General features: G+C 58.4%; 51 protein-coding genes (1 of these 51 running past the window's edge). 19 read left to right on the top strand and 32 right to left on the bottom strand.

The genetic code is table 11. The annotated features are described in order from the left end of the window. From GSQ81_RS00740 to tmk, 3 genes are all read right to left on the bottom strand, one after another. Window positions 1–777, bottom strand: the beginning of a protein-coding gene (locus GSQ81_RS00740; RefSeq protein WP_254059911.1) for a glycoside hydrolase family 3 protein. Its footprint begins 1,824 nt before the window's first position; the window shows 777 of its 2,601 coding nt (coding positions 1–777); the start codon lies at window positions 775–777; its stop codon lies off the left edge, out of view. A gap of 140 nt (window positions 778–917) precedes the next feature. Beyond that, window positions 918–2,306 (bottom strand): cytochrome P450, encoded by a 1,389-nt coding sequence (locus tag GSQ81_RS00735; RefSeq protein ID WP_158908845.1) that lies wholly within the window; start codon window positions 2,304–2,306, stop codon window positions 918–920. Continuing rightward, window positions 2,303–2,977: a dTMP kinase gene (gene tmk / locus GSQ81_RS00730; RefSeq protein WP_158908844.1), complete on the bottom strand. Its 675-nt coding sequence runs from the start codon at window positions 2,975–2,977 to the stop codon at window positions 2,303–2,305. The genes GSQ81_RS00735 and tmk overlap by 4 nt, the downstream gene beginning before the upstream one ends. 115 nt (window positions 2,978–3,092) lie before the next feature. On the opposite strand from tmk, the gene GSQ81_RS00725 reads away from it, so the two are divergent. After that, on the top strand, window positions 3,093–3,245 hold the full coding sequence (locus GSQ81_RS00725; RefSeq protein WP_158908843.1) for a hypothetical protein: 153 nt from the start codon (window positions 3,093–3,095) through the stop codon (window positions 3,243–3,245). A 21-nt stretch (window positions 3,246–3,266) separates the two neighbouring features. Here the strand turns inward: GSQ81_RS00725 and GSQ81_RS00720 are convergent, their stop codons facing one another. Then, window positions 3,267–3,638 carry a hypothetical protein gene (locus GSQ81_RS00720; RefSeq protein ID WP_158908842.1) on the bottom strand — a complete coding sequence of 124 codons (372 nt, stop codon included), beginning with the start codon at window positions 3,636–3,638 and terminating at the stop codon, window positions 3,267–3,269. Window positions 3,639–3,857: 219 nt separating this feature from the next. Here GSQ81_RS00720 and GSQ81_RS00715 point away from each other — a divergent pair, with 219 nt between their 5' ends. Further along, window positions 3,858–4,802 (top strand): nucleoside hydrolase, encoded by a 945-nt coding sequence (locus GSQ81_RS00715; RefSeq protein WP_158908841.1) that lies wholly within the window; start codon window positions 3,858–3,860, stop codon window positions 4,800–4,802. Here GSQ81_RS00715 and GSQ81_RS00710 read toward each other — a convergent pair. Genes GSQ81_RS00710 through GSQ81_RS00700 form a run of 3 tightly spaced genes read right to left on the bottom strand, consistent with a single transcriptional unit; the run spans window position 4,799 to window position 7,236 of the window. Next, on the bottom strand, window positions 4,799–5,611 hold the full coding sequence (locus tag GSQ81_RS00710) for a response regulator (protein ID WP_158908840.1): 813 nt from the start codon (window positions 5,609–5,611) through the stop codon (window positions 4,799–4,801). The two genes, GSQ81_RS00715 and GSQ81_RS00710, sit on opposite strands and share 4 nt — an antisense overlap. Window positions 5,612–5,662: 51 nt before the next feature. Then, entirely contained in the window at window positions 5,663–6,667 is a 1,005-nt protein-coding gene (gene lpxD / locus GSQ81_RS00705; protein WP_158908839.1) for a UDP-3-O-(3-hydroxymyristoyl)glucosamine N-acyltransferase, read from the bottom strand. Between the two features lie 29 nt (window positions 6,668–6,696). Then, window positions 6,697–7,236, bottom strand: coding sequence for a hypothetical protein (locus GSQ81_RS00700; protein ID WP_158908838.1), 540 nt, complete (start codon window positions 7,234–7,236; stop codon window positions 6,697–6,699). A 194-nt stretch (window positions 7,237–7,430) separates the two neighbouring features. Here GSQ81_RS00700 and GSQ81_RS00695 point away from each other — a divergent pair, with 194 nt between their 5' ends. Next, window positions 7,431–9,242, top strand: a complete 1,812-nt coding sequence (locus GSQ81_RS00695; RefSeq protein ID WP_158908837.1) for a CCA tRNA nucleotidyltransferase — start codon at window positions 7,431–7,433, stop codon at window positions 9,240–9,242. 115 nt (window positions 9,243–9,357) lie between these two features. Continuing rightward, the gene (locus tag GSQ81_RS00690) at window positions 9,358–9,948 is read left to right on the top strand and encodes an NADPH-dependent FMN reductase (RefSeq protein ID WP_158908836.1); all 591 of its coding nucleotides are present in this window, start codon (window positions 9,358–9,360) and stop codon (window positions 9,946–9,948) included. Window positions 9,949–10,048: 100 nt separating this feature from the next. Here the strand turns inward: GSQ81_RS00690 and GSQ81_RS00685 are convergent, their stop codons facing one another. The 4 genes from GSQ81_RS00685 to GSQ81_RS00670 are packed head-to-tail and all read right to left on the bottom strand — an operon-like array spanning window position 10,049 to window position 13,564. Next, window positions 10,049–10,258: a copper resistance protein CopC gene (locus GSQ81_RS00685; protein ID WP_158908835.1), complete on the bottom strand. Its 210-nt coding sequence runs from the start codon at window positions 10,256–10,258 to the stop codon at window positions 10,049–10,051. Then, window positions 10,255–11,028: a cytochrome c oxidase subunit 3 gene (locus tag GSQ81_RS00680; RefSeq protein WP_158908834.1), complete on the bottom strand. Its 774-nt coding sequence runs from the start codon at window positions 11,026–11,028 to the stop codon at window positions 10,255–10,257. Before GSQ81_RS00680 ends, GSQ81_RS00685 begins: the two co-directional genes overlap by 4 nt. Window positions 11,029–11,060: 32 nt before the next feature. Further along, a complete protein-coding gene (locus tag GSQ81_RS00675) occupies window positions 11,061–12,809 on the bottom strand; it encodes a cbb3-type cytochrome c oxidase subunit I (RefSeq protein ID WP_158908833.1) in 1,749 nt (582 codons plus the stop codon). Next, complete coding sequence (locus GSQ81_RS00670; RefSeq protein WP_254059910.1) at window positions 12,806–13,564, bottom strand: cytochrome c oxidase subunit II; 759 nt, start codon at window positions 13,562–13,564, stop codon at window positions 12,806–12,808. Before GSQ81_RS00670 ends, GSQ81_RS00675 begins: the two co-directional genes overlap by 4 nt. 74 nt (window positions 13,565–13,638) lie before the next feature. Here GSQ81_RS00670 and GSQ81_RS00665 point away from each other — a divergent pair, with 74 nt between their 5' ends. Next, window positions 13,639–13,935 carry a hypothetical protein gene (locus GSQ81_RS00665; RefSeq protein WP_158908832.1) on the top strand — a complete coding sequence of 99 codons (297 nt, stop codon included), beginning with the start codon at window positions 13,639–13,641 and terminating at the stop codon, window positions 13,933–13,935. Window positions 13,936–14,056: 121 nt separating this feature from the next. Then, window positions 14,057–14,821 (top strand): TIGR00266 family protein, encoded by a 765-nt coding sequence (locus GSQ81_RS00660; RefSeq protein WP_158908831.1) that lies wholly within the window; start codon window positions 14,057–14,059, stop codon window positions 14,819–14,821. On the opposite strand, the gene GSQ81_RS00655 is transcribed toward GSQ81_RS00660, so the two are convergent. Continuing rightward, the gene (locus GSQ81_RS00655; RefSeq protein WP_158908830.1) at window positions 14,818–15,270 is read right to left on the bottom strand and encodes a MauE/DoxX family redox-associated membrane protein; all 453 of its coding nucleotides are present in this window, start codon (window positions 15,268–15,270) and stop codon (window positions 14,818–14,820) included. The genes GSQ81_RS00660 and GSQ81_RS00655 overlap by 4 nt on opposite strands. Before the next feature lie 49 nt (window positions 15,271–15,319). On the opposite strand from GSQ81_RS00655, the gene GSQ81_RS00650 reads away from it, so the two are divergent. Both GSQ81_RS00650 and GSQ81_RS00645 read left to right on the top strand, forming a co-directional pair. Then, a complete protein-coding gene (locus tag GSQ81_RS00650) occupies window positions 15,320–16,096 on the top strand; it encodes an ABC transporter ATP-binding protein (protein ID WP_158908829.1) in 777 nt (258 codons plus the stop codon). A 58-nt stretch (window positions 16,097–16,154) separates the two neighbouring features. Further along, window positions 16,155–16,910 carry a hypothetical protein gene (locus GSQ81_RS00645; RefSeq protein WP_158908828.1) on the top strand — a complete coding sequence of 252 codons (756 nt, stop codon included), beginning with the start codon at window positions 16,155–16,157 and terminating at the stop codon, window positions 16,908–16,910. A 77-nt stretch (window positions 16,911–16,987) separates the two neighbouring features. Here the strand turns inward: GSQ81_RS00645 and GSQ81_RS00640 are convergent, their stop codons facing one another. The 3 genes from GSQ81_RS00640 to groES form a co-directional block, all read right to left on the bottom strand. After that, window positions 16,988–18,097 (bottom strand): Gfo/Idh/MocA family protein, encoded by a 1,110-nt coding sequence (locus GSQ81_RS00640; RefSeq protein ID WP_174237922.1) that lies wholly within the window; start codon window positions 18,095–18,097, stop codon window positions 16,988–16,990. A 141-nt stretch (window positions 18,098–18,238) separates the two neighbouring features. Further along, window positions 18,239–19,906, bottom strand: coding sequence for a chaperonin GroEL (gene groL / locus GSQ81_RS00635; protein ID WP_158908827.1), 1,668 nt, complete (start codon window positions 19,904–19,906; stop codon window positions 18,239–18,241). A gap of 99 nt (window positions 19,907–20,005) precedes the next feature. Then, the gene (gene groES / locus GSQ81_RS00630) at window positions 20,006–20,305 is read right to left on the bottom strand and encodes a co-chaperone GroES (RefSeq protein WP_158908826.1); all 300 of its coding nucleotides are present in this window, start codon (window positions 20,303–20,305) and stop codon (window positions 20,006–20,008) included. A 346-nt stretch (window positions 20,306–20,651) separates the two neighbouring features. On the opposite strand from groES, the gene GSQ81_RS00625 reads away from it, so the two are divergent. Then, entirely contained in the window at window positions 20,652–21,176 is a 525-nt protein-coding gene (locus tag GSQ81_RS00625) for a hypothetical protein (protein ID WP_158908825.1), read from the top strand. 3 nt (window positions 21,177–21,179) lie between these two features. Continuing rightward, a complete protein-coding gene (locus GSQ81_RS00620; protein ID WP_254059909.1) occupies window positions 21,180–21,929 on the top strand; it encodes an SDR family NAD(P)-dependent oxidoreductase in 750 nt (249 codons plus the stop codon). 577 nt (window positions 21,930–22,506) lie between these two features. Here GSQ81_RS00620 and GSQ81_RS00615 read toward each other — a convergent pair. From GSQ81_RS00615 to GSQ81_RS00605, 3 genes are all read right to left on the bottom strand, one after another. Further along, the gene (locus GSQ81_RS00615; protein ID WP_158908824.1) at window positions 22,507–23,304 is read right to left on the bottom strand and encodes a tyrosine-protein phosphatase; all 798 of its coding nucleotides are present in this window, start codon (window positions 23,302–23,304) and stop codon (window positions 22,507–22,509) included. A gap of 36 nt (window positions 23,305–23,340) precedes the next feature. After that, window positions 23,341–24,039: a phosphoribosylformylglycinamidine synthase subunit PurQ gene (purQ, locus tag GSQ81_RS00610; protein WP_158908823.1), complete on the bottom strand. Its 699-nt coding sequence runs from the start codon at window positions 24,037–24,039 to the stop codon at window positions 23,341–23,343. A gap of 63 nt (window positions 24,040–24,102) precedes the next feature. Next, window positions 24,103–25,443, bottom strand: coding sequence for an alpha-amylase domain-containing protein (locus tag GSQ81_RS00605; RefSeq protein WP_158908822.1), 1,341 nt, complete (start codon window positions 25,441–25,443; stop codon window positions 24,103–24,105). Between the two features lie 126 nt (window positions 25,444–25,569). On the opposite strand from GSQ81_RS00605, the gene GSQ81_RS00600 reads away from it, so the two are divergent. Continuing rightward, window positions 25,570–26,052 carry an AI-2E family transporter gene (locus tag GSQ81_RS00600; protein WP_158908821.1) on the top strand — a complete coding sequence of 161 codons (483 nt, stop codon included), beginning with the start codon at window positions 25,570–25,572 and terminating at the stop codon, window positions 26,050–26,052. 3 nt (window positions 26,053–26,055) lie between these two features. Here the strand turns inward: GSQ81_RS00600 and GSQ81_RS00595 are convergent, their stop codons facing one another. Together GSQ81_RS00595 and GSQ81_RS00590 are read right to left on the bottom strand one after the other, a co-directional pair. Then, complete coding sequence (locus tag GSQ81_RS00595) at window positions 26,056–27,849, bottom strand: ABC transporter permease subunit (protein WP_158908820.1); 1,794 nt, start codon at window positions 27,847–27,849, stop codon at window positions 26,056–26,058. Continuing rightward, window positions 27,846–29,192 (bottom strand): nitrate/sulfonate/bicarbonate ABC transporter ATP-binding protein, encoded by a 1,347-nt coding sequence (locus GSQ81_RS00590; protein ID WP_158908819.1) that lies wholly within the window; start codon window positions 29,190–29,192, stop codon window positions 27,846–27,848. Before GSQ81_RS00590 ends, GSQ81_RS00595 begins: the two co-directional genes overlap by 4 nt. Window positions 29,193–29,356: 164 nt before the next feature. On the opposite strand from GSQ81_RS00590, the gene GSQ81_RS00585 reads away from it, so the two are divergent. Further along, complete coding sequence (locus tag GSQ81_RS00585; RefSeq protein WP_158908818.1) at window positions 29,357–29,740, top strand: response regulator; 384 nt, start codon at window positions 29,357–29,359, stop codon at window positions 29,738–29,740. Between the two features lie 61 nt (window positions 29,741–29,801). Here the strand turns inward: GSQ81_RS00585 and GSQ81_RS00580 are convergent, their stop codons facing one another. The 5 genes from GSQ81_RS00580 to GSQ81_RS00560 form a co-directional block, all read right to left on the bottom strand. Then, window positions 29,802–30,389 carry a putative colanic acid biosynthesis acetyltransferase gene (locus GSQ81_RS00580; protein WP_158908817.1) on the bottom strand — a complete coding sequence of 196 codons (588 nt, stop codon included), beginning with the start codon at window positions 30,387–30,389 and terminating at the stop codon, window positions 29,802–29,804. Between the two features lie 14 nt (window positions 30,390–30,403). Next, window positions 30,404–31,567, bottom strand: coding sequence for a glycosyltransferase (locus GSQ81_RS00575; protein WP_254059908.1), 1,164 nt, complete (start codon window positions 31,565–31,567; stop codon window positions 30,404–30,406). 61 nt (window positions 31,568–31,628) lie between these two features. Then, window positions 31,629–32,852 (bottom strand): glycosyltransferase family 4 protein, encoded by a 1,224-nt coding sequence (locus GSQ81_RS00570; protein ID WP_158908816.1) that lies wholly within the window; start codon window positions 32,850–32,852, stop codon window positions 31,629–31,631. A 90-nt stretch (window positions 32,853–32,942) separates the two neighbouring features. Next, on the bottom strand, window positions 32,943–33,977 hold the full coding sequence (locus GSQ81_RS00565) for a polysaccharide biosynthesis/export family protein (protein ID WP_158908815.1): 1,035 nt from the start codon (window positions 33,975–33,977) through the stop codon (window positions 32,943–32,945). Beyond that, window positions 33,974–36,235: a polysaccharide biosynthesis tyrosine autokinase gene (locus tag GSQ81_RS00560; RefSeq protein ID WP_158908814.1), complete on the bottom strand. Its 2,262-nt coding sequence runs from the start codon at window positions 36,233–36,235 to the stop codon at window positions 33,974–33,976. Before GSQ81_RS00560 ends, GSQ81_RS00565 begins: the two co-directional genes overlap by 4 nt. Window positions 36,236–36,385: 150 nt before the next feature. Between GSQ81_RS00560 and GSQ81_RS00555 the strand changes: the two genes are divergently transcribed. Beyond that, window positions 36,386–37,795 carry a UDP-glucose/GDP-mannose dehydrogenase family protein gene (locus GSQ81_RS00555; RefSeq protein ID WP_158908813.1) on the top strand — a complete coding sequence of 470 codons (1,410 nt, stop codon included), beginning with the start codon at window positions 36,386–36,388 and terminating at the stop codon, window positions 37,793–37,795. A gap of 79 nt (window positions 37,796–37,874) precedes the next feature. Beyond that, on the top strand, window positions 37,875–38,810 hold the full coding sequence (locus tag GSQ81_RS00550) for a UDP-glucuronic acid decarboxylase family protein (RefSeq protein ID WP_158908812.1): 936 nt from the start codon (window positions 37,875–37,877) through the stop codon (window positions 38,808–38,810). A gap of 76 nt (window positions 38,811–38,886) precedes the next feature. Here the strand turns inward: GSQ81_RS00550 and GSQ81_RS00545 are convergent, their stop codons facing one another. From GSQ81_RS00545 to argJ, 4 genes are all read right to left on the bottom strand, one after another. Further along, window positions 38,887–40,758, bottom strand: a complete 1,872-nt coding sequence (locus GSQ81_RS00545) for a capsule assembly Wzi family protein (RefSeq protein WP_318523768.1) — start codon at window positions 40,756–40,758, stop codon at window positions 38,887–38,889. Between the two features lie 95 nt (window positions 40,759–40,853). Next, complete coding sequence (locus GSQ81_RS00540; protein WP_158908811.1) at window positions 40,854–41,714, bottom strand: thiamine pyrophosphate-dependent enzyme; 861 nt, start codon at window positions 41,712–41,714, stop codon at window positions 40,854–40,856. 90 nt (window positions 41,715–41,804) lie between these two features. Next, complete coding sequence (aceE, locus tag GSQ81_RS00535; RefSeq protein WP_158908810.1) at window positions 41,805–44,471, bottom strand: pyruvate dehydrogenase (acetyl-transferring), homodimeric type; 2,667 nt, start codon at window positions 44,469–44,471, stop codon at window positions 41,805–41,807. Between the two features lie 172 nt (window positions 44,472–44,643). Beyond that, window positions 44,644–45,882 (bottom strand): bifunctional glutamate N-acetyltransferase/amino-acid acetyltransferase ArgJ, encoded by a 1,239-nt coding sequence (gene argJ, locus GSQ81_RS00530; protein WP_158908809.1) that lies wholly within the window; start codon window positions 45,880–45,882, stop codon window positions 44,644–44,646. Between the two features lie 123 nt (window positions 45,883–46,005). Here argJ and GSQ81_RS00525 point away from each other — a divergent pair, with 123 nt between their 5' ends. Next, window positions 46,006–46,701: an L-ribulose-5-phosphate 4-epimerase gene (locus GSQ81_RS00525; protein ID WP_158908808.1), complete on the top strand. Its 696-nt coding sequence runs from the start codon at window positions 46,006–46,008 to the stop codon at window positions 46,699–46,701. An 85-nt stretch (window positions 46,702–46,786) separates the two neighbouring features. On the opposite strand, the gene GSQ81_RS00520 is transcribed toward GSQ81_RS00525, so the two are convergent. Then, entirely contained in the window at window positions 46,787–47,860 is a 1,074-nt protein-coding gene (locus GSQ81_RS00520; RefSeq protein ID WP_158908807.1) for a Gfo/Idh/MocA family oxidoreductase, read from the bottom strand. Between the two features lie 181 nt (window positions 47,861–48,041). Here GSQ81_RS00520 and GSQ81_RS00515 point away from each other — a divergent pair, with 181 nt between their 5' ends. Continuing rightward, window positions 48,042–49,874 (top strand): tetratricopeptide repeat protein, encoded by a 1,833-nt coding sequence (locus tag GSQ81_RS00515; protein ID WP_158908806.1) that lies wholly within the window; start codon window positions 48,042–48,044, stop codon window positions 49,872–49,874. Here the strand turns inward: GSQ81_RS00515 and xylB are convergent. Beyond that, window positions 49,871–51,340 (bottom strand): xylulokinase, encoded by a 1,470-nt coding sequence (gene xylB / locus GSQ81_RS00510; protein ID WP_158908805.1) that lies wholly within the window; start codon window positions 51,338–51,340, stop codon window positions 49,871–49,873. The two genes, GSQ81_RS00515 and xylB, sit on opposite strands and share 4 nt — an antisense overlap. 259 nt (window positions 51,341–51,599) lie before the next feature. Between xylB and GSQ81_RS00505 the strand changes: the two genes are divergently transcribed. From GSQ81_RS00505 to GSQ81_RS00495, 3 genes are all read left to right on the top strand, one after another. Then, complete coding sequence (locus GSQ81_RS00505) at window positions 51,600–53,111, top strand: TolC family protein (protein WP_254059907.1); 1,512 nt, start codon at window positions 51,600–51,602, stop codon at window positions 53,109–53,111. A 1-nt stretch (window position 53,112) separates the two neighbouring features. Next, entirely contained in the window at window positions 53,113–54,414 is a 1,302-nt protein-coding gene (locus GSQ81_RS00500) for an HlyD family secretion protein (protein ID WP_158908803.1), read from the top strand. A 148-nt stretch (window positions 54,415–54,562) separates the two neighbouring features. After that, window positions 54,563–55,582 carry a VTT domain-containing protein gene (locus GSQ81_RS00495; RefSeq protein WP_158908802.1) on the top strand — a complete coding sequence of 340 codons (1,020 nt, stop codon included), beginning with the start codon at window positions 54,563–54,565 and terminating at the stop codon, window positions 55,580–55,582. On the opposite strand, the gene GSQ81_RS19925 is transcribed toward GSQ81_RS00495, so the two are convergent. Next, on the bottom strand, window positions 55,556–55,909 hold the full coding sequence (locus tag GSQ81_RS19925) for an energy transducer TonB (protein ID WP_254059906.1): 354 nt from the start codon (window positions 55,907–55,909) through the stop codon (window positions 55,556–55,558). The two genes, GSQ81_RS00495 and GSQ81_RS19925, sit on opposite strands and share 27 nt — an antisense overlap. Between the last annotated feature and the right edge of the window lie 278 nt (window positions 55,910–56,187).

Raw genomic sequence — 56,187 nt, 5'->3', positions numbered from 1 at the left:
CCAATCGGACATCATCACGCCCTGGAAGCCCCACTCCTTGCGCGCGATCTCGGTGTTGAAGTATCCGTTCTGCGTCATGTGAATGCCGTTGGTGAAGTTGTAGGAGTCCATGATGGCGCCGACGCGGGCTTTTTTTACGGCTGCTTCAAATGTTGGGAGATAGATCTCGCGGATGGCGCGCTCGCCGATGATGGAGTCGGAGTCGTGGCGCAGGAACTCGGAGTTATTGCCCATGTAGTGCTTGATGGTGGCGCTGACGCCCTGGCTCTGCATGCCGGTGACGTAGCCGACGGCGATGTTCGCGGCGAGAAAGGGGTCTTCGCCGAAGTACTCGAAGTTGCGGCCGTTGCGCGGCGAGCGATAGATGCAGACGCCCGGGCCGAGCATATAGTTGACGCCGCGTGCGCGGGCATCACGCCCGATGCCTTCGCCGACACGTGCGGCGAGATCGCGGTCCCACGAGGCGGCGAGGTTAATGCCTGCGGCGTAGGTGGTGGAGGGGAAGCCGGCATTGCTGCGGGTACCGTAAGGGCCGTCGGACATCTCGAAGGCAGGCAGGCCGAGGCTGGGCATGGCGCGAACAGCGAAGCCGGTGCCGCCGATGTATTCGAGCTTCTGCTGGAGGGTCATCTTGCCGATGATGGCGTCAACGCGGCTGCGCATCGCATCGGTGTCCGGCTGCGGCGCTTGTGCCCAAATGGAGGCAGTGCATAACAAGGCGGTGGACAGCAGGGCGGCGGTAATGGACCTTCTTCGCGGGCGCATCTTTTGCTGCATGGTGAAGTGCTCCTTTTCGTTCTTTAGCGCTGAAGACAGGCGATTGATTTCGCAGGTTGGTAAGCGGCGATACTTTGTCCGCTTCGCATCATAGCGATTAATCGATTGAATCGCACTCATTTATGTATTTGAGCGCGTTGTCAGCGGGCGAGTAGCTGCATTCGCAGGGGGCCGTCTGGACGTAGCGTGATCTTGGCCTGCACTCCGGGGGGAGCGGTGCCCTCATATCTCAAGCGGCAACGCTGCGCGATGGTGGCGATGGCGAGTACGCCTTCCATCCATGCGAAGCCTTCGCCGACGCATTGCCGTCCGCCGCCGCCGAAGGGAAAGTAGGCGAAGCGTGGGCGGTCCGCCTTGTTGGCTGGCGTGTGGCGGTCAGGGTCGAAGCGAAGAGGGTCGGGAAAGTACTCGGCGCTGCGATGCATGACGTATTGGCTGAAGAAGAAGTGGGCTCCCGGAGGGATGCGATAAGGGCCTAGCGTGACTGGCTTCGTTGACATGCGGCCCATTGCCCACGCAGGCGGATAGAGGCGCATGGATTCGGCGAAGACCTGCTCAGTGTAGCGAAGGTTGGGATAGTCGGCGAGGGTGGGGAGGCGTGCCTCTGTGCCAGTGCCGAGGACGCCATCGAGTTCGGCGTGGAGCTTGGCCTCGGCTTCGGGATTTTGGCTGAGCAGATACCACGTCCATGTGAGGGCGTTGGCCACGGTCTCGTAACCAGCGAGAAAGATGGTGAGGACTTCGTCGCGGATCTGCTCGTCCGACATGCCTTGCTGGCTTTCCGTGGTGGATGCCTGATCGTCGCGCGACGCGATGAGCATGGAGAGTAGATCTCCCTTGTCGATGCCGGTGGCGCGATGCTCGCGAATGAGGCGATTGACGACGGCGTTGAGGCGATTGCGCGAGCGGCGGAACTTGATGATGCCGGGGATGGGGAGGTGCAAAAAGGATTCGAGTCGGGGAAAGACGACGAGGAAGTTATAGAGGTCCATGATGGTGTTGACCTCTTCGTTGATGCGGCGAATATCGTCGGTGACCTCGGTGTTGAAGAGAGTGCGGGCGATGATCTCGAGCGAGAGCGACATCATCGATGCGGAGATATCGATACTCTCTCCGGGCTGCCAACGGTCGCGATGAGCGGCGGCGCTGGCGACGATCTGGTCGGCGTAGGCGGCGATGCGCTGGCGATGAAAGGCTGGAGCGACGATGCGGCGCTGGCGCAGGTGTATGGGATCGTCGGAGGTGATGAGCCCTTCGCCGAGAAGCACCTTCATGCGGCGCACGGTGCGTTCTTTGACGAACGCGGGTGCCTGGTTGATGAGGATCTCGCGAATGTATTCGGGATCGTTGAGGAAGACGATGGGCGTGCCCATGAAGCGATAGTGGGCAATGGGGCCGTAGGTGCGATGCAGATGCTCAAAGAGCAGAATGGGCGAGCCCAGTTTGACCCACGGCTTGTTGGCGTAGAAGGGCAGCGAGTGTTTGAGGCCGGGCGGCAGGTTCCACTTGGAGTTCGCCCGTGTGGTCATAGTGTTGGTGTGCCTAGCCGGGTAGTGACGATCTCGACGATGCGATTGTGGATCTCGTCGATGGGCGCTTCGTCGCGAATGGGAAGGACGCGGCGCGGTTCGCGGTCGGCGATCTCTTCGTACTTCTCGTAGATGCGGCCGTAGAACTCGTCGGACTCGCGCTCGAAGCGATTTTCGTCGGTGCCTTGCTGGCGGGTGTGGCGCTGGTTGCGGCGGCGGGCACGGCGCAGCGAGCCTTCGAGCGAGGGCAGAAGGAGCAGGGTGAGGTCGGGTTGCAGGTTGCCGCAGGCTGCGGCGTGCATGGCGAGGATGCGCTCGCTGCCGAGCTGGCGGCCTCCGCCCTGGTAGGCCTCGGACGAGTCGGTGTAGCGGTCGCAGAGGACGATACTGCCAGAGGCGAGGGCGGGCTCGATGATCTCGGCGATGGCCTGGGCGCGGTCGGCGAACATGAGCGCCATCTCGGTGGCGGGAGCGATGGGGCCGAGCGAGGCTTCGGAACGGGAGTCGAGCAGGATGCCGCGGATGCGGTCGCCGAGTGCGGTGCCTCCGGGCTGGCGCAGGGTGACGATGTTGCGGCCTGCCGCCGTGAGCGAGGCCGCAAGCAGGCGAAGCTGGGTGGTCTTGCCGGAGCCGTCGAGGCCTTCGAAGGTGATGAAATATCCGCGCGCCATGGAGACAGGTTATCTCAACGCGCAGGGATGGCATCCAAGGACATAGAGGCAGCGTGTATCGCGCTGCTATGACTGCAAGGCCCCTGCCTGAAGAAATGGGGCGGATGGGGATTTTATGGTGATTATATTTTTGTTCGTGCTGGCGCTGGCGATCGTCCTCTTCATGTTCTTTGGCGGAAGGAATCGAAGGCGGAAGAACCAGAGCGAGGAGCCGATAGTCAACGTCACCAATGAGCCGCATGTAGGCCGGGCGCCGGGCGAGGACTAATTTGCGCTTATCGGCTGGTGGCTATGAGCTGGGAGGTGCCTGCATGGTGGTTTTGGGGCTGGTCTGCCAGTGGACGCCATCAGGAGCTATTGTGATTTGTACCGGGCCGTCAGCTTTTTCATCGAGGTAGGGGCCTTCCGACTTGTGATCGTGGTGGGACGAGTCGGTGTAGGTAAGCTGCATCTTGCCGGTGCCGAGCACCTTGAAGCGATAGTGAAAATCTGCGCCGGGAGCGAGCATCTGCGTACCGAAGCTGGCGCTCGGGTAGTCCACTTCGAGCAGAAGCAGGGGCTGGCTCGTGTGGTTGGTGACGGTCGCCTGTACGTGGGCGGAGTGACAGCCGGTGACGGCAAGCAGGCAGGCGAGAAACGCAAGGATGCGGAACGGACGCATGGGGTAAGGGTAACAGTTCGGGCGTTTGCCGATTTGTCCAAGTTGCCGCTATAGGTTCGCGCGCTGATAGGATTTCTCCTGAATCAAACTGCTCTGGTCTGTGATCTGATTTTTCTGGAGACGATAGCCAGCGGCAGAAGCAAAGGCAAATACAGGGGTCTCTCCACTCCGCTGCGCTCCGGTCGAGATGACGTTTCTGAAGAATTTAGAGGGCTTCGAATGCTTGTAAGGCACATTCTCTTCTCATCTGCGCTCGGCTTGCTTTTAGCGGGCGGTCTTATCGCTGTCGCGAAGCGTCCCGTTGTGAAGCAGAAGGTCATCATCGACACCGATATCGGCGATGACATCGACGATGCGTTTGCCGTGGCGCTGGCGTTTCGCAGTCCTGAGCTTCAGGTGCTTCAGATCGATGCAGGATACGGCGACACGCATCTGCGTGCGAGGCTGCTGGAGCATTTTCTGCGTGATGCCGGTCTGCCGCAGGTTCCGGTGGCGCAGGGTGTGACGACACACACTAGCAATGTCTTCACGCAGCGCGCCTATGCGGAGCAGCAGCCTGAGCCTTCGCATCCGTACCCCGATGCCGTCAGCACGTCGCTCGATCTCATCCGCAGATCTCCCGGCGAGATTACGCTGATCGCCATTGCTCCGTTGAGCAACATTGGAGCGATGATCGACCGCGATCCCGGGACCTTTCGCAAATTGAAGCGCGTTGTGTTGATGGGCGGATCAATTCGTCAGGGTTATGGCGATGACAAAGTGCCGGAGCCGGAGTGGAACATCAAGATGGACATCGGCGCGGCGCAGAAGTTGTTCGCATCGGGTGTGCCAATCTTTGTGATGCCGTTGGATGCGACGATCCTGAAGCTCGATGCGGCAAAGCGCCAATCCGTCTTCAGCCATGGATCACGGCTGACCGATCAGCTTGCGATTCTGTACCAGCAGTGGGGAAGTGAGACGCCTACGCTCTTCGATGCGATGGCGGTTGCTTATGCGGTCGATCCGGCGCTGTGTCCTACGACCCCGATGCATATTCGTGTTGACGACAAAGGCATGACGGTGCCGGAGCAGGGTGCGCCAAATACCAATGTTTGTCTGCACTCCAGCTCCGATGAGTTCTTTCGGTTTTATCTGCCCCGTGTGCTCGCTTCGACGAATCATTAGGCGAAGGCTGCGGGGGAGCGGTCCAGGATGCGTGCGGTTAGGACGACTCCGCTGCGGTCGTCGTGCAGGGTAATGGGGAAGGCCAGGACGCTCCAGGTAATGTTCTGCTCGTCTGGCTTTGGGGTGTTGAGCAGACCGCGATGGGTGCGGTCGATGTAGGTCTCGCGGGTGTGGGAGACGGTCTGGACGATCTCCCGCCAGTCGCGCATCAAGGTGGGCATCTCGATGGCGGGACTGCGGCCGGGGAACCAGTCGCGGGGCTGGCCGAAATATCCGGCGGCAGATTCGTTGCAGTAGAGCCAGATGCTGCGGCTGTCGAAGATCTGCACCAGAACATCGGAGCCGATGGCCATCGCGATGCGGGAGTAGAAGAAGTCGCGCGCGTCGACGACGACGGGAGCGCCGCGACGTTTGGCTTCGAGCGAGCTGAGGGCGGAGAGGATGTCCTCGATGGAGCTGTGGCCCTTAAGCAGATGCATGTCCTCGGCTCCTCCGAAAAAATGTTCGAGGGTGGCCGAGAGGATGATGATGGGGACGTAGGGGCGGCTGCGTCGGAGCAGGGTAGCGGCTTCGGTGCCAAACTGGCCTGCTCCGAGATGGTAGTCGAGCACGGCGATGTCGATGCTGTTGAAGAGTTCGATTGCCTCGTCGATGGTGGAAGCGGGAACGCAATCGTAGCCGTGCTGGCGAAGGATGGTGGCGCGGAGGAACAGGTTGTCGGGTTCGTCGTCGAGCAGCAGGACGCGAACGTGAGGAGGACTTAACGACACTGAGCTGTCGCCGGTGCGCGTCTCAGGTGGATTGACCATCAGCTAGTTATTTTGATGCTCCAGCATCGCCGGAAGTCACTCTCTCAGCGGTTATTTTGGTGACTTGAGGCTGCGCAGAAGTTCAGGCAGCCGATTGATGAGGGCCACCGAGCGGAGCCACTGGCGGTTATCGATGGCAGGGTAGCCGCTGACGATCTTGCCGGGAGCGACGTCGCTGGGGATTCCCGATTGCGCGGTGGCGATGGCCCCGTCGCCTACCGTGCAGTGTCCGGCGACGCCGACCTGTCCGGCGAGGATGACGCCGCGGCCGATAGTGGTCGATCCGGCTAACCCCACCTGGGCACACAGTAGAGTGTCGTTGCCGACGGTCGAGCCGTGGCCCACCTGCACCAGGTTGTCGATCTTGGCCCCGGCGTGGATGCGGGTCTCGCCGATGCTGGCGCGGTCGATGCAGGCGTTGGCCTGGACTTCAACATCGTCTTCAAGAACTGCTGGGCCTGACTGCTGGATCTTGTACCAGCTTTTACCGTGAGGTACGCCTGCCTGTTTGGCGAAGCCGAAGCCGTCGGCGCCAATGATGGCTCCATTTTGCAGAATGACGTTGTCGCCGAGATGGCAGTGCTCGCGGACGACGGCATGGGCGTGGGCGAAGAGGTGGTTACCGGCGCGGACGTGGGGGTAGAGGACGACGTGGGGCAGAAGGGTGGCGTTGTCGCCGATGACGACATGGTCTCCGACGACGACGTAGGCTCCGATGTGGGCGTTGGCTCCGATCTTTGCCGTGGAGGCGACGACAGCCGTGGGATGGATGCCGGGAGCGTAGACGGGTGGATGATAGAAGAGCTCGATAGCGTGGGCGAAGGCGAGGTACGGGTTGTCGATGCGGAGGGTGGCGGTGGAGATCTCAGAGAAGGATGGCTCGACGAGGACGGCTGTGGCTTGGGTGGTGCGGGCCAGCGAGGCGTACTTGGGATTGGCAATGAAGGAGAGGTGGCCCGGAGCGGCGGTATCGATGGCGGCGACTCCGGTAATCTCTGCGGCACCATCGCCGTGCAGGGTGGCTCCGAGACGTTGGGCTAGGTCGGCGAGCTTCATGGTTCGGATTGTAGCGCGGGGAGGAGTTTCTAGTTAGGCCGGGTGTTAGGTGGGAGGGGCGCGTTGAAGAGCTCGCTTTGCAGGGAGTTGGCGGCAGACGCCGGGAGCGGCTTCTTGCGTGAGGGGGTGGTGATGACGGCGAGGAGCTGGAGATCGGTGATGGCGGTTCGCGGGACGTAGACGCGCTGGGTGTTGGAACGGATGTCGGGCGGGATGAGCTGAAGTCCGGCATCGCCAATGAGGTCGTCGAGCAGGGAGGCGTCGATGGGGGCAAGCCCCTCCAGCGTGTCCTCTGTACGGAAGGTGAGGCGCAGCCAGAGGCCCTCGGTGCGGGGGCGGGCGAGAAAGGTGCGGCGGCTAAGGCGTTCAGGGTTAGCGGTGTCGCTCAGGTTGAAGTCGCGGACGTAGCAGATGTACTTGATGTCGCTGAGGGGGATGGGGATGACGTGGCCGCTGAGGTCGAGCAGGTCCACCGTTCCGGTGCGCACGAAGGCGGTCAGCGGCAGGTAGCCGGGGACGGTTTCTCCGGTGATGCGGCGCACGATGACCTTCTTGCGGGACGAAGACATAGTCTGGCGGATTGTCGCATGAATGGAAACATCGCAACGAAAAAGGTGCACAAAGGGTAGCCAATCTGTCATCTATGTGGTAAAGTGACGTTTTGTGCTTAGCTTCACAGATCTTTCTAAGCGGTTGATTCGTCGCACTTTAGGGCGAGCGGCGCGTCCCGGTTAAGACCCGGCATGGAGTGTACGCAGCAGATATGGCCGACTACATCTACCTGCTCGAAAACCGCCTCTCGCAAGCCCAGCAGGCGTCGCTACGGACGGTGCGCGAAGCTGCGCGTAACAAAGGGCTTACCGTATTTCTGGTAGGCGGAGCGGTACGTGACCTTACCAGCGGGTCGCCGGTGCGTGACCTGGATGTAGTGGTTCAGGGAAATGCTCTCAAGCTAAAGAAAGATATAGAGAAAGCTGGCGGAAAAATCTCCGGCGAGCATGAGGAAGGGCACACCTTCTACGCGCGATTTTCCGATGGCGTAAGGATAGAGATCGGCAGCACGCTTTCGGTCACCTATCCGAAGCCGGGCAAGCCGGTGTACAAATCGGCGACGATTCTCGAGGACCTACGGAGGCGCGACTTTACCGCCAACGCGATGGCGATCTCTCTGAATGACGGCTCATACGGTCTTCTGATGGACCCGCTGAACGGCGTGGCTGACATCGAAAACCGTGAGTTTCGGTTGGTGAGCAACTACGGATTTATTGAAGAGCCGGTACGGATGATCCGCGCGGTCCGTCTGGGAGCCCGGCTGGGCTGGCACATGGACGAGAAGACCCAGGAACGCTACGAGACCGGCAAGAAGGAAGGCTACGTCTCGGCGCTCGACGCCTTTCATCGCGGCTACGAGACGGAGGAGATCTTCCACGAGGAAGACCCGCTGCGCGTGCTGAAGCGGCTGGAGGCTGAGGGATGGATGAAGCATCTCGCCCCGGCGTTGAGCGCGGCGAAGGCGAATGTGCCGGAGCTGGAGCGGCTGCGGGCGACGCACACGCAGTTGCAGTTGCAGGGCATTCATCCTGAGGGCTCGGTGGCCAACTTCTCGCTGCTGACGGCGAAGATGGCTCCCAAGGAAGTATCGGCGCTGAAGAAGACCTTCCCTCGGCAGGGATTTGTTGGCGAGATTGAGGCGCTGGAGAGCGAGGCCAAGGAGTTTGCCGCGCTGTTTTCGGGCAAGGGAGCGGCGCTGCCTTCGCAGGCATGGAAGCTGCTCTACTCGTCCAAACCCGAGGCGATCCTGTGGACGGCGCATACTGCCAAGGCTGCTACGGTGCAGGCGAAGTTCAAGAGCTTCTATACCGAATGGCCGCAAGCGAAGCAGAAGCTGCCCCATACGCTGATGCAGGAGATGAGGATCGTTCCGGGAGTTCCTCGATACGAGGAGCTGCTGGACAAGCTGTTCTTTGAGCTGATGGATGAGAAGCTGGGCACGGTGGAAGAGCTGAAGGCCTATCTTGAGCCTTATTCGCCCCCTGCGCCACCGCCGCCAGTACATCTACGCCGGGCGCGAGTGGCGAAGAAAGAGGCCAAGCCCGCTAAGAGCCGGAAGAAGGCTGTTGTCGCCGAGGAAGGCGCGGAGGGTGCGGTAAACGTGGAGACTCCGGTGGCGGCTGCGGCCAAGCCGGTGAAGGCCGCTGCTGCGAAGGCTGCCGCTCCGGTCAAGGCTGTTCCCGCTAAGGTGGCTGCGAAGGTAGTGGCTAAGAAAGTTGCTGCGCCAGCGAAGAAGACAGCGGCCCCGGCAAAGAAGGCTGCTCCGGTGAAGGTAGCGGTGAAGAAGGCTGTTGCGAAGGCTCCTGTAAAGAAAGCAGTGGCGAAGAAAGCTGCTGCTCCGGTGAAGAAGACTGTTGCTAAAAAGCCAGCGCCAAAGGCAGCGCCGAAGGCAGCGCCGAAGAAGGCTCCTGCTAAGGCTGTGGTGAAGAAGGCTCCGGTAAAGGCAGTTGCAAAGACAGCCTCTAAAGGAAAACCGGTCAAGGCGGCTGCGAAGAAAGCTGTTCCAGCTAAAAAGAAGCGCTAGCAAAGTTTAGTTGAAGAGAGAGGCGGCACCGGAGGACCGGTGCCGTCTCTCTTTTTTGCTGCGCTTTATGGCGTTGGGGGAGTATCTGGCATCAGAGTTGTCTGGAGGTTTTGCAATGGTGGTTGCCGTTTTGCTGGGGTCGGTGCGTTCGGAGCGGATGGGCATTCGCGTGGCGAAGTGGGCGATCGCCGAACTGGAAAAGCGTGGGCATGAGGCGGTGCTGGTGGATGCCGCGGAGCTGAAACTGCCGCTGCTGGACAAGATGTGGAAGGAGATCAAGAAAGATCCTCCTGCAAAGTATGCGAAGCTGCACGAAAAGCTCGCCCCACTGGCGAAGCTGTACGCGCGGACGGATGGGTTTTGCATTATCGGCGCGGAGTATAACCACAGTATTTCGCCGGGGTTGTCGAACCTGATCGACTACTTTCTGGAGGAGTATTTCTTTCGGCCTTCGGCGATTGTCTGCTATTCGGCGACTGCCTTTGGCGGGGTGAGGGCGGCGATGCAATTACGCGCGATGCTGGCAGAGACGGGAATGCCCTCGATTCCGTCGATACAGCCCATTCCCAAGGTTGGCGATGCTTTGAGCAAGGACGGAGTCGCATTGACGCAGGAACTCGCGGAGAGGAGTGGGAAGTTTTTCGATGAGTTCGAGTGGTACATGCGAGCGATGAAGGCGGAACGAGCGAAGGGTTTGCCTTATTGATCTGCTCGGACGAAAGACGAATACAGGGGTCTCTCCACTCCGCTGCGCTCCGGTCGAGATGACGTTGATTTTGGGTGGCGTGGAAATAATCCGTGGTCTATTAGTTTTGCCGCTTGAGGAGAACGAGCGTGGCGATGAAGAGTCCGCAACCTGCGCCTGCCATAAGGATGATGGCGTGGCGGTAGGCGCGCTGGGTGGCTGGCGGTGTGGCGGCGGTGTTGTCGCGGCATTGCGTGCAGCCCTGCGCGAAGGCTGGAACGGTGCTTAGCAACGCGAAGAGCAGAAGCGCACCGAGGGCTGTGCGCTTCATTGGAAGAAGACCAGCAGGGTGAAGAGGAAGAGCCAGAAGATTCCCATCGAGTGCCAGTACCAGGCAGCGCAATCGACCATGATCTGGCGGGTTTCGAGCGAGCGCGAGACGTAGAGTCCGACCAGTGCGGCGGCAAGGCCGAAGATCCCGAGGATGAGGTGGATTCCGTGGACGCCGGTAATCAGGTAAAAGAAGTGGCTGCTGGGGTTGGAGAGGAAGAAGACGTGCTGGGTCGCAAGTTGGGTCCAGGCGATCCACTGGCCGATGAGAAAGACGATGCCCAGAACGACGGTGGCGGCGACCCAGGGAATGGCGGCGCGAGTGATGGGCTTGCCCAGGCCGAGCCACTCGTCCATGACGTCGACCTCGTGGAACATGCGACGGCGGGCGGTCTCCATGGTGATGGAGCTAAGGATAAGGACGGCGGTGTTGAGCCAGAGGATGGGCGGAATGAGCGTCGGCGACCACTCGTTGACGTAGTTGTTGTAGGCGTCGAAGTGGCCGGTGGACTGGCTGACGAAGAAAGTGCTGACGATGGCGACGAAGAACATCAGGTCGCTGGCGAGGGCGAAGAAGATGCCCATGCGGTAGCGCACGAGGCGCTCGCGCGGGCCGCGGCGGCCGTTGGGACGGTCGTTCCAGTTGTCGTTATCGCCACCGCCGCCGGTGCGTTTGTCGGTTGGTGGCCTGCGACCGGAACCGTGGTCGTGGTCTTCTAGCTGACGCCTCGGCTTGGGTTCGGTTTTAGTCGGCGTGATGGTTGTTGGCATGGCGGCCTTTCATCGCACGCTATCAGAACAGCTTACTCCGGTTTGATGTTCGGGATGGCTTCGGTGCTCCATTGCGGAAGGATTAATTCTTCACCAGCGGTAGCCAGATATTCGCAGGGTTGCCGATAGACGACGATCCGTTCTTCAGACGCTTCGGCGGGGGCGTTGGGATGCAGGGCAGGGTGCCATTCGAGCGTGGTCGCCTGCCAGGGATTTGGCGGAGCAGGCTTGCCGTAGCGGAGGCTGTGAATCAGGTTGGCAAAGAAGAGGAGCTGGGCCGTGGCCAGGAAGATCGCCGACCAGGTGATGAAGCGGTTGAGCGGCAGGGTTCCGGCGAGGAGGTGTCCGGCGGCGTTGGGCACGCCGATGAGCTGGGCGTAGTGGCGTGGCTCGCCCATCAGCCCAGTGAGGTGCATGGGAAGGAAGGTGGCGTAGGCTCCGAGGATGGTTGTCCAGAAGTGGAGGCGGCCGAGGGATTCGGACATGAGGCGGCCAGTCATCAGGGGGAACCAGTAGTAGGTGGCGGCGAAGAGGCCGAAGATTCCTGCCATAGCCATGATGAGGTGAAAGTGGGCGACGACGAAGAAGGTGTTGTGCAGGTACTCGTCGAGGATAGGTTGGGCGAGGACGGGGCCGGTAAGGCCGCCGGTGATGAAGAGCGAGACAAAGCCGAGGGAGAAGAGCATCGCCGTGGTGTAGTGCGGGCGGCTGCGCCAGACGGTGACCAGCCAGCTTAGGACTTTGGCAGAGGCAGGAATGGCGATGGCCATGGTGGAGACGGCGAAGGCGGAGGCGGCATAGGGGTTCAGTCCGGCGACAAACATGTGGTGTCCCCAGAGCAGGATGCCGAGAAAGCCGATGAGCAGCGTGGTGACGATCATCATGCGATAGGCGAAGACGCGGCGGCGACTGAAGTTGGCCAGCAACATTGACGTCAGGCCAAGGCCGGGCAGGATGGCGATGTAGACCTCGGGATGTCCGAAGAACCAGAAGAGATGCAGCCACAGCAATGGAGAACCGTTGCCGGGATGGCTGGCGGCGTGGATGACTCCATTGATGAGATCGCCAGTGGGCACGAAGAAGCTGGTTCCGGCGTGGCGGTCGCAAAACAGCAGCAGCAGTGCCGCCAGTAGTACAGAGAAGGCGATGATGCTGAGCAGGGCGGCGGTGAACCAGCCCCAGACGGTGAGTGGGATGCGGTCCCACGTCATGCCTTCGCAGCGCAGCTTGATGATGGTGACGAGGGTGTTGATGGCGCTTATGGTTCCGGCGACGGCAAAGACGGCGATGCTCGCCAGCCACAGATCCATGCCTGCGCCCTGGCCCGGTCCTGCGCTGGCGATGGCGCTGAATGGGGGATAGGCCGTCCAGCCGGAGATGGCGCTGCCACCGGGAACGAAGGTGGAACTGAGCAGGATGACAAGCGCGGCGGCGGTCAGCCAGAAACTTACAGCGTTAGCCACCGGAAACGCCATGCGGCGAGCGCCGATTTGTGACGGAAGGATGAGGTTTCCAAAGCCCGACTGCGGTGCGGTGGTGAGCACGAAGAAGAGCATGATGGTGCCGTGAATCGTGACCAGTGCGAGATAGTCTTCGGGCAGGATGGGGCCGTGGAAGGGAACGATGCGATCCGGCCATACCAGATGGATGCGCATCAGCAGCGAGAGCAGCGTGCCGATGGTGACGGAGACCAGCGCGAGCACAAGATACTGGACGCCGATGACGCGGTGATCGGTGCTGAAGAGGTAGTGGCGCGGCGCTGAATTTTTCGATGAACTCATGGCTGCACCGACTTCTGTTTTGCGGCGAGCCACGCTGCGAATTCTTCGGGTGGCAGTACGCGCAGGTTGGCGTTCATGCGGTAGTGTCCCATGCCGCAGACCTGCGTGCAGAGGATGGCATAAGTCCCCGGAACCTTTGGCGTGAAGTGGACGTGGATGGTCATGCCCGGAACGGCGTTCTGCTTGAGCCGCATCTCGGGGACGGAGAAGCCGTGGATGACGTCCAGCGAGTTGATGCGGAGATCGACCTGCCGGTTTGTGGGCAGCACAAGCTCCGAGGTGACGATGTCGTCCGCGCCGTGGCCGTCGGCGGGGTCGATGCCGAGCGGATTGCCTGCTCCTGCGTCGACGAGCTGCGGCCTGGTGATGCCGAAGGTGTAGTCCGTGCCGGGATAGCGGAAGTACCACGCGAACTGTTCGCCCACCACCTGCACTTGTAATGCGGCGGGATCGGCACCGGTATAGCGGGTGGCAGCCCAGAGGCGTTCTGCGCGGATGGTCAGGAAGGCGAAGAGGATGGTCAGCGCCGCGAGTGGAAGATATTCGACGCGCCAGCTTGTGGCCTCGGCACGGCGGCGAGCGACGAGGCCGACAAGGAGGATGAGATGTGCCAGCGCCGCGAGACCAAGGATGATCCAGAGATTGAGCAGCAGATGGTGATCGACGGCCGGGCCATGCGCACTGGCGTCGAACGGAAGTCCCCACGTCGCCAGCGAAAGCGCGAATGAGCCGGGCTGGATACAGAAGGGAATCACCACCCTTGAAGGATATCGCGTTCAGCTTTTGCGAATCTGCAAGGGCGAGGATGGGAGTGTTAAGCTGAAGTTCAATGAACCTGAAGATTGCAGCGATTCGTTCGGGCACAGACCCGGTGGGCAAGTTGCCGAATGCAGCATTTCATCGCTGGCTGGAGACGCCGCTGCACTGCCCGAAGTGCGATGTGACCTACAACATGGTCGTCGATTGGGATCAGGCCAACGACCGCTGGTTTCCTGAAAGCTCTCGTCCGCTGATCACGCTTCTGCGAAAGGCTGTATTCATGGGACACAGCACGGACCATCGCGTGACGCACTTCGAGACGGAAGGCGTCATCGTGAGGAGCTTTGTAGCGACAGAGACGAAGTAGCCGTTCTCACCAAAGAGTGAACTGAGGCGTCTTAACCTTCGTACAGGTTGAGAGCGCCCGTAGGCCCGTTCACAAGGCGCGATAGACTCGATACGCCGCAGCAAGTTGCGCAAGGAGACTTATGCAGAATCGCATCCTCGGCACCACCATGCCCGTCCTTGAATTTTCCCTCGGTCCCAACGATGCCATCATCTCCGAGGCCGGAGAGCTCTCGTGGATGTCCGCCTCCGTCCAGATGACGACCCACACCCAGCACGCCGGCGGTGGCGGAATATTCGGAGCTATCCGTCGCGTCGCCGGCGGCGGCTCGCTCTTCATGACCGAATACCGCGCCATTGGAGCCACCGGCGAGATCGCCTTCGCCACCCGCGTCCCTGGTCACATCCTCCCCGTCGAGGTCGCCGCCGGGCACGAGTACATGGTCCACCGCCACGGCTTCCTCTGCGCCACGCCCGAGATCGAACTCGGCGTCGGCTTCCAGCAATCGCTCGGCGCAGGCGTCTTCGGCGGCGATGGCTTCCTGCTGCAAAAGGTAAGCGGGCAGGGAACGGCATGGCTCGAACTCTCAGGCGAAGTTGTCCTCAAGGAGCTCGCTGCTGGAGAAACTCTGCGCGTCCATCCCGGTCACGTCGGGGCGTTTCAGTCGTCAGTCGGCTTCCAGATCCAGCGCGTTCCCGGAATCAAGAACATGATCTTCGGTGGCGATGGCATCTTTCTCGCTGCGCTCACCGGTCCCGGCAAAGTCTGGCTGCAAACGCTGCCTATCTCCAAACTCGCTCATCAACTGATGGAATACATGCCTGCGCAGCGCAACGAGCAGGCGGCGGAAGGTGGAGTCGTCGGCGGCATTGTCGGCTCCATTCTCGGTGGATTGGGCAACCGCTAAACCGTTGGCGAGGATGCCTGTTTGTTGCTGCGAAGCATCCAGGCATCCACCGACCACCCGTTATACCGCAGCAAAAACAGCAGCACCGAATAGACCAGCGCATAGATGAGTTGGGACCCTACGGTTGACCATTCCTGCAACAGTCCCGACCCAAAGGTAAGCACCATGATGAGCAGGCTGGCTGCCACCAGCGCCGCGCGTGTTCGCAGCCCGATCAGCAGCAGCAGCCCTAGCAACGCCTCAATCGCAGGCAACACCATGCCGAATGACCACACGCTCCACACCGGCAGTGGAGCGTGCGCGAATTGTCCCACCATGTGAGCTGCAAACGTTCCAGGGCCCGCTAACATGCGGCTTACTCCATGCATCAGCAGGTTCAGCCCCACTACAATTCGCAGCAAGGCATACGCCAATCGCTGATCGTCATTCTCGAACACGGTTGCCATCATTCCTCCATCGCGCAAAACCATCGATCCTTAAAGATACGATAAAGATACGATGCCACCTTTTCTCGAACTGACACACGTTAACGTAGCGCGCGGCGACAACATGGTGCTCCACGACATCAACCTCAGCGTCAACACCGGGGAGCATATCGCGATCCTTGGCCCCAACGGTTGCGGCAAATCCACCCTCATCAAAACCATCACCTGCGAGTGCTACCCCATCGTCCAGCCAGAAACCAGCGTCAACATCTTCGGCCGCAGCCGTTGGGACCTGACCGAGCTGAAGAAGCGTCTTGGCGTCGTCTCCGCCGAGCTTCCCGGCAAGGCTACGCTGCATACCACCGGCCGTGACGCCGTCCTCACCGGCTTCTTTTCGAGCAGCACGCTCTGGCCCAACCTCACCGTCACTGCCGCCATGCGCGAGCGCGCTGACGAAGTCCTCGAACAGATCGATGCCGTCAACCTCGTCAATAAACCCGTGGGCGAGATGTCCGCCGGACAGCAGCGCCGTATCATGATTGGCCGCGCTCTCGTCGGCTCATCCCAGATGCTTCTGTTGGACGAGCCATCCAATGCGCTCGACATCAGCGCCCAGCGCGAACTTCGCAATCTTCTCCGCAAGCTGGCACAGCAGGGAACCGGCATTCTCCTGATCACCCACTACATCGCCGACATTATCCCCGAGATCGACCGCATCCTCCTGCTCCGTGATGGCCGCATCATCGGCGACGGCCCGAAATCCGAACTCCTCACCGCGCCCACGCTCAGCGACCTCTTCCAAACCGAGGTCCAGCTCACTGAAAAGGACGGCTTCCACCACGCCTGGTAAAACAGCGCGCTTCATTTGTTATGCTTACCCCCACTAAACCTTGCGACGGAGGCGTCGGTTGAACCGATACAGAAGAAACGAGCTAACTCATTCCATCGCTGCTCTCATTCTCGTCCTCGCAGTTGGCGTTGCGTACGCTCAGGGCACCGTCGAACGGTTTAATTTCACTGGCATGGTGGGACAAAGCCGCATCGGCATGACGCTGCTGGCCAACGCGGCTGGCACCGTCACCGGTGGCCACTACTTCTACGCAAGCGATCTCAAGGACCTTCCTCTTCAGGCAGGCACGCAAGGCACAGGAATCATTCTCTTTAATTCCGAAGGCGGTCAGTTTGCCCTTCGTTTCAAAGGCAACGGCAGCGAGGCAGGCAAGTCGCTCAACTTCCACAATAGCGTCGGCATGGAAGGCCGATGGATGAAGAACGACAGCTCGTACCCAGTCAAGCTGCAGATGCAGCAAAGCTCTCAGGGCCTCACCAACGCCCGGTGGTATGGGGACGTCACCAGCGAGAGCGATGCAGCCTTCGAGTCTCGCGTGCAAAACTTCTACAAAGCCGTCCTCGCTGGGGACCGCGTGTCCGCTGCCCGTTATGTCGATTTCCCCCTGCGCATCAACCGCAATGGCAAAAGCCGCATGGTCAATACCGCGGCCCTGCTCTCCTCACAGTGGAATCAGATCTTCACCCCGGCCTGCGTCGACGCGTTTAGGGATGCCATGCCGCATGACATGTTCGTCCGCAATGGACAGGTCATGCTCGGCGACGGCATAGCCTGGTTCGGTCCCAAAGGCGCGCAGGCCATTAACGTCCCCTGATCGGCCAATCAGTCAGTGAGAAAAGCTTTGGATAGGTTCTCAGTAAATAATTCGCAAAAATTGTGCCATAACGCTGTTTACAGCGCCACAACCCCCGCCGCTTTATAGATCTGCTGTATGCACTGCATGTCCCGCAGCCCTTCTTCGCCCGGAGTCTTCGGCGTTTTGTTTTGCAGAATGCACTCGGTAAAGTGGTCCGACTGGCGCGTGAACTGCTTCGGATCGGGCTCTGTGTTCGGCTCGTCCAGCACTGTCGCGGGAGAACCTTTCTCCCCGCTGCGATAATTCGCTTGCAACCGCAATCCGTCGTAGCCGAACGACCCCACCTCCAGCCAGCCCTTCGATCCATACACGCGATAGTAGCTCCTCATGCTGGCGCCATAGGTTGTGCAGCAGCTCGCCAGGATTCCCGAAGGAAACTTCGTCGTCCAGGTCGTATTCTCTTCCACCGTATCGAAACGCCCATCATGGTCGATGGTCGAGATGGACGCGGTAAAGCTCTCCGGCTCCTCGCCGGTCAAATAGCGTGTTGCGTTCAGAGAATAGATGCCGACATCCATCATCGGTCCGCCGCCACTCAGCGCTTTGTTCAACCTCCACTCGCCGAGATTCTCGTAGAAGCCGTTGGCGCTCTCAATCACCTGTACCTTGCCCAATGCTCCCTGCCGAATCAGCGCAATCGCGCGCAGATTGGTTGGCTCATAGTGCAACCGGTAGGCGATCATCAACTTCACATTCGCCGCCTTGCAGGCCGCAATCATGTCCTGCGCATCGCTGACGCTGGTGCACATCGGCTTCTCGCAGATGACATGCTTGCCCGCCTTCGCCGACCGAATCGTGTACTCGGCGTGCATACTGTTCGGCAGCGCGACATACACCGCATCGATGCTCTTGTTGTCCCGCATCCGGTCCATATCTTCGTAGCTGTAGATCGAGCTTTTGGGAATGCCCAGCCGATCCGCAAACTTCTCTGCCTTGTCCCGGTGCCCGCTCACCAGCCCGGTAATCTTCGAGGTCGAAGAACCCTGCACACCGCCGATGAAGTGGTCCGCGATTCGTCCCAAACCAATGACGCAATACCCAATCTGCCGCTCGCCACCCTGCGCCTCCGCGTTTACTGAAGGCAAAACCTGCGCTGCCAATCCCATCGCACCCAGCTTTGAAAACTCCCGCCGTGAAAGCCTCATCGACATTCTCCCAAACGCAAACTTGCTGCTAAACAGATTTAGAGAATCGTACACTGCTTTCTTTCAATGTGGGATGAAGCTAAACAGCAAAAGCCCCGGATTGCTCCGGGGCTCTTGTTCGCTCTCGAATAGCAGCAGTTTTTAGTACATGCCGTCCATACCGCCGCCGTGTCCGCCGCCCGCAGGAGCTTCCTTCTTCTCAGGAATGTCGGCGATGATGGCTTCGGTGGTGAGCAGCAGGCCCGAGATGGAGGCCGCGTTCTGCAGAGCAGTGCGCGTCACCTTGGTCGGGTCGATGACACCGGCAGCAACCAGGTCCTCGTAGACACCGGTTCCGGCGTTGTAGCCGAAGTTGACGTCCTTCGATTCGTGGATCTTGCCGATAACAACCGCGCCCTCTTCGCCAGCGTTCGAGACGATGGTGCGAAGCGGCTCTTCGATCGCGCGGCGAATGATGTTCGCACCGATCTTCTCATCGCCCTCAAGGGTCTTGATGAGCGCATCGACAGCCGAGGTGCAGCGAATCAGGGCAACACCGCCGCCCGGGACGATACCTTCCTCAACAGCCGCACGGGTTGCGTGCATCGCATCTTCGACGCGTGCCTTCTTCTCCTTCATCTCGGTTTCGGTAGCTGCACCGACCTTGATGACAGCAACGCCGCCAACCAGCTTGGCGAGACGCTCTTGGAGCTTCTCACGGTCATAGTCGGAGGTGGTCTTCTCGACCTGAGCGCGAATCTCCTTCACGCGGCCTTCGAGCTTGGACCCATCTCCGCCGCCATCGACGATGGTGGTGTTGTCCTTGTCGATGGTGACGCGCTTGGCGGTGCCGAGATCTTCGATCTTGACGCCCTCCAGCTTGATGCCGAGGTCCTCGGTCACTGCCTTGCCGCCGGTGAGGACAGCAATGTCCTCAAGCATCGCCTTGCGGCGATCGCCAAAGCCAGGAGCCTTGACGGCAGCAACGTTCAGCGTGCCACGCAGCTTGTTGACCACGAGAGTCGCGAGTGCCTCACCGTCAACATCTTCGGCGATGATGACGAGCGGCTTCGCGGTGCGCGCAATCTGCTCGAGCAGGGGAAGCAGGTCCTTCATCGAAGAGATCTTCTTCTCATAGATGAGGATGTAGGGGTTCTCGAGCGAAACTTCCATCCGCTCCGCATCGGTGACGAAGTACGGGCTCAGGTAGCCGCGATCGAACTGCATGCCCTCAACCGTCTCGAGCTGCGTCTCCATCGTGCGCGACTCCTCGACCGTGATGACGCCATCCTTGCCGACAGTCTTCATCGCCGCAGCAATGATCTCGCCGATCTGGTGGTCCGAGTTGGCCGAGATGGTGCCGACCTGGGCAATCATGTCTCCGGTCACAGGCTTGGAGAATTTGGCCAGGGCGCCGCCGACGACCACGCCATTCTCATCGCGCTTGCCGATGATGGCCTCTACAGCCTTGTCGATGCCGCGTTTCAGTGCAGCCGGATTCGCACCAGCCGCAACTGTCTTGACGCCCTCGCGGAAGATGGCCTGGGCCAGAACCGTAGCGGTTGTGGTGCCGTCGCCTGCGATGTCCGAGGTCTTCGAAGCAACTTCCTTGACGAGCTGTGCGCCGACGTTCTCAATCGGATTCGAGAGCTCAATCTCCTTGGCAACGGTAACGCCGTCCTTGGTGATCGTCGGCGAGCCGAACTTCTTCTCGATGACGACATTGCGGCCCTTGGGACCGAGGGTTACCTTCACCGCGTCGGCTAGAATGTTGACGCCGCGCAGGATAGCCTGACGTGAATCTTCTCCATGCAGAATCTGTTTTGCCATTGTGTTGCTCCTATTTTGGTCAGCGACCAATCAAGTGTTTTAAATAAGGCGCGCGAAGCGCCGATTAGGCGGCAAAGCCGCGGTATACGGCACGAAGTGCTACTTTTTGAGGATGCCGAGGACTTCTTCTTCGCGCATGATCAGAAACTCTTCGCCGTCCAGCTTGATCTCCGTGCCCGAGTACTTGCCGAACAGAATGCTGTCGCCAGCATTCACATCGAGCGGGAATACCTTGCCCTCGTCGTTCGACTTGCCCTTGCCGACGGAGATGACTTCGCCCTGCTGTGGCTTCTCTTTTGCGGAGTCCGGAATGATGATGCCGCCACGGATGCTTTCGCCCTCTTCAATGCGGCGGACCAGGATACGGTCGTGCAACGGTGTAAATGATGACTTCGACATTGCTTACATCTCCTTGTTACGAAATTGGTTGCGAACGTTATTGCGAGCCGGTTGTGATTTCGCAGACGGAGTTCACCGTCCGCAGTGCTATCGCATGAGCCTGCTGGTATCTTCCCCAGCGAACTTCACGAAAATTAGTTGGAATCGGCCGTCGCAAAGAGGAGCAAAACGCTCGTTAGCACTCAAGCCTTCCGATTGCTAACGATAGGCCAGCCGCCCGCCGGTTGTCAACCTGCTTCGATGAAATGTGAGTGAAAGTCACGCAAGCATTGCGGCAACCTCTTTCCCCGCCTCGGGGATTCACATGGGATTCACGGTTCAGCCCTCAACGTCGTAGAATAACGCCATGTCGTCACGTCGCACGGTCTGGTCTTTCTTCGTTCTTGTCGCATGCATTGCGCTCCTCGCCTCCACTCAGGGCTTCGGCCAGTACCGTGGCCGCAAATACAAGGCGCCACCACCGACCTCGCACATCGAGGTCCAGGTGACCAAGGAATATAACGGCAAGCCTATCCCCAACGCGGGCGTGGTTTTTAACCCCTCGAAAGACGGCAAGGATCTGGGAAGTCTTGAGGTCAAGACCGACCCGGACGGCAAGGCCGTCATTGACGTCATTCCTACCGGCAGTACCGTTCGCGTGCAGGTCATCGCCGACGGCTTCGCCACCTATGGGCAGGACTTCGTCATTGACCAGCCGAGCAAGGAGATCGCCGTCTCCATGCTGCGTCCCCAGGCGCAGGTCTCGGCATATCAAGACAATACCGGCAAGGCAGCGGAGCGCAAGCCCGGCGTTCAGGAGCAGGTCCGTCCCACGCAGCCCACTCCACCACCTGCCGCTCCCGCACAGACCGCTCCTGTGCCCCAGCTCTAGACCGTGGCCGCTCCTCTGGCAGATCGGGACAAGCCTCTCTCCGGCAAGACGGTACTCGTCACCGGGGGCGCCAAGCGCATTGGCCGCGCCATCGCGCTCGCCCTTGCTGAAAGCGGAGCGAATGTCGCCATCACCTACCTTGGCTCGCAACTTGAGGCCGAGGCTACGGTCCAGTCGATCGCCGACCACGATGTGGATGCCTTTGCCGTCCGCTGCGATCTACGCGATCCCCAGAGCATCGAGCAAACCGTGATCTCAGTCATCGAAGAGTTCGGGCAGATCGATGTGCTGGTCAACAACGCCGGCCTCTTCGCATCCGAAGCCCTTGAGAAGATCTCGGTCGAGCAGTGGGACGAGATGTTTTCCACCAACACCCGCGCACCCTTCCTGATGGCCAAAGCCGCCCATCCTCATCTGCGCGCTGCGAGGGGTCGCATCATCAACATTGGCTCGCTCGGCGGTCTGCACCCCTGGGCCACCCACGGCCACTACTGTACCTCCAAGGCCGCCCTGCACATGCTCTCGAAGACGATGGCCAAGGCATGGGCTCCAGAGATCAGCGTCAACTGCATCGCCCCCGGCATGATCGTTCAGGGCGAAGTCGACGAGGCCTACGAGCACTTTGCTCGCAAGACCCCGATGCAGCGCAACGGAACCGCCGAAGACGTAGCCGCCGCAGCCCGCTTCTTCGCCACCGCCCCCCACTTCATCACCGGCCAACTCATCGCTGTTGACGGCGGCCTCGGGCTTTAGCAATTGCTATCGCAGTTGGTGCTTGTTTTACGCTTGTCATCTGGCGCGAAGCGAAGGATCTCCGCCTTTGCGGTTGCCTTTGCAGCTAGGTAGAGCCAGGCTTTATAGCAATTCTCCGATAGGCATAGCTCTTTATCGCATCCTTTTTGCCCTATTTTGTTGTCATTATTTTGTTGTCATTCCCGAAGGGAATCTGCGTTTCTTCTGTCCTCGCAGGCCACACCCGCAGGAAACAGTTGCCATTTACCCAAAAGCGGCCAATCCCCAAAAACTCAGCAAAACGACCTGTCAAGCCCCGCCCCATCCAGAAAGTTGGCTCAAGCTACACAAAATAAGCGACTTCGTAGCTAAAAATAAATTTGCCAAAACTGCAAAACAGTTTCTATCAATTCGCTAAACTTAAAACACTGTGAAAAAACAGATGAGACTCAGCCAGAGGAGTGATCCTAACTCCTTTAGAAACAATATTTTGCCCGTAAACTGTCAGAAATGAATATTTTGCGAAGATTGTTCTTCCTAAACCTTTGATTCAAAAGAATTAATCCGCAAAGTACCCCGGGGGGTGGGGTACTGACTATCAGCCAAATCGCTCGGTCAGCCGTTGCCACCAGTTCTTATCTTTGAACTCCGCATACAGGTTGAGCGGTTCGAGCTGGGGCGGCATCGACTTGCCCATAAACGCAGCCAGGGGGTTCGAGTTGCACAGCAGATGGGCATAATCCGGCCCATACTTCTTCGCCACCACCTCAAATGCCTCGCGCATCAGCGGAGGCCGCGAGCTTGTGTTGTGCGCGTCGGTGGCGAGGAAGTGGACCCAATGGTTTGCCAGCAGCTCGTGAGCCATCTTCTGGGCGCGCTTGCCCATGCGGCCCACCACAGAGCCTGCCGTCACCTGAACCAGCAGGCCGCCGCGCAGCCACTCCAAAAGCCGCGACTGGTCCGCCTGCAGCGTCCGATTGCGCTCCGGGTGCGTCAGGATCGGCGTCATGCCGGCAATTTGCATCTGGTAGAAGACCTCGGACAGCCCGGTCGGCAAGCCATAATCGGGAAGTTCGACCAGCAGATAGCCCAGCCCGTTGATGCTGTACCGCGCAGGTTCAGCCTGAGCTTGCTCGATATTGTCGAACGACAGGTGGAAGTCGCATCCACGTCCCAGCTTCAGTGCGATCTTTTCATTGTCCAGTAGTTGTTGCAGCTCTGCGATCTGGGCGGCAACCCCTTCTGGATCATAGTCATATTCCGCATTCGCATGAGGGGAACAGACAATGTGGGTGATGCCGTCCGCAGTCGCCATCCTGGCCATGGCCAGCGAAGCTTCGACGCTAGTTGCCCCATCGTCAAGGCCCCACAGAAGGTGATGGTGAATATCGATCATCGCAGCTAGGTTACCATCGTACCCGATTGGTGGTCACTACTGTGCTGCGGCCAGCGACTGAGCCATCGACTGGAAGAGCAGCAAACCGTCTGCCGATCCCAGCAGCGTCTCGCTGGAGCGGTCAGGATGCGGCATCATGCCGAGGACGTTGCGCCCCTCGCTCAGAACACCGGCGATGTTCTCGAGTGACCCATTAGGATTGGCCGCAGCGGTGATCTCACCTTCTGCCGTGGCATAGCGGAAGGCAATGCGGTCCTGCTGCTTCAACTCCGCCAGCGTCTCCGCGTCGCAGAAGTAGTTGCCTTCCATGTGGCCGATGGGCATCTGTAGCACCTGGCCCTTGGAGAGTCCATGAGTAAAGGGAGAATCTGCGGTCTCGGTGCGCAGCCAGGTCTGTTTGCAGATGTAGTTTTGGCTGGCATTGCGCATCAGCGCTCCGGGCAGCAGACCGGCCTCGCACAGGATCTGGAAGCCGTTGCAGATGCCCATCACCAGCCCTCCGTTGCGCGCAAAGCGGCTGACCGCCTGCATCACCGGCGCAAAGCGGGCAATCGCACCGGTTCGCAGATAGTCGCCATAGGCAAAACCGCCGGGAACAAGAATGGCATCGCAGCCCTGAAGGTCTTCAGAGGCGTGCCAGAGATAGGTGACCGGTTGTTGAGCAATGGCATCGACCACATGATGCGTGTCGTGATCGCAGTTGGAGCCGGGAAAGACCAGAACGCCGAACTTCATATGTTAAAGATAGCAGGCTGATTGCCAGTAAAGATAGCATCGCCGTTTGTTGTCGTTGGTAGATTAGACCGGAGCATAGATGGCAAAGCCCCGCGGCGGTGCAGGGAACTCGGCGTTGCCGTCGCCATCGGTAGTGCGCTCGTTGGGATGGGCCGTATCGTGTCCATCCCAGGCGATTGGCGCGAACTTCTGGTTCTTCCACTGCGTCTTCACCGACGTTCCCGACCACTGATTACCGAGGTTGTTGAGCACATAGATCAGGCCCGGCAGCTCACCGCTGTCGTCCTTCCAGCCGACACGCTGCATGATGTAAAGGTCAGGATCGGCGTGAAGGATCTGAGTGTCGCCACCGGCATACTTCAGGTGCGCCTGTATCAACGCATCGATGCCATTGGGCGTTCCAGGACGCGCCAATTCGTTGTTGTAGTAGTCGTACCAGAAGATGCAGGGATAGCCTTCGTGAACCATGATGAAGGAATAAGCCATCATCTTGTCGTTGACGATGACGTTGTCGCCCATATCGTGATTGTCGACAAACGTGGCCGCGTGCATGGGCCGCTTCATCACCACGGCACCGTCATCGGTCAGGTTGCGCAGATCGTAATTCGGGGTATCGCAGACGTCCTTCAGCTTGTAGCGCAGGGCGAAGTCGAATGCGGAGATCTGGTTGTCGGTAAGCGCGTTGACCTTGTCGATCCACGCACTGATGTCCTCGGCGCCAGACCAGTACTCACCGACGACATAGGGCATGAACTCGTTGCCGTCCTTGGTGTAGCGATACTTTGAGAGGATTCCGATCATCCACGCGCCGAAGCCTTTGACGAAGTCGAAGCGGAAGCCGTCGAAGCCCAGCTCTTCAATCAGCATGCGCGCATAGTCGAACATTGCGCTATAGACAACGGGATTGCGATGACAAAGATGAGGGAAGCCGGCGTAGTTCTCCTCGTCCGGCATCATGACGCGCTCGTAACGACTGGGATGGAAGCAGTTCCAGTCACGAGGGAAGCGGCCGCTCTTCGGGTTGAACTTCGTCCATCGCTTCTGGCCGTCGAGCGGATTGACTTCCTCCTCGTCGGCACCGGAGTTATGGTTGATCACCATGTCGGCATAGAGGCCGATGTTATGCTCATGCGCCTTGGCGATCAGAGCTTCAAGTTCGGCACGGTTGCCGAAGAGGGTTTTGACGCCGCCCTTCTGGTCGAAGTCGCCGAGGTCGAAGTAGTCGTAAGGGTCGTAGCCCATCGAGAGGTTGCTGGAGGCTTTGGAGACGGGCGGCAGCCATAAAGCGTTGATGCCAGCTTTGCCTAAATCTTCAACTTTTTCGGCGACAAAGTTCCACCACTCGCCTTCTTTCTTCTCTTGTTTCGGGGCATCCCAATAGAAAGCCTGCATCATTACGGCCATGGTGTTACTCCTTCAAATTTGTCGAAAAGGGAAGCCGCAACAGAGGACGCTGCGTTCTTGTCCAGTGCGTCTGCGCTATAGTTCTGTCTCAACAGGTCAGATGCATCCTACGAGGGCGAGGTTGGAATGGAGCAAGGGAACGGCAATCTGGGCACTCACTTGAAGACGGCTGGCGGCGCGCTGGTGAACTGGTGGCGAGCGGCCACGCTCGATGCGCTGATCGTCGGCGTGCTATGGCTGATTGGGCTGGAGTTGATCCATGTTCCCTTTGCGCCGCTGTGGGCGGTCCTGGGCGGCCTGCTGCAGATCATTCCTACCTTCGGCGGAATGATCGCCCTGATTGGGCCGGTGCTGGCTGTCGCCTTCAGCGGGCATGACGAGTGGCGATTAGGACTAGTTCTCGGACTTTACGGCGTGATCGTCATTCTCGAAGGGCTCGTGATTGGCCCTTACATCCTGCACCGGACGACGAAGGTCCCGTGGTGGGCGGCGTTTCTTGGGCCGATTGTGCTTGGCATTGTCATCCCGTTCTGGGGAGTGCTGCTGGCGCCGCCGCTGCTGGCAATCGTCTTTGCCTTTCGCAAGCAGCCTGCGGTGCCTGGTCGTTGACGGTTAACCTTCGAGCTTGTAGCGAGTCTCGGCGAGACGATAAAGAGGACGCCACACCAGACGGTTGATGGTGACGACCATCAGCGCCATGACGATGGTGGCCAGCAGCAGAATATGAAATTGGCCGCTGTCGGTTGCAGCGCTGATGACGGCTCCGAGGCCCACCGTCTGATAGGTGTGGTTGTTGAGGCTGAAGTACTCCGCGATGATGCTGGCGTTCCATGCACCGCCTGACGCAGTCACCATGCCGGTAATCAGATAAGGAAAGATGCCGGGAAGGATGACGGTGCGCCAGCGCTGCACGGTGGTGAAACGGAAAAGGGTCGAGACTTCGCGCAGGTCGGAGGGAATGGCCATCGCCCCTGCGATCACGTTGAACAGCACATACCACTGGGTTCCAAGCATCATCAATAGGACGGAACCAATTCCGAGGCCGCCGCCGATTTTGATGAGCGCAAGCAGAATTACCGGAAAGAGCGCAGGCGCAGGGATGGAGGCTACCACCTGGACGAAGGGCTGCGCGATGCGTGCGAGTTTGGGATTGAAGCCGATGGCGACTCCCGCGGGGATCGTCCATGCAGCGGCAAGTACAAGGGAAATGTTGACCCGGAGGAAGGTTGCCATCGCACCTTTCAGGATTTCGCCGAACTGGCCCTGATGCACTTGCCGCAAGAGACCGACCGCTTGCCACGCTGCATAAAACACCGCAGCCGCTGCGAGAGCTACGAGCAAGACACGCAGCCATGATGCGAGCTTGCCTCGCGGGGAGGTTTCAGAGGAATCGCTGGCAACCTGGCGGGCCAGGCGCTCCTTCCGAGCATTCGCCAGATGGCGGTAGACCCCTTCCGACAACGGAACGACGGTGTGCCTCTTCAGATTGCGAAGTGCGCGGGAGTGCTGGAACAGGTGCAGCAGCGGAGAACTGACACGCGCCGTCGTCTCGACCTGCTCGAACTTGAACTTGTTGCTCCATGCGATGACCGGTCGCCAGATCAGTTGATCGGTGGCCACGATGATCGCGATCATCGTGAGCAGGCCCCAGGCGATGGCCCTGTAATTTCCAGCGCCTGCCGCCGTTTGGAGGTAAGAGCCGAGACCGGGGAGGCGGAAGTCGTGCTTACCCAGTACAAACATCTCGCAGGCCATGAGGAAGAACCATCCGCCGGCTACGGAGACCATCGAGTTCCACACCAGACCGATGGCGGAGTAGGGAAGCTCAAGCTGGATGAAGCGCTGCCAGCGGGAGAATTTGTAAATCTTCGAAGCCTCGCTGAGCTCGCGGGGAATGCTCTTGATGGAGGAATAGAAGCTGAAGGCCATGTTCCATACCTGGCCGGTAAAGATGAGCACGATTGCACCCATCTCGAGGCCGATCTGGCGCGTAGGAAAAAGTGCGACCATGGCGAGCATGACGCCGGGAAGAAAACTGAGCACCGGAATTGATTGCAGGATATCGAGGCCGGCGATCATGAAGGCTTCCAGGCGCTTGCTGTAGGCGGCGACGTAGCCGTAGCCGACTGCGAAGACGAGGCTGAGCAGGTAGGCAAGGCCGATGCGAACGACAGAATAAAAAGCGTACTGAGGCAGGGCGCGAGGGCTCAACGAAATAATGATCTGCGGCTCGGGATGACCGAACCAGTACTTCGCAATCTGCATGACGCCGTAGAAGCAGGCGAGGCCGAGGCCTGCGACGCCCAGGTCGAGCACGAAGGGCCAACTGCGTTTGAGCACCTGCGAGCGCGCGAAGATTTCGCGGCTGCCGCGGTTATTGCTGAAGCTGTCCGGCAGGTTGATCATGCATCGATCTCCGCGGAACTCTCGTGCTCTGTCTCATTGAGCTTCTCGGGGAGGATGAATCTTCTACGGGATACGTCGAAGTCGAAGAGTTCTGCATAACGGCCCCAGTTGATGGCGGTCTCGAGTTGCAGGATGGTCTCGTCCTCGCTGAACTGCTCGTCGAGCATGTCGTGAAAGAACTCTTCGGGAACAGAACGATCGCTCTTGGCTTCGAGTGCGCGCACAATCTGGCGGAGAAGAAGCACGTTCTCTAATGCCGCAGTGCGGAAGAGCTCTTTCTGGCGAAGGATTTCGGAGTTGGCGTACTCGGCACCAGTAGGTGTTATGGCTGCGTCGCCTTCGGTCACGGTGAGAAAGCCCAGTAGCTGTGCGGCATCGACGATGGGTAGCAGGTCGTCGATCTCGAAGGCCAGATCGTCGGCCAGGCGATAGATGTCGTCTTTGCCTTCGTGGTCCAGCACAAGTTCTAGCAGGCCGGCGATGCCTCCGGGACGGGCGTGAGGCAGCATCTGGTAGTGCATCTGGCGCTGGTTACGGCCTGGCTTTTCGCCGAGGCGCGGCAATGCAGGCGGCTTGGTTTCGGGTTGGGTGAGGACTTTGTAGATGTAGTCGACCAACTGCGTGAAGGCCGCTGTCTTGCGGTCGCGGGGGTGAGAGAGCGAGACCTTGAAGTCGGTGCGTACGTGGCCCGGATTGCGGCCCAGAACGATGATGCGATCAGCCAGCAGGACCGCTTCTTCGATGTTATGGGTGACGAGAAAGATGGCCTTGGTGGGGATCGTTTTCTTCTGCCAAAGCTCCAGCAGTTCGCTGCGGAGGTTTTCGGCTGTCAGGACGTCCAGCGCGGAGAAAGGCTCGTCCATGAAAAGGACCTCCGGCTCTACGACCAGAGCGCGAGCAAAGCCAACTCGCTGGCGCATTCCTCCGGAAAGCTCTTTCGGGTAAGCCGCCTGAAAGCCATCGAGACCGACGGTGTCGAGAATTTTGAGGCTGCGCCTGCGTCTTTCGGCTGCTTCCATGCCGCGTGCTTTGAGCGGTGCCTCGACGTTTTCAAGGACAGTGAGCCACGGAAAGAGCGCGAAGCTTTGAAAGACGATGGAGACATTGACGTCAGCGCTGGCAATTGGCTTTTCGTGCCAATAAACGACGCCTGCGGAGGGAGCTGACAGTCCTGTCAACATACGCAACAAGGTCGATTTTCCTGAGCCGGAGGGGCCGAGGAGCGCTACAATTTCGCCTGCCGAGATCGACAGGTCAGTTGGGGAGATGACCTGGATGCGGTTCTCGCTCGGCTGCGGGTAGTATTTCTCGACCTGTTCGGCACGTATGATCACTGGCTGCATATTTTTTTCTAATATTATTGAATCTGATCCTTGAATTCAGGCGGTTCGCCCGTGTCTCAATGCTGCGGTCAGCGTATCATTAGCTTATAGACAAAAAGTAAAAGCAAGCTGGCGCAGTTGCATTTACAACGAAACATTGATTTTTTGATTTGAGGACATACAGCATGGCAGATTCGACATCCACCACTACGCCGAAGCCCAGAGTACTTGTCGTCGATGACGAACAGGTGATTGCCAACACTCTCGCGATCATCCTGAACCAGCAGGGTTTTGAGGCGCGTGCTGTATTCAGTGGCGAGAAGGCGCTTGAATCGCTCGACAGCTTTCAGCCCGACATGCTCATCAGCGATGTCATCATGACCGGCATGACCGGAATCGAAGCCGCGATTATTACGCGCAACAAGCTGCCGAAGTGCAAGATCCTGCTGTTTTCCGGGCAGGCGGCAACGGCGGACTTACTTGAAAAAGCGCGCACCCAGGGCCACGAATTTGAGATCCTGGCCAAGCCGGTCCATCCGACAGACCTTCTGGCGAAGCTCCGCAGCTAGGTCATTTTTCGACTACTTTTTGAATTTGTCAGAGGCTTGAGGCTTCCTTTCAAAGGAAGCCTCAGGGCTGTTTCCGCTCTTTAACTTTGGCGGCGGGAACTCCCGCGTAGACCGTCCATGGGGCGAGGTCTCTGGTCGCAACGGAGCCTAGCCCAAGCACCGCTCCTTCTCCCACATTGACTCCCGGGGCCACGGAGGCACGGGCGCAGATCCACGCATAGGCGCCGAACTCCATGGCGTAAGCCAGCAGGGGAAAGGCGACGTCATCGTAGTCATGGGTTGCGCCGCAGATATAGGCATCCTGCGAAAGGATGGCGTGCGAGCCGAAGGTGATGGGAGCGGGATTATAGATCTCTGCTCCATCGGCGGCTGTCACTTGATTGGCGCAGATCAGGTTCCACGGCGCCCATACCTTCGACTTCGGATAGAAGTGGCAGTTGGGCCCCATGGTCGCGCCAAAGGACCGCAGGAGAAAAGAGCGCCACGAATGGAAGGGTCTGGGAGATGTTTGATAGAGAAGGATGCGGCAGATATTCCAAACGACGCGGCGCATCCGATTGCCAGTGGAAAAGGCCGGCCGGAGATAGGGATCAGCAGCAGTCTCTGCTGAGATATGATCGTTCGCGTTGTAGTGAATCTGTCTGGGCATGGTCTTCTGCGATCTTAAGATCGGTGGGTTGCTTCTTCGAATAGCCGAATGATCGTCCTTGCCGTTTGTTTCATATCGTAACGCTGATTGAAGCTGCGCTGTGCCTGCTCTGCCATCCGCTGCCGATCTTGCGATGACGTTGCAATCCAGCGTTGCAACAGGCGCAGCGTTCCGTCGAGAGTGTCCGGCTCCATAAATCCTGCGCCATCCTTGGCAATTTCTTCAGCGATGTTTACCTTGTCGGAGAGGAGCACGGGCGTGCCGCACGCCATCGCTTCGGCAACAGCAATCCCGAAGTTCTCCTGGTGTGATGGCAGGATGAAGGCCTCGGCGCCATAGAAGGCTCCCCATTTCGCATCGCCTGTAATCATGCCAGGCCAGTGGATACGGTTTGCGATGCCTGCGCTGGCAGCAGTCTGCTGCAAGTCGGTGCTCCATTGCTGTTGATCGGGGCCAGCCATCACCAGATTCAGGTCGGGATCGTCGGCAGCTACTTTGGCAAAGGCATCGACGAGAAGATCGCAGCCTTTTTTACGATGGATGCGCCCCAGAAAAAGGAGATAGCGCTTGTCTTTCACCTGTGGGCACTGATCGAAGAAGGTCTGCTTCAATGCCTGCGGATCGCCTGCGGGTCCCTTTGCGCCATAGGGAACCACGTAGGGATTCCAGCGATGCAGCCAAAAGCTCTCCTCGGCTAGATGCTTCTCTGCCTCCGAAGTGAAGAGAACGCGATTCGCACCTCGCAGGTTCCAGTACTCCGACAAGAGCCAATAGGGCCATTTTTTTGCGTGTTTCAGCGGAAAGGCATGTTTGAAATACGGGTCCAACATGCCGTGAGTGAATACCAGATACGGTGTATTCGTTCCGGAGAGAGCGCGCCTTGCGGCCAACCCGCAGTATTGCCATAGCCCATTCACCACAACGCCGTCGAAGCGATGGCGGTTGGCCTTGATCCACGGAACGAGCCGCTTGGTGTATCCGTAGGTCGAGCTGACGGGGCCGAGCGGATGCACAGGGAAGTTGAGGGTTTTCAGCCAGGGCGATTCCGGGTCGTCGAGCGTTACGACTTCACCGACGTAGCCGATAGACGCATAGCTCATCAGCACCCGAACCGACTGAGAGGGGCCACCGGCGGCAGGATCCAGGGTTCCCATGACGTGAAGAATACGCATCAGCATTCACCGTTCTTGTGGAGCATAGCAGGCGATCCTTTGGTAAAAGGAACGAGTGGGTGCGACATCAGGCGGTGATCCTGCGAGTGGTGTACGCAAGTGCCTGACGCAAACTTTGAATATCCTGCTCGAAGCTCCAATGGTTAATTCGTTCCAATCCTCGTTGTCCCATTTGGGTTGCAGTCTCGGGCGTCGCCAGCACTCTGTGAAGTGCGGACGTGAGAGCGTCGACGTCTCCTACTGGAAAGACACAGCCTTCGACGCCATCCGTAATGAGGTCAGGCTGGCAGCCGCAGTCGTCAGAGAGAATGACGGCACGTCCCGCATTCATGACCTCGTTTACGATGAGACCCCAAGGCTCATGGCGGGAGGGTAAAACGAATACCGTTGCAATATCGAAGAAGCGAGGCAGCTCCGACTGATTTCGGAACCCGCAGAAGCGGATTCCGCCGAACCCGGTTTCGGCCGCTTGTCTTTCGAGTGCTGCTCGTTCTTCTCCGTCGCCAACAATGACAAGGTAAGGATGTGGTTCGATCCCAGGCGCAGGAGAGAGCTTCTTATAGGCCTCGATCAAGTCTTCGCAGCGTTTACGCTTTTGCAGCTTTGAGGCAAAGAGAATAACGGGCCGAGTCGGGTCCAGATTGAGTTCGCTGAGAAGCTCGTTGCGCTGTCCCGGTGCTAGGCGGCTGCGTTGCTGGAAATAATCGTTATCGACGGCGTAGGGCATCATGAACTGAGGAAAATCATTGCCCAGATGATGACGCCAGTAGGCTGCGTTCAAGGTGCCGACCGATAAAACTCCATCGACGAGGTGTTTCAATATCTGGAAGAAGAATGTCTTGAGCGCCAATTTTGCCGGGCTTCGCGGGCGGTCCTTCAACCACATGTCTCCGCGCAGAAGCACGGGAATGCCGAGGGATTTGGCCGCGAGCATTGCGTGAAGCGAGTTGACCGTCGCGTATCCGTGCACCCATAGGACATCAAAGGGGGCCTCGTCCTTATTTCCGCGCAGCCGTTTAAAGATGCCGTAGTTGAGCGGGCGAGCTACGCTTACCGTGGCGTTGTCGCGAAGAACGGGAAGAAATTCGTGATGATAGCCGTCCAGAAGAGGGATGTCCCACTTCACTCCTATTCCACCGAAGCCCTCGTCCTTGTAGCCCCGAACAGAAAAATCGGAGCCATAGAATACGGTCAGCTCGATGTCGGGCTCTTGCGCGATTCGTCGCAGCAAAGGGGCCTGATATTGAATTGGGTGGCTTACCAGGTAAGCAAGTTTCACTTTTTTGGTCATGTTTTTCCGTCGTCGGTTATCGAGGAAGAGACGCTGCGATCGGTCTCCACGGAATCAATACGGCCAAGTACACGAAGTCGTTTTCAATCACTATCGTTCAGCAGCGAGAATCAAGAGAGAGCCAATGCCCACCAGGGTGCCAATTCCTCCGCCCTTGATGGCCGCCTTCATTGCGCTGGTCGGCAGAAGAACGATATCGTCTGCCTGCAATACAGGGTCGGGAGCCTTTCCATCCATAACTTTGCTGATATCGACATTAACTACTCTGCGATTGAGGCCTTCTGTGCGAATAATTCGCAGATCGTGTAACTTCCCCTGGTATCCGGTGCCTCCTCCAAGAGCGGCCACCTGCATGAGCGTAAGCGGTGCATTCTCCTGGATTGGGATCGCGCCTTGAAGCTTGAACGCTCCGAGAAGATAGACGACGCCCACACGAGGGACAATGACGGTATCTCCAGAAAAGACAGGGATATTGGCGCTGGCACTTTTGGCGGGATCGGTGCCGAGATTTACAACGATAGGTTGGGAGAGCCCCGGCCTGTCGATGGTGACAATATGACTTGCGGTTGGAGGCAAACCACCGGCTGCCGCCAGAATATCAAACAGCCGCTTCTGGCCTTCCACAGGAATAATGCTATGTACTTCGCCAGTTACCGTGATTGTATGGCTGGGCGCTTCTGTGAGCTGAATCGTCACTTGAGGATCGCGGTACATGCCCGCGCTCGTCAGCCGTGCGGCAACCAGACTTTCAGCCTGGTGTACCGTGAGCCCTTCGACATGCAACCGGCCGATCAGTGGAAGTTGGACGGTACCGTCCAGACTTACCCGGGCTGAGGGTTCGTAATCCGTCATTCCATAGAGATGGACTGTTAGCAGATCACCTTGCCGCAAGATGATGTCCCGGCCGTCGGGATACAGGATTGCGGCATCGGTGGTTGGAGTCACTTCCGGATTGACCGGTTCCGTGATGCCGACCGCAGGGCCGCTGAACTGGGCCTTCACCACGCAGGGATAAAGGCTCAGAGCGAAGAGCATGGCAGCCAGAATCGACCTGTTTAGGATGACATGGAGCCGCGACGGTTCCTTGCTGTTAAGTTGGCTGGGATGATTCTGTTTTTTCATCATTCAGTCTCCCCTGGCCTGCGGTCTTTACCTGCTGGTGTAGCTTGAGGCTCCCAGCTTCCAGAGTCAGCACTGGAGTAGGAATAGCCTGAATATCCGTAGTAGCCATAGTAGTCAGGAGAGTTCAGATCGACTGCGTTGAGCACGATACCGGTCAAAGGAGCTCCTGACCGTACCAGAAGATCGCGTGCGCGGCGCACCACATGTTTGCTTGATTTTCCATGGCGAACGACCAGGACCACTGCATCCGCATGCCGAGCGAGAATGACACCGTCCGTCACGGAAAGAATGGGCGGCGTATCGATCAGCACATGCGTATAGATATCGCCACAGCGCTGAAGTAGGGAATCCATGGCCTCCGAACTCAGCATCTCGGTTGGGAAAGGAGGCATGGGGCCGGCCGGCAGAACATCCAGATTTGGAACTTCAGGGACATTCTGTGCGGCGCTTTCAAGAGAAGTTGCTCCAGTAAGAACGGTGGTCAGCCCGATCTTGCCGCTCATTCCAAAGCGGTGGTGAACGCTGGGCCGGCGAAGGTCGGCGTCAATGAGAAGAACACGAGCATCCCCTTGCGCAAGGATGCAGGCCAGATTCGTGGAGAGAGTTGTTTTGCCTTCAGAGGGGGTGGCGCTCGTAAGCAGAATGTATTTAGGAGGATGGCCCGCGGTGGACAGAAGAAGTGAGGTTCGCAGTGCTCTGAACGATTCGGCAAACTGCGATTTCGATTGCGACAACACGACTAGGTTCTTCTGCGCTGCTGTTAGCGAAGCGCCCTGTTCCACCGAAGTCCGTCGGGATCGCGGGATAACGGCCAGCGACGGCAGCTCTGTAACACTTTCAACCTCTGCAATCGTACGAAGTCCGGTGTCCAGGCTGTCCATCAGGAAGGCGATGATGATCCCGCCAATCAGGCCAATGATGACGTCTACCAGAACGATCTTCGAGCCTGACCGAAGCGTGGGGTTGGCCGGAAGCAACGCCTGATCGACAATATCAATTTCCATCGATTCAAGTCCGGCCTCGACGCCGGCAGTGCGGAGCTTCTGCAGGAGCCCTTCGTAGAGAGTCCGGTTCGCCTCATATTCTCGCTGGCGCAACGTGTATTCGATGAGGTCGTCTCTCAGCTTATAGGCGTCAGCCTTCTGAGACTCAAGAGCGGCATTGGTCTGGTCTTCGTTGGCGCGAGCTACAACGTAGTTTTCCTTCGCTTGCAGCAACAGGCGATTCTGTTCCTTATTCACCGCGCTCGTGAGTTCAGCGATTTGCGCCTTGATCGATTTGGATTGCGGATGATTGGGGCCAAGGGTCGCTTCCATTTGAGCGTAATTTGCCCTTGCTGCGGCAAGCTGTGTCCTGAGCTGGTTCAACTCCGTAGGAGCGACTCCAGGCCCGGAGTCGATAGAACTTTCCACCGAGTCCGGATCCATACCGTTCAAAACGCGATATCTCGACTCCGCAATAATGCGCGCGAGCTTTGCTACGCCCGCCGCTTTGGAAAGGTCCTCCAGGGAGGTGGCGATCTGATTGTGGCTTGGATCGAATCCCAGGATTCCTAAACGCCGCTGCAGGTCCATCATCTGTTCCTGCGATGTCTCTACCTGCTGCTTCAAGTCGTCCAACTGGCTCGAGAGCCATTGGGAGACTCGCTGGGTCGATGCGAACCTTGTTTCATAACTGCGCTGAATATAGGCCGAGATGACCTTATTCACGATGTCAGCAGCCAGCTTTGCGTTCAAGCTGCTGTAGCTGATATTGATAATCTCTGTCTTTGGGACCAGCGTGATATGCAGGTTCTGTTGCAGCCTGCCTACCGTGGCCTGGCGTACGGAGGGATTATCGAGAACGCTATGTGCGATCGGCCCCTTTGCTTCGAGGAAATCCGGGTTGTTCGCCAAATCCATCTCGCGGGCAACGGTCAACATCAAGGAGTCGCTCTTGAGTATCTGGATTTCGGTCAACATCTTTGAGGCGGTGTCTGTGCCTCCCGTCATTGCCTGTGCGGCATCCAGGCGATATTCGTTAGAGGAGCCTGACCTGACCTGGATCTGTCCATAGGCGTCGTACAGCTTCGGCTGTGTCTTTGCCTTGTAAATTCCATAGACAAAGCCAAGCAGCACAGCCGCGATGACGATCCAGCGCCGCTTTTTAAGCGTGAGGAATGCTTCGGACAATGTGTTGTCTGCGGCGGCCGTGCTAAATCCGGGTGGAGTGTTCCCCGTGACGTCTCCGCCAGGCGAAGGCTGCGTATTTTGGAAAGACATTCCCTGTAGTCTACTAGAGTGTGACTTCCGTAAGGAAGACTGATTACCTGCTTTGTATAAATAGAAGAGCAATTCCTGACGGCGTCAATTCATGCCAAAACTCAGTAAACCAGATATTCTTAGAAATATTGAGGGATCTTTCATCGAATTATGAATAAGAACATTCAAATTGCCGTTGTGGGATCGGGATATGTCGGCCTAGTTGCCGCGGTTTGCTTTGCTGAGATGGGACATACCGTTATTTGTGTCGATAACGACGATCGCAAAGTTGCGGCCCTGCAAGGCGGGGATACCCTTATCCATGAGAACTATCTCCCGGAACTCCTTGAGCGCTACCGTAATACCAAAATTCGGTTTATGTCCGATCTCGGCGAGGCAACCCGCGAGTGTGAGGCCATCTTTATCGCGGTAGGAACCCCTCAGAGCGAGACTGGCGATGCGGACCTCTCCTATGTCGAGGCGGTTGCCTGCGAGATTGCCCGTTCCATCACGGGCTATAAGGTGATTGTCGAGAAGAGCACCGTTCCCGTCTATACCAACGAATGGGTGCGGCGTGCGATTGAGCGCAATGGGGTTGACCGCAATCTGTTCGATGTCGTCTCAAACCCTGAGTTTCTTCGCGAAGGGACTGCCGTCGCCGATTTTCTTCATCCTGACCGCATCGTCGTAGGAGCTGACAGCAACAAAGCAGCGGCGTTGCTGAAGGAGATATATGCTCCGCTGACGAGCGGGGAATACTATAAGCGGTCGGACGCCATTGAAGGCCCCTGCAGCCCCGCGGAGCCTCCTCCGCTGCTGCTTACCTCAACCAAGAGCGCTGAGATTATCAAGCATGCCTCGAATGCCTTTCTTGCATTGAAGATCTCCTTTATCAATGCTGTTTCAAATTTATGCGAGGCTACCGATGCCAATGTGGAACAGGTCGCCCTCGGGATGGGGCTGGATAGCCGTATTGGCCCCAAGTTCCTTCGTCCCGGCATCGGTTATGGAGGCTCCTGTTTTCCAAAAGATGTGGCGGCCTTCCGTTCTGTGGCAGCGCAGATGGGCATCGATTTCAATCTCCTGAGCGAGGTTGAAAAGATTAACGTTCAACAAAAGAAGCGTTTTCTCGCAAAGGTCCGGTCGGCTTTGTGGACGCTGCGCACCAAGCGAATTGGCGTACTTGGCCTGGCCTTCAAAGGGGAGACGGATGACATCCGTGAATCGCCGGCGATCGAGCTGGTTGAGATGTTGCTCGCGGAGGGCTGCTCGGTCACGGCCTTCGATCCTGCCGCGATGAAGCGCACCCAGGAGGTGCTTCCTGCCACCTCGCATCTTCATTACGCGAACAGCGCCTATGAGGCGGCCCAGGATAGCGATGCCTTGTTGATCTTGACGGATTGGCCGGAGTTTGCTGCTCTGGACCTCGATCGCTTGAACAAGGTCATGCGCTATCCCATCATCATCGATGGCCGCAATCTCTATGACCCCAATGTCGTGACGCAGCATGGATTCACTTATCTCAGCATTGGACGGCCAGCTTCGTACCCTGTAAGAGAAGCTGTTCTTTCGATGGAGTAACAATCCGCTCTTTGATAAGCGACTGGCCTCAGGTCTGCCGAGAGGTTGCTGCCAGGTAAAGAAAGGTAACAAAAGATTAATGCCGCAAAGAATTCTTGTCACCGGAGCCGCCGGGTTTCTGGGCTCACATCTCTGTGATGCCTTGCTGGCCGAGGGGAATGATGTCATTGGCGTAGACAATCTCTGCACAGGGACTACAAGCAACCTCAGCCAACTTGCAGGGGAACCGAATTTCAGTTTTGTAGAGCAGGATATTTGCAAACCGTTCGACCTCGGCAAAGTAGATTTCGTCTTCAACTTTGCCTCGCCCGCCAGTCCTGTCGATTACCACCGCCTGGGCATTGAAACTCTTTCTGTAGGTTCAGCAGGCACCGTCAATACACTGGACCTCGCGAAGAAGTACGGCGCTGGATATCTTCATGCCTCCACTTCCGAGTGTTATGGCGATCCCCAGGTACATCCCCAGGTTGAGACGTATTGGGGTAATGTCAATCCTATCGGGCCACGATCTGTCTACGACGAGGCAAAGCGTTTCTCCGAGTCTGTCGTGATGGCTTATCACCGCTATTATGGCGTTGACACGCGCCTTGTTCGCATCTTCAACACCTATGGCCCACGCCTTCAGGTCAACGATGGGCGCGTGATCTCGAATTTTATGTCACAGGCGCTTCGCGGCGAACCGCTGACCATCTATGGAGATGGTTCGCAGACGCGCAGTTTCTGTTATGTCTCCGACCTTATTGATGGAATTATTCTCCTTGCTGGTTCGCAGGAGCATTTGCCCGTCAATCTTGGAAATCCTGATGAGTGGACCATTCTAGAGTGCGCGCGGGAGGTGTTGGCAGTTACCGGCGCGAAGACAGAGATTGTGTCGAAGCCTCTACCGCAGGACGATCCAACCCGTCGCTGCCCTGATATCACGAAAGCGAGGACGCTTCTCGGTTGGGAACCTAAGATAAGCCTTCGTCAAGGCTTACAGCATTCTTTGCAGTACTTCAAAGAATCTGTTGCGTGAGTGTCGCTCGGCGACTGACATAAACGTAAGAGGGCCCCAGCCAATTGGCTGGGCCCTCTTACTCTCCAACTACTTATTAATATTGCGGGTAGGTGTGTAACTTCGGGAACCAGGTAAACTGCACCGCAGCGGTAGTGTCCTTCTGAAGGCCCGACTTATAAATAGGAGCCTTCCATCCCTCATACTGCACCCATCCATTGAGTTCCAGGTCTGGCCCAAATCTTTTCACCACGCTGGCTTTGAACTGGTTCTGCGTCGTCCCGCCTGGAATGAAGTCCTTTGGCGTCTTCTTATTGAGATATTCCAATTGGATCGATTCATTGCCGGATAGGTGATAAGTCAGCCACGCCTGTCCGCCTTTTGCTTCGCGGCCGATCCAGTCGCCCATGATAAATCCCTTGTTGGTATATCCCTGTAGTTGAATTGTTTCAAAATAATTGAATTCGCCGTTAGAACTTCTCGCTACTCCGGGGTCGGTCGTAACCCCCTCGAGTCTCAAATCAAGTTTGTGAAACTTGGGAAACTGGGAGATGTAGAGGCCGGTACGATAAGCGGCACGCCGCGGAGCGCTGATGGGAGTTACGTCGTCATGCGCAATCGAATCGATATAGAGAGTGGCATATTTTCTAACAAACGGCAGACGATAGGAAAAATTAAAGTCGCTGAAGCGAGCTCCTGGATCGTCCCGTGAGAACTTCTCCGCTGCACTCGTATCGCTGGTATCGAAGAAGCCCTTGAGAAAAGTGTGCAAGGTGACAGGAGCATGACCCTCTCCGCCGAAGATGATTGTTCTTTGGAAGCCGAACTCAAAGTTGACCGTTGGACGGAACGAAAACATCTCGGAGTGGACCCAGGGACTATTGGGAGAGGTATGCCCTTTGAGGCTGCCGATGAAGAAGTCATATCGAACCGGTCCCAGCAGTTTCGACAGCAGGAAGATATTCAGCGGTTCGACTCTGTTCACGCGAAAGGAATAGATGTTCTCCGCGTTGTTGGACCATGCCATCGCGCCGCCGGCAGCCGGCCCAAGCCATGCATCTGTCTTGCCTCCCGAAATTTCATGGCCAAGCAGGTGCAAGGAAAGAGACGCCTCTACCAGGCGAAAGGGATTTTGCGCAGAGATAGGCCCCGCGGGAATTGTGTCCTGAGGCTCATTGGGCGGACCATAAGGGATGGTGTCAATGGCTGATAGCTGGCTCGCGAGTGCATAGGAATATCCCGTTGCCGATGGAGAATGTTGATATTCGCCACGCACGTAGAGTGAGAACGGCCCCCACTCATTCACCGTTGAAAGGCCGGTGAGGTTGTTAAAGCCGGATTGGTAGGGGCGTCCGTAGTCGTTCGCTATCGTCTGGCCCAGGTGATAGCTGTCACGTAGAGGTGTCCCGCCGATTCCCATGAAACGTGTGTAGGTGGACTCCAATCCATAAACCGCTCCACGAGCCGTGTATCCTGAAGGAACTTCCGCATCGAACTCGGTCAAGAGCTTCACCAGAATGTCCTGCGCTTCTTCGTTATCGCTGTGGATGATGTCGTATTTCGATTCCTGAAGCATGTGCAGCGCACTGCGGCGCGTCCAGGGACGCATTCCCAGAAACATCGTGTCGAGAAATCCCATGGAGTAGAGCCGGGTCATGGCAGGATAGACCCAACTGTCTACCGGGATATAGGTCGATCCGTAACGGTCTGGCAACTTGTCTTCATCGAGTGGCCCATAAGGAACATAAGCGGTGAAGGGATTTTCCGGCGAAGCCGTTGCAGGTGGCACAGCGGGCTGGCCCGTTTTCTGAGGCGGGGCTGCTGCGGGAGCCGTAGTCTGACTTTGTGGCGCATAAGCCGGCAACGCCGCTGGCGCTGACTGCGATGGGGATGTCGACGTCTGTGCAAATATAGCTGAACCTGCACAAACGACGACAATCGCAATAGGAAGATAGACTCTTTTCCGCACTTGCACCTCAAATGTTCTATTTAGATCGCTACACCAGTGTACCGTCTCGATCACTGGAATGAGGGATGCAGGCAGTTGAGGGAAACATGAAAACGTTAATGTTTTGCCGCTGCCAACTTTTTGCGGAAGGCATCACCGGCATGATTCGCCCACTCTTCACTGCAGACTTTCCGTCCTGTCAAAAATCTTTTCATGTGAAGAATAGGATCATTAACATCGTCGTTTCGTTGCTTTGCCCTTCGAGAAGAAATGCATTCGATCAGGACGGGCCCATCCCCTCCGCGAGAACGGCCAATAGCCTCCTGCGCCACACGATACAGAGCCACAGCATCGTTTGCGTCGACGGGGATTCCAGGAATTCCGAATGACCTCGCCTTTGCGCAGATATTCGTAGCCTCGCCTTTGCCCTCCGCTTCGGGGAGAAGCACAACGATGATTGGCAGATTTAGCTGTGCCGCCAGAGCAAGGATTTGTTTCCAGGAACGTTTTGGCAACTCAGCATGATAAGCGTAAGCCATCACGATATTGTTTTGCTTCTGAGTCTTAAGGGTGAGTGCCGCACCCAGCGCCATATGCAGGTGGTCTTCTGCATTCTCAATCGATGGCAGTTGACGCGTAACGATAGCTGTCTCGGTCGATATCGTGTTTTCAGCTTGGGAGCCAGAGATCACCGCAGCGATATGACGGAGAAGGGGAGTGAGTGTAGCGCCGAAGAGAAGATCCATCGTCGCGCACATTCGAACATCACTGACGAGGTCTCCCTGCTTAAGTTCGATGGCCGTGGCCATCCGGCACGCTTCTTCCCCAAACGCAGTGGCCAGTCGCTGCCGCTTTGTCTTTCGCTGTGCTTTGGCGATATGCTCGTTCAGCGATCTGGCCTGAGCCATCAGGGTGTAGATCTGTCGCAGCTTTTTATTGGGAACTAATGGATTTTCGTGCGGTGCCGTTTCGCTCAAGCCGGGTCTCCCATTGATGCAGCGCTTCTGCAAAAACGAGGGCCCCGTGAGGAACCCTCGATCTAAAAATAGACTGCTAACTACCGCAAGCTAAGCCCGGGCAGGATCGCCAGCCTCGACATCGAGGCCGAGTTCGGCGAGTGCCTTTTGCGCCTGCTTCGGCTTGAACTTGCCCTCGCGAGAAAGCTTCGAGAGAGTCGCCCCAACAATGGACTCTGCGTTGACTTCAAAGTGGCTGCGCAGATGCTCGCGATTGTCGCTGCGGCCAAAGCCATCGGTTCCCAGCGATACAAGTCTGTTTGCCAGCCATGGTGATAGCTGGTCGGGCACGACCTTCATATAATCGCTGGCCGCGATAATTGGCCCTTGTGTTCCCGCCATGGCCGTCTGCAGATAGCTCTGGCGCTCCTTCTCGGCGGGATGGAGGCGGTTCCAGCGCTCCACTGCCAGCGCATCGCGCCGCAACTCGTTGTAGCTGGTAACGCTCCATACGTCGGTCTGTACACCGTACTTCGTCGCTAGAATCTCCTGAGCGCGAAGCACTTCGTTAAGGATGGTTCCACTGCCGAAGAGCTGTGCGACTGCTTCACCTTCGATTGCCGGCTTCAGTTTGTACAGGCCACGCAGAATACCTTCGGCAGCACCTTTCGGCATCGCGGGCATGGCGTAATCTTCGTTGTACATGGTGATGTAGTAGAAGACGTCTTCGCCCTTCTCGTACATCCGGCGAATGCCATCCTGTACCACCACGACAAGCTCATAGACGAATGCCGGATCATAGGTAATGCAGGTCGGGACCGTGCTTGCCAGCACGATGCTGTGGCCATCCTGGTGCTGCAGCCCTTCGCCGAGCATCGTCGTGCGTCCAGCAGTGCCACCCATCAGGAAGCCCTTGCCGCGCGAGTCGGCGAATGCCCACACCATGTCGCCGATGCGCTGAAATCCAAACATCGAGTAGTACATGTAAAAGGGAATGGTCGGAATCTTGTAGTTTGCGTAGGCCGTGCCTGCTGCGGTGAACGACGCCATCGAACCAGCTTCAGTAATGCCTTCTTCGAGAATCTGCCCGTCCTGCGCTTCGCGGTAGTAGAGCAGCATGTCGGCATCGTGCGGACTATATTTCTGGCCTTCGGGTGCGTAGATGCCTACCTGACGGATCGCCGATTCCATGCCAAAGGTGCGGCCTTCGTCGGGCAGGATCGGCACGATAAGCTTACCGATCTTCGGATCCTTCAACAGGTGACGAAGGATGCTGACAAAGCCCATCGTTGTCGAAACAGCGCGCTTATTCGAGCCTGCGGTCCACTCGGCAAAATAATCCAATTCCGGAGCGACGAAATCCGACTTCGGCACTTCGCGTTTCGGGAGATATCCACCCAACTCCCGACGCCGCTCTTGCAAGTACACGATTTCAGGAGAATCCTGCGCGGGACGATAGGGCGTTCCATGGACTGCTGCCTCTTCTGGAATGGGAATATCGAACCGCTTTACAAAGGCGGCCAGTTCGGAGTCCACCATCTTCTTTTCGTTGTGCGTGGCGTTGCGCGCCTGCGACGAGCCCATGCCGAAGCCCTTTACGGTCTTGGCCAGAATGACGGTTGGGCCGCCCTTGTGCTCCATCGCCCGCTTGTATGCGTTGTAAATCTTCGCCGGATCGTGACCGCCGCGATGCAGCCGCTCGAGCTGCTCATCGGTCAGATCGCGTACCAGTTCGAGCAGCTCCGGATACTTGCCGAAGAAATTTTCGCGCAAATAAGCGCCGTCCTTTGCCTTGAAGGTCTGGAAGTCTCCGTCCACGCACTCTTCCATCCGCTTGAGCAACAGGCCAGTGTGATCGCGCTCAAAGAGTGCGTCCCAATCGGAACCCCAGATGACCTTGATGACGTTCCATCCTGCTCCGCGGAAGTGGCCTTCGAGCTCGTCGATAATGCGCTTGTTACCGCGCACAGGGCCATCGAGACGCTGCAAATTGCAGTTCACCACAAAGATGAGATTGTCCAGATTTTCGCGAGCAGCAACAGCGATTGCGCCCAGCGTATCGACCTCGTCGGTCTCGCCGTCGCCGACAAAAGCCCAGACCTTGCGCTCGGTTGCCTGGATAAGCCCGCGATGCTCAAGATAGCGCATGAAGCGTGCCTGATAGATGGCATTGAGGGGGCCGATGCCCATGGACACCGTGGGGAAGTTCCAGAAGTTTGGCATCAGCCACGGGTGCGGATAGGAACTCAGACCGGGAGTGTCGCGCAGCTCGTGACGGAAGTTTTTGAGATGCGAGTCGTCGAGCCTGCCTTCGAGATAAGCGCGAGCATAGACGCCCGGAGAGGCATGTCCCTGGAAGTAGATGAAGTCTCCCGGCTGGTCTCCATACTTGGCGTGAAAGAAATGATTGAAGCCGACCTCAAGCAGGGTCGCGAGTGAAGAATACGTCGAGATGTGACCGCCAATACCGGCGTCTTTTTTATTCTGGCCATGCACCATTGCCATCGCATTCCAGCGAAGCAGCGCTTCGACGCGGCGCTCCAGCGCCCGGTCGCCGGGATAGGGAACCTCATCGTGCTTTGGAATGGTATTCAGATATCGCGTCGTCAACTCACTCGACGTCGGCACCCCGGCCTGCTGCGCTCTCTGCCGAAGGGTTTCGAGAAGTTCTGCGCCCTGTTCCCAGTCATTCGCAATGACCTCGTCAAACGCCTCAATCCACTCGGACACTTCTTCGGAAAAATCAATCTGGGCCGGAGTTTCAAGTTTCATCGTCATAAGCAGTCCTTATATCCGTAGTTGCCGGGGTTGTAGGTCAGCGCTCCAAGTGCACTGGTTCTAGGATAGTCGTCTTAGGGCACAAACGTCACTAGCGTCCCCTTTTTCAAGGGAAATCTGCCAGTGGGTATCTGATAATCGACCGGGGAGAAGTCGATTTCAGAAACAAGTTCTAGGTGGAGTAATCGGCATTAATCCGCACATATTCCGCCGTAAGGTCACAGGTAATGAATCTGCATTCGGCATTGCCTTGTCCCAGATCGAGTGTGATGGTGTATTCGCGTTCCTGCATCGTCGCATGGGCCGCAGCTTCATCGAAGAGCGGCGCCCGCATCCCGAGCTCAAAGACGGGTTGTGTGCCGATCCTGATGTTGACCCTCTCCGGATCGAACGCCACGCCGCTATATCCGGCGGCTGCCAGCAGGCGGCCCCAGTTCGGGTCTGCACTTGACCATGCCGTCTTGCAAAGAGGGGAGTGAGCGATGGCCTTGGCAACCTGCTTTGCTTCCGACGGCGTGCGAGCCCCAGTAATGTGTAGTGTCACTACATGGCCCACGCCCTCGCCGTCGTCAACAATCTGGTGGGCCAGCGAGCCGCACACCAGATTGAGTGCGTTGGCAAAAGGCTCGCCCGTCCGTTCGTTGAGCTTGACTCCGCTGGCTCCGCTGGCCAGCAACAATACGGTGTCGTTGGTCGAGGTATCCCCGTCGATGGAGATGCAATTAAAGCTCTGCTCTACGGCTGGCTGCAAAAGCCTGCTGAGTTCCTCCGTCTCGGCTGCCAGATCGGTGAAGAGATAGACCAGCATCGTGGCGTGCGGAGGGCCGACCGGTGCTCCAAGCTGGGGATGAATCATACCTGCGCCCTTTGCAGCGCCGAAGATATTAATCTTGGCTCCGTCGATGTCGACGACGGCGCGAGCGGTCTTCATGCGCGTGTCGGTCGTCATGATGGCCTGGGCAAAAAGCTCTGCGTGATCTGAAGTGCTGCCCAGCACGGTCTGTATGGCAGGCAGGGCGGCGATTACTTTTTCTGCGGGGAAGGGAACACCGATGATGCCGGTCGAGGAGGGAAAGACCTCGTCGAAGATGCAGTGAAATGTCTCTGCCGCAGCGACACAGGTTTGCACGCAGGCTTCGATTCCGGCCTGCCCGGTGGCGCAGTTGGCGTTGCCGGCGTTGACCAGCACGGCGGCAACTCTTCCGCCGGTGGATTGGAGATGACGTCGGCCTACGGTCACAGGTGCCGCAACAACCTGATTTTTCGTGTACATCACCGCTGCATTGGCGGTTTTGGGGGCGATGGCGACAGCTACGTCCAGCTTTCCGCTGGCCTTGATGCCAGCTTTGATCGCACCCCATTCGAAGCCAAGGGGAAGGGACTGGGCGTTCGTATCTTGCTCAATGTTCATGACCTGATCCTGCTCGATGCTCATAGAGTTACTTTATCAAGGGAAAGCATCTTCATCAGGCGTTTCAGATATTCTGAAACCATTGCATGGCATTGTGCGGAATTGCTTAGAAAGAGGCTGTTGATGCTGCTTGAAGAATTGCGGAAATCGGTGCTTGAGGCCAATCTGGAGCTGGTTCGGCGGGGGCTTGTCCTCTACACGTTTGGCAATGCCAGCGGTGTGGATCGCAAGCAGGGATTGGTGGTGATTAAGCCCTCCGGCGTCGATTACGACGAACTGAGGCCGGAGCATATGGTGGTGACCGACCTGCACGGGAAGATCGTCGAGGGCACGCTGCGGCCTTCCTCTGATCTGGATACGCATACGCTGCTCTATCGCGAATTCGCCGAGATTGGGGCCGTAGTGCATACCCACTCGGAGTATGCCACCAGCTTTGCTCAGGCAGGGATGGCGATCCCAGCACTGGGGACGACCCATGCCGACTACTTCTATGGACCGGTTCCGGTGACCGAAGAGCTTACCGACGAGGCCATCGGCGGACGGTACGTGCATGAGACGGGTTTGGCCATCGTCAACCGCTTCAAAGGAATCGATCCGCTGGCTGTGCCTGCCTGCCTCGTGGCCGGACATGCTCCCTTTGTCTGGGGCAGGACTCCGCATGACGCGGCGCACAATGCGGTGGTGCTGGAGGCTGTGGCGCGGATGGCTTACCGGACACTGACCTTGCAGGCTGATTGCAAAGGAGTCTCGCAGGCTCTGCTGGATCGCCACTACTTCAGGAAGCACGGTGCTTCGGCGACCTATGGACAGTCCCGCTGATTCGGAACACAACAAGCAGCAAATGGTCCCATCTTCAGCGTAATGTTGAAGATGGGGCCATTTGCTGCTTTGAAGGTTTATAGCTTCAGAAGCTGACGGGAAGAGTGCGAGCTTCCGCTGAGCTTTCGCGGGCCATTTCGAGAAGCCTAATGACGCGATAGGCGTCTTCGGGCTGGACCGCCAGCGGAGCCTTGCCATTGATGGCATCGCGCACGTTGGCGTAATAGTTGCGGTAGTCGCCGGTCTCGGTCTTGACGGGGGTGCGGGTCAACGTGCTGGGATCGGCTGGGTTGGGAGCGACGGTCAGGACCCCCCACTCCGATTCCGGCTCATTGAGCCATGCTTTTGCATCGCCCATGCGCGGCACCTTTGCTCCTCCGAGAAGGGCCGGCTCCTGCGGATCGAGGCCGTACTTCTTGAAGCTGCCATGGGTGCCGTGGAGCAGAAAGCGGGGGGCATTCTCGCAGGCCAGCAGGGTGGCTCGGCAGTGGGCGAGCAGCCTTGGATAGTGCAGGGTGATGTCGAAGGCGTCTTCAATCTCAGTGGCGTCGCGGTCTTTGCGGACGCTGGCGGTGATGGCCTGAGGTGAGCCGAAGAGGGCCAATGTCTGATCGACGAGGTGCGGCCCAAGATCGAAGAGCATACCGTTGGCTGCGCTTCCAGCCTCCTTCCATGTGGCCTCGCGGGGCAGCGGACGGAAGCGGTCGAAGTGGGACTCGAAGGTGACAAGTCTGCCCACGGCCTTCTGGTCGACGAGCTTGCGGATGGTGAGGAAGTCTCCGTCCCAGCGGCGGTTATGATACGGGGCAAGTACAAGATTGCGAGCTTTGGCAAGGTCGATCAGCTCGCGGGCCTCGGTACTGGTGGCAGCGAACGGCTTGTCGATAACGACGTGCTTGCCTGCTTCAAGAGCTTGTTTGGCCAGCGCGAAGTGGGTTTCGTTCGGCGTGCCGACGACGATGAGCTGGATGGCCGGGTCGGCGAGGGCCTCTTCGACGGAGCGGAGGATGCGGGTTTCGGGATAGGCCTTGGCTGCTTCATCCCCGCGGCGCTGCACAATGGCCTCGAGCCTGAGGCCGGGGACGGCGTGGACGAAAGGGGCGTGGAAGACGCGTCCGGCGAGGCCGAAACCGATGACTGCAACTCCTATATCTGACATTGCTGCTCTCCTTGGTTGGTTGTGCACCAGTGTTTCATAGTGGATGGGCTAGGCCAAAGGCGGGCCACGTTTGGGTGGGTGTCGGCGATTGATAGGATGGGTGTGTGTCTTGTTGGCGCGCGACCGATGTTAGGGATGCCAATGATGGCGCGGAATTCTGAGGCTCACGACGGCTTACTTTTTGAGATCTTCAACCAGGACAAAACGACCGGTACAGTCGAGCGGGGTATCGCGCTGGAGCGCTCTCTCGGGCTGGTGTTTTACGCATCAGGGGATTGTCTTTGCCGTTGCGGGTGCGGTGTGGGTGCTGGCGCTCTACTGGAAGGCGCTGAGCGCTCCGTTTCTCTATGACGACGTAGACCAGATCGTCAACAACCCGATACTGGCCTCGCTGCGGTTGGCGGTTCACCGGTTCTGGCTGGCCCCGATCTCGTTCAACAGCGAGATTGGCGGAGCTGGAGGCGGGACCTATCGGCCGCTTTACTGGATGAGCCTTGTGCTCGACCGCCGGATATGGGGGCTGAATGCGAGCGGGTTTCATCTCACGAACCTCGTCCTGCACTGGCTGAATGGAGTGCTCGCATTTCTACTGTTGCGGCGTCTGCGGGTTGCCCCATGGACCGCCGCGGTGTCCGCGCTGCTTTGGCTGGGCCTTCCGATCAATACCGAGGCCGTGGCATGGGTGAGCGCACGGGGCTACTTGTTGTGCACCTTCTTCCTGCTGCTGGCGCTGCTGGCGGCGGACGGCTTTCTGCGCGAGGGCAAGTCACGGCTTTTGCTGGCGGCATATTTTGTCGCTTCGCTGGCGGCGCTGCTGAGCCATGAGGAAGGCGTGTTTGTCCTTCCATTGGCGCTGCTGGCGGCGTATGCGACGGAACGGTTGTCGCGCAGGCTGGCGGGTGGGCTGGTTGCTGCCTCGATTCTGGCTGGGCTGGTCTATATCGCTTTGAGAGAGGCGGTTAAAACGGGTTCGGAGCATACGGGGGCCGCACTGTGGGCGGTAGGGTTGGCCTTCTGGCGCTATGTGCAGTGGATGGTCCTGCCCGTGCATATGAGCGTGGAGCGGTCGACCTCAATGCCTGCCAATGCGGCTTCTCCGGGGACGATTGCGGGCTGGCTGGGGCTGATTGCGCTGATTGCCGTGATCGTATTGCTGAGGAAACGGCTGCCGGTAGTTGCTGCAGGGCTGGCCTGGATGGTGATTGCGCTGCTGCCATTTTGCGGCTTCGTCGCGATCTATCAGGGCATGGCGGAGCGGTTCGAGTATCTGGCTTCTGCGGGGTTGGCGCTGACGGCTGCTGGGTTGGTGTTGAGGCTCAGCGGTCGTTGGCGGCGAGTTGCCGTTAGCTTTCTTGTCTTGTGGGTAATGTGGGGAGCGTGGCGGGTGTGGGCGCGGGTGCAGGACTGGCAGAACCCGGCGGCGCTCTATGCAAGCTCGCTGCAGGCTACGCCGAAGAGTTCGGTGCTGCTCTATAACCTGGGGCTGGAGTTCAGGAGAAGCGGCGATGTTTTGACCGCGGCGAAGTTATATGGACAGGCAGTGAAGCTGCAGCCTCGCTACGGACGGGCGTTGGCCGGGCTGGGCGATGTCTATCTGCAGCTAGGCGAGACTCCGGATGCGGTGCAGTACTTTGAACGGGCGCTGGCGCTGAATCCTGCGGACATGGAGACGGTGATCGACCTGGGCGAGGCGTTACAGCGGATGGGTGACAAGCAGGGAGCCGAGGTGCAGCTACGCAAGGCGATCGCGTTCGATCCAACGCAGAGCGAGGCTTATACCGATCTGGGCGTGCTGCTGGGGAGCATGGGGCGGGTGGACGAGGCGATTCAGGCGTTTCAGGCAGCGATCAAGAACAAGCCTGCGGACGCGACCCCTTATTTTGACTTGGCGGTGCTGTTTCAGCAGCGCGGTCAGGATGAGGTCGCGCTGCCGTTTTACAGGAAGGTGCTGGAGCTGAAGCCGGGCGATCCGGACACGATCCGGAATGTCAGCAAGCTGCATCTGGGACGCTAGTTGGCGATGTCGCGCAACGCCGGATAGATCTTGCGGTATTGGCGATAGGCTTCGTTCATAGCATCTGCGTTCTGCGGAGCGATGGTTTGAGCGACGCGAATCGTAGCGGCGCAGGCTGCCTCGACGCTGGGCCATGCATTGACCCCGGTTCCGGCGAGGAGAGCCGCTCCGAAGGCTCCGCCTTCTTCAGCTTCAAGGAGTTCGACGGGTTGGCCGTAGACGTCTGCCTGAATCTGCCGCCAGAGGGGGCCACGGGCTCCGCCGCCGCCAAGGCGGATGCTGTCGACGGGGATGTGCAGCTCCTTGAAGAGAGTAAAGGTGTCGCGCAGGCTCATGGCCACGCCTTCGAGCACGGCGCGGACGAAGTGCGCCTGGGTGTGGCTGGCGGTGATGCCGACAAAGGCGGCGCGGGCGTTGGGGTCGAGGTGCGGTGTACGTTCGCCGAAGAGGTAGGGCGCCCACAGCAGGCCGTCGCTGGCGGCTGGGACTTCGGCAGCGAGTGCGCTGAGAGCGTCGTAACTGCTGGAGGTGGCGAAGGTGTCACGGAAGTAGCGCAGGCTGAGACCGGCGCCGTTGGTCACTCCCATGACATGCCAGCGGTTGGGAGCGGCGTGGCAGAAGGTGTGCAGGCGGCCGAGGGGGTCCTTAGTGGGAGCATCGGTGGCGGCGAAGACGACTCCGCTGGTGCCGATGGTGGCGGAGACGGAGCCGGGCGCGAGGATGCCCATGCCGACGGCTCCGGCACCCTGATCGCCTGCCCCGGCCGCTACGGGCGTGCCAGCGGCCAGGCCGGTAGCACCGGCTCCGGCGTCAGAGATGCGCGCGCAGATCTCGGGTCCTTCATAGAGGCGAGGCAGCCACTGCATGGGGATTCCGGCGGCTTCGGCCACTTCGGTGGACCAGCGGCGGTGGGCTACATCGAGCAGAAGGGTGCCGCTGGCCTCCTGCATGTCCATGGCGAACTCGCCGGTGAGGCGATAACGGACGTAATCCTTGGGGCAGAGCACATGGGCGATGCGGGCAAAGATCTCGGGCTGGTGGTCGCGAACCCAGAGCAGCTTGGTGAGGGTAAAGTTGGGCAGGGCGGGGTTGGCGGTGAGCTCGATCAGGCGCTCGAAGCCGATCTTCTCTGTCAGCCAGTCGCATTGGGGCTGGGTGCGCTGGTCACACCAGATGAGCGCCGGACGCAGGACAACGCCCGCGGCGTCGAGCATGACGCAGCCATGCATCTGGCCGGTGAGACCGACGGCCTCGATTGCGGAACCGGCTAGTTCGCTCTGCGCGATGGCTCCGGCGATGGCCTCGCGGGCAGCGCGCCACCAGTCGTCGGGGTCCTGCTCGGCCCAGCCAATGTGCTCGGAGTGGATAGGGGCGTGTTCGGCGCTGCATGAAGCGATGACTTTGCCGCCGCGGTTGATGAGGATTGCCCTGGTGCCGCCGGTTCCGACGTCTACTCCGAGAAACATGTCTGGTTTCCTTTTAGGTTAGTAAATGCTTTTAGTAGCAGTGTAGCTGGTGCCGTCGGAGAGGTGGAGCGGGTAGAAAAATTCTGCCCGAATTTTCCCCCACGATACTTTTTTGAACATTCCGGACGACTTAGCGCATCTGAATATACGAAGAAAGACACAATCAAGTCGATGGCACAGGTTTAAGCATTTCTGTGTCATCAAAACCGTAGGATTACTTACAAGGATGCAGGTAACATTCAAAGGTATGAGCCAAAGCATGAGAGCGCGTTACTCCCGGAACGTGGTTGCGACGCTGGGCGTTGGACTGCTGTGCCTGTCGGGCACGGTACTTCCCGCCGGGGCACAGCAGGATACGAGCCAGACCACGGCCAGCGGACCGAGCACAGGGCAGACCAGCTCCCCGATCGCGTCGGCGCAGCAACAGCTTTATACTGCGTCGGGCGAAAATGGCGCGCAGCCTACGCAGGATTCATTCAAAGGCAGCGTCGTGGAAGGGAAGTCGACCGGCACGCTGATCGACCTGTCGCTCGACGAGGCCATTCAGCGCGGCCTTCGCAATAACCTCGGGATCATCCTGCAATCATCGACGCAGAAGAATGCAGGCGGGCAGCGGCTGGAGGAGTTGCAGACATTGCTGCCTACGGTAACTGCTTCCGGCAGCGTTGAGGTGCAGCAGATCAATCTCGCGGCTGAGGGCTTGAAGTTTCCCGGCCTCAACCCGATCATCGGGCCGTTTCAGGTAGTGGACTTCCGGGCATTCCTGACACAGAATCTGGTAAACGTTTCTGCCTTGCAGAATTACATTGCCGCAAAACATAACTTTGAAGGCGCAAAGCTGACCGCCGAGGACGCCCGCAATCTGGTGGTGCTGACGGTAGGCAACGCCTATCTCTTGTGTGTGGCGGATGCCGCGCGCATTGAGGCAGTGAATGCAGAGATGGCCACCTCAAAGGTTTCGCTCGATCAGGCGACGGACGCGCATGATGCCGGAACCAGTCCGAAGCTCGATGTATTGCGGGCGCAGGTGGACTATCAGAATGAAGAGCAGCGGCTGATTTCGGCGAAAAACGATCTGGCAAAGGACAAGCTGGCGCTGGCTCGAACGATCGGCCTACCGCTCGATCAGGAGTTTCGGCTTACGGATCAGGTTCCCTTTGCTGCGCTCGATCATGTGAATCCCGACACCGCTTTTGCGCAGGCGCTGGCAGCCCGTAAAGACCTTGCGGCCTCGGCGGAGCAGTTGAAGGCAGCGCGTGCGGAGAAGACTTCGGCGTGGGCGAGCCAGCTTCCGGTGGCAAGCTTCTCGGGAGACTATGGCGACCTGGGAACCACACCGGGGCACTCGCATGGGACGTATTCGGCAACGGGCAAAGTAAGCGCCCCGATTCTGCAGATCGCCAAGACGCGCGGCCAGGAGCAGGTCGCCGACGCTCAGTACGAGCAGGCGAAGGCCAAGCTGGCCGATCAGGCGCAACAGGTGAATGCGGACGTACGCGACAGCCTGCTCGATATTCAGGCGGCCGAGAAGCTGGTGGAGGCGACGCACTCGAATGTCGAACTTGCCAACGAGGCGTTGAGCGATGCCCAGCAGCGGTTTCATGCCGGAGTTTCGGACAACCTTGCGGTTTCGCAGGCGCAGTCCCAGACAGAACTGGCGAATGACCAGTACATCAGCGCGCTCTACCAGCACAATGTCGCCAAGCTTTCGCTGGCCCGGGCGCTGGGCGTAGCGCAGACGAATTACAAAGATTATCTCGGAGGAAAGTAGCTTGCCAGACCAAGAGAACCAAAATCGCGACGATCAAACCGCGGAGATCAGTGGAACGGTTCACCTTAAATCGCATGACGATGCGAACAAGGGCAGCCGAAATGGCGACGAAGAGGCTCCACAGCCTGAGAAGTCGTCGCGACGGAAGTTCATCGTCATCGCAGTGCTGATCTTTCTTGTGGTGGGAGCAGCCCTGTTCTACTGGCACTCCAGCTTTTCTGAAGATACGGACGACGCACAAATTGATGGCAACCTGTACCAGGTTAGCTCGCGTGTGACCGGGCAGGTCATCAAGGTCTACGTGGACGACAACCAGAAGGTGCAGCAGGGCCAGTTGCTTGCGGAGATCGATCCCAAGGACTACCAGGTTGCACTGGAACAGGCCCAGGCCAACCTAGCCAGCGCCCAGGCCGCCGCCATTCAGGCGAATGTCAACGTCCCAATTATTAGCACGAATGTCAGCACAAACCTGAGCACGACCAGCTCTGACGTGCAGGGCGCACAGGCTGCCGTGGCGCAGGCGCAGAAGCAGGCCCAGGCGGCGGAGGCCCGTGTAGACCAAGCGAAGGCCAACGCATTGAAGGCGAAGCTGGACGTGGAGCGCTACACGCCGCTGGTCGAGAAGGACGTCATCTCGAAGCAGCAATTTGATGCTGCGGTAGCGCAGGCTGCCGGTACCTCGGCCGCTGTCATCGAGGCTCAGTCTCAGGTGATTGGACAGCAGGAGGCGGTACGTGAGGCGCAGCAGAAGCTGGCGCAGTCGCGCTTTTCGGCGAATGAGTCAGTAAAGAATGGTCCGCAGCAGGTGAAGGTGCAGGAGGCGAAGGCCAATGCGGCCCTTGCCGAGGTGCAACAGTCGCAGGCCAAGGTCGACCAGGCCCGGCTTAACCTCAGCTACACCCACATTACGGCTCCCACAACGGGCATCGTCAATAAGAAGAACGTACAGGTGGGCGCCAACCTTTCGATTGGGCAGGACCTGCTGACGATTATTCCCCTGACCGATCTGTGGGTCACCGCGAACTTCAAAGAGACGCAGATTCAGCACATGCATCCGGGGCAGGATGTCACCATCGAAGTAGATGCCCTGGGTGGACGCAAGTTCCATGGCAAGCTGACTCAGATTGGCGGAGCCACCGGATCGCGCCTGTCTCTGTTCCCGCCCGAGAACGCCACAGGCAACTATGTGAAGGTGGTGCAACGAATTCCGGTACGCATCGACTTCAATGACCTTCAGAAGGAGAATGGGGATTACGCGCTTCGGCCAGGGTTCTCTGTCACTCCTTATGTCTCGGTCAAATAGAGGAAGCAGCAGGTCTTAAACGGGCCGGAGCGACCCTTTCAACAATTCTGAAATACAGCCTCACCATTAATCGGTGGGGCTGTGTATCTTTAACCGCGAGGGCCTCGCATCCAAACTCTTGCCTGGCTCATCTACCAAACATACCCTTATGCCGATAGCGATTGTATTTTTCGTCCATTATGCCTACTTGATCCTGTTCTTCTGGGTTCTGGCGGAGCAGCTCGGCATACCCATTCCCAGCATTCCTGTGCTGCTAACGGCAGGGACGCTCAGCGCTACCCACAAGATCCACCACTCCTACGCTCTCGCGGTGGTGCTGGTGGCCTGCATCCTGGCTGATACGCTCTGGTTTGCGCTGGGGCGGCGCTATGGCAAGAACGTTCTACAGCTTCTTTGCCGATTGTCGTTTGAGGCTTCGACCTGCGTCAGCAAAACCGAGGGATATTTTTCAAAGCGTGGTCCGGTCACGCTACTGATCTCGAAGTTCGTTCCCGGACTGAGCACGGTCGCTGCGCCGATTGCAGGGCAGACCGGAATGCCGTACAGCCGATTCTTTCTCTGGGATTTTGCCGGATCCATCTTGTGGGCCGAGACCTTCCTGCTTGCCGGGCGTTTCTTTGGTGACCTGGCAAAGCGCAGCGCGCGGTTCTTCCAGCTTTTGGGCCACTTCGCGTTCATCATCTTTATCGTGATGGTGTTCGGCTTCTTTGCCTACCGTCTCTTCAAGCAGCGCAGGTTTCTGCGGCAGGTCCGCAGCATGAGGCTTGAGCCTGCCGAGTTGAAGGCCATGATTGACAGTGCGCAGGAGCAGGGCAACATCCCGCCGTTCATCGTCGATCTGCGCCATCCGTTGGACTACCTGCCCGATCCCCGGGTGCTGCCGGGCGCGCTGCGGATTGGACCGAATGAGATCAGGCAGCACAGCGAGATCATTCCACGCGACCGCGATGTGATCCTCTACTGCACCTGCCCCAGTGAGGAGACAAGCGCCAAGCTGGCGATGCAGCTTCACAAGATGGGCATCTACAGGGTGCGTCCGCTGCGGGGCGGCTTCGACGGATGGAAGGAGGCGGGATACCCTCTCGTGGACTACATCGAAGACACCCCGCACGCTCAGCCGTTGCTGACGCAGATCACACCGTCAACTCCCCATGCGGAAGCTCACTGATATCGTCGTCTGTACTTCAGTAGGGCTGCCATTAAGCCGGTAAGGCTGGTAGCGCGCTGTACGGATGGCATCGATGGCGGCACGCTGCAACATCGGTGGCCCGCTGATGACGTGCAGGCTTTCAATCGTTCCAGTGCGAGAGATGGTGGCTTCCACGACCACCGTTCCTTCTACGTGCGCTGCTCTGGCTATCTCGGGATAGATAGGACGAATGGGCGAGAGGAGCATTCCGGCAGAAACGCCGGACGAGATGCGCACCGGGCTCTTTGAAGTGTGCGCTGAAACGACTGCGACGTGTGGCGTATAGATCGCGTCCCCGATTGCCATACTTATTGGTCTCCCATCTGCCATTCCACTTCCTGATGAAATTGCGTCGACAGGAGGAGCATCGTTATCCGGTAGCGGAACTAGTCTGCGTTGCATTGGCTGCGCGGTGAGAGGCTGCGCTGCTGCGGAAGTCGTCATGCCGGATGCTGCGGATGTCGCTTGAACAGGCCGAATGGGGATGGGAGGGCGAGGAGGCGGTGGCATAACGATGTGCGGCGTTACAGCTTTAAATGCCAGTCCCTCTGGATGCAATAGAGGCAACGCGATGATAAGTGCAG

Source organism: Granulicella sp. L56 (assembly GCF_009765835.1).
In the GTDB taxonomy this organism is placed as follows: domain Bacteria; phylum Acidobacteriota; class Terriglobia; order Terriglobales; family Acidobacteriaceae; genus Edaphobacter.
This window is presented reverse-complemented; position numbering and strand designations above follow the sequence as displayed.

Excerpts from the sequence above, each read along its gene's own strand:
- GSQ81_RS00735 (WP_158908845.1), bottom strand. The coding sequence starts at position 2,306 with ATGACCACACGGGCGAACTCCAAGTGGAACCTGCCGCCCGGCCTCAAA.
- tmk (WP_158908844.1), bottom strand. The coding sequence starts at position 2,977 with ATGGCGCGCGGATATTTCATCACCTTCGAAGGCCTCGACGGCTCCGGC.
- GSQ81_RS00725 (WP_158908843.1), top strand. The coding sequence starts at position 3,093 with ATGGTGATTATATTTTTGTTCGTGCTGGCGCTGGCGATCGTCCTCTTC.
- GSQ81_RS00720 (WP_158908842.1), bottom strand. The coding sequence starts at position 3,638 with ATGCGTCCGTTCCGCATCCTTGCGTTTCTCGCCTGCCTGCTTGCCGTC.
- GSQ81_RS00715 (WP_158908841.1), top strand. The coding sequence starts at position 3,858 with ATGCTTGTAAGGCACATTCTCTTCTCATCTGCGCTCGGCTTGCTTTTA.
- GSQ81_RS00710 (WP_158908840.1), bottom strand. The coding sequence starts at position 5,611 with ATGGTCAATCCACCTGAGACGCGCACCGGCGACAGCTCAGTGTCGTTA.
- lpxD (WP_158908839.1), bottom strand. The coding sequence starts at position 6,667 with ATGAAGCTCGCCGACCTAGCCCAACGTCTCGGAGCCACCCTGCACGGC.
- GSQ81_RS00700 (WP_158908838.1), bottom strand. The coding sequence starts at position 7,236 with ATGTCTTCGTCCCGCAAGAAGGTCATCGTGCGCCGCATCACCGGAGAA.
- GSQ81_RS00695 (WP_158908837.1), top strand. The coding sequence starts at position 7,431 with ATGGCCGACTACATCTACCTGCTCGAAAACCGCCTCTCGCAAGCCCAG.
- GSQ81_RS00690 (WP_158908836.1), top strand. The coding sequence starts at position 9,358 with ATGGTGGTTGCCGTTTTGCTGGGGTCGGTGCGTTCGGAGCGGATGGGC.
- GSQ81_RS00685 (WP_158908835.1), bottom strand. The coding sequence starts at position 10,258 with ATGAAGCGCACAGCCCTCGGTGCGCTTCTGCTCTTCGCGTTGCTAAGC.
- GSQ81_RS00680 (WP_158908834.1), bottom strand. The coding sequence starts at position 11,028 with ATGCCAACAACCATCACGCCGACTAAAACCGAACCCAAGCCGAGGCGT.
- GSQ81_RS00675 (WP_158908833.1), bottom strand. The coding sequence starts at position 12,809 with ATGAGTTCATCGAAAAATTCAGCGCCGCGCCACTACCTCTTCAGCACC.
- GSQ81_RS00665 (WP_158908832.1), top strand. The coding sequence starts at position 13,639 with ATGAACCTGAAGATTGCAGCGATTCGTTCGGGCACAGACCCGGTGGGC.
- GSQ81_RS00660 (WP_158908831.1), top strand. The coding sequence starts at position 14,057 with ATGCAGAATCGCATCCTCGGCACCACCATGCCCGTCCTTGAATTTTCC.
- GSQ81_RS00655 (WP_158908830.1), bottom strand. The coding sequence starts at position 15,270 with ATGATGGCAACCGTGTTCGAGAATGACGATCAGCGATTGGCGTATGCC.
- GSQ81_RS00650 (WP_158908829.1), top strand. The coding sequence starts at position 15,320 with ATGCCACCTTTTCTCGAACTGACACACGTTAACGTAGCGCGCGGCGAC.
- GSQ81_RS00640 (WP_174237922.1), bottom strand. The coding sequence starts at position 18,097 with ATGAGGCTTTCACGGCGGGAGTTTTCAAAGCTGGGTGCGATGGGATTG.
- groL (WP_158908827.1), bottom strand. The coding sequence starts at position 19,906 with ATGGCAAAACAGATTCTGCATGGAGAAGATTCACGTCAGGCTATCCTG.
- groES (WP_158908826.1), bottom strand. The coding sequence starts at position 20,305 with ATGTCGAAGTCATCATTTACACCGTTGCACGACCGTATCCTGGTCCGC.
- GSQ81_RS00625 (WP_158908825.1), top strand. The coding sequence starts at position 20,652 with ATGTCGTCACGTCGCACGGTCTGGTCTTTCTTCGTTCTTGTCGCATGC.
- GSQ81_RS00615 (WP_158908824.1), bottom strand. The coding sequence starts at position 23,304 with ATGATCGATATTCACCATCACCTTCTGTGGGGCCTTGACGATGGGGCA.
- purQ (WP_158908823.1), bottom strand. The coding sequence starts at position 24,039 with ATGAAGTTCGGCGTTCTGGTCTTTCCCGGCTCCAACTGCGATCACGAC.
- GSQ81_RS00605 (WP_158908822.1), bottom strand. The coding sequence starts at position 25,443 with ATGGCCGTAATGATGCAGGCTTTCTATTGGGATGCCCCGAAACAAGAG.
- GSQ81_RS00600 (WP_158908821.1), top strand. The coding sequence starts at position 25,570 with ATGGAGCAAGGGAACGGCAATCTGGGCACTCACTTGAAGACGGCTGGC.
- GSQ81_RS00595 (WP_158908820.1), bottom strand. The coding sequence starts at position 27,849 with ATGATCAACCTGCCGGACAGCTTCAGCAATAACCGCGGCAGCCGCGAA.
- GSQ81_RS00590 (WP_158908819.1), bottom strand. The coding sequence starts at position 29,192 with ATGCAGCCAGTGATCATACGTGCCGAACAGGTCGAGAAATACTACCCG.
- GSQ81_RS00585 (WP_158908818.1), top strand. The coding sequence starts at position 29,357 with ATGGCAGATTCGACATCCACCACTACGCCGAAGCCCAGAGTACTTGTC.
- GSQ81_RS00580 (WP_158908817.1), bottom strand. The coding sequence starts at position 30,389 with ATGCCCAGACAGATTCACTACAACGCGAACGATCATATCTCAGCAGAG.
- GSQ81_RS00575 (WP_254059908.1), bottom strand. The coding sequence starts at position 31,567 with ATGCTGATGCGTATTCTTCACGTCATGGGAACCCTGGATCCTGCCGCC.
- GSQ81_RS00570 (WP_158908816.1), bottom strand. The coding sequence starts at position 32,852 with ATGACCAAAAAAGTGAAACTTGCTTACCTGGTAAGCCACCCAATTCAA.
- GSQ81_RS00565 (WP_158908815.1), bottom strand. The coding sequence starts at position 33,977 with ATGATGAAAAAACAGAATCATCCCAGCCAACTTAACAGCAAGGAACCG.
- GSQ81_RS00560 (WP_158908814.1), bottom strand. The coding sequence starts at position 36,235 with ATGTCTTTCCAAAATACGCAGCCTTCGCCTGGCGGAGACGTCACGGGG.
- GSQ81_RS00555 (WP_158908813.1), top strand. The coding sequence starts at position 36,386 with ATGAATAAGAACATTCAAATTGCCGTTGTGGGATCGGGATATGTCGGC.
- GSQ81_RS00550 (WP_158908812.1), top strand. The coding sequence starts at position 37,875 with ATGCCGCAAAGAATTCTTGTCACCGGAGCCGCCGGGTTTCTGGGCTCA.
- aceE (WP_158908810.1), bottom strand. The coding sequence starts at position 44,471 with ATGACGATGAAACTTGAAACTCCGGCCCAGATTGATTTTTCCGAAGAA.
- argJ (WP_158908809.1), bottom strand. The coding sequence starts at position 45,882 with ATGAACATTGAGCAAGATACGAACGCCCAGTCCCTTCCCCTTGGCTTC.
- GSQ81_RS00525 (WP_158908808.1), top strand. The coding sequence starts at position 46,006 with ATGCTGCTTGAAGAATTGCGGAAATCGGTGCTTGAGGCCAATCTGGAG.
- GSQ81_RS00520 (WP_158908807.1), bottom strand. The coding sequence starts at position 47,860 with ATGTCAGATATAGGAGTTGCAGTCATCGGTTTCGGCCTCGCCGGACGC.
- xylB (WP_158908805.1), bottom strand. The coding sequence starts at position 51,340 with ATGTTTCTCGGAGTAGACGTCGGAACCGGCGGCACCAGGGCAATCCTC.
- GSQ81_RS00505 (WP_254059907.1), top strand. The coding sequence starts at position 51,600 with ATGAGAGCGCGTTACTCCCGGAACGTGGTTGCGACGCTGGGCGTTGGA.
- GSQ81_RS00495 (WP_158908802.1), top strand. The coding sequence starts at position 54,563 with ATGCCGATAGCGATTGTATTTTTCGTCCATTATGCCTACTTGATCCTG.
- GSQ81_RS19925 (WP_254059906.1), bottom strand. The coding sequence starts at position 55,909 with ATGGCAATCGGGGACGCGATCTATACGCCACACGTCGCAGTCGTTTCA.